Source organism: Streptomyces sp. 3330 (assembly GCF_031456635.1).
Classification (GTDB): domain Bacteria; phylum Actinomycetota; class Actinomycetes; order Streptomycetales; family Streptomycetaceae; genus Streptomyces.
The window spans coordinates 1-56,366 of record NZ_JAVDVA010000034.1; the positions used below are offsets into that span (position 1 = coordinate 1).

General features: G+C 67.7%; 50 protein-coding genes and 3 pseudogenes (1 of these 53 running past the window's edge). 28 read left to right on the plus strand and 25 right to left on the minus strand.

Annotation, left to right across the window (positions count from 1 at the left end):
• Nucleotides 1-437: 437 nt before the first annotated feature.
• Nucleotides 438-584, plus strand: coding sequence for a hypothetical protein (locus tag J2X68_RS35635; RefSeq protein WP_310436753.1), 147 nt, complete (start codon nt 438-440; stop codon nt 582-584).
• A 617-nt stretch (nt 585-1,201) separates the two neighbouring features.
• Here the strand turns inward: J2X68_RS35635 and J2X68_RS35640 are convergent.
• The gene (locus J2X68_RS35640) at nt 1,202-2,287 is read right to left on the minus strand and encodes a tyrosine-type recombinase/integrase (protein WP_310436754.1); all 1,086 of its coding nucleotides are present in this window, start codon (nt 2,285-2,287) and stop codon (nt 1,202-1,204) included.
• Between the two features lie 362 nt (nt 2,288-2,649).
• On the opposite strand from J2X68_RS35640, the gene J2X68_RS35645 reads away from it, so the two are divergent.
• A complete protein-coding gene (locus J2X68_RS35645) occupies nt 2,650-2,859 on the plus strand; it encodes a hypothetical protein (protein ID WP_310436755.1) in 210 nt (69 codons plus the stop codon).
• A 167-nt stretch (nt 2,860-3,026) separates the two neighbouring features.
• Here the strand turns inward: J2X68_RS35645 and J2X68_RS35650 are convergent, their stop codons facing one another.
• A complete protein-coding gene (locus J2X68_RS35650) occupies nt 3,027-3,461 on the minus strand; it encodes a hypothetical protein (RefSeq protein WP_310436756.1) in 435 nt (144 codons plus the stop codon).
• Nucleotides 3,462-5,045: 1,584 nt separating this feature from the next.
• On the minus strand, nt 5,046-5,180 hold the full coding sequence (locus tag J2X68_RS35655) for a hypothetical protein (RefSeq protein ID WP_310436757.1): 135 nt from the start codon (nt 5,178-5,180) through the stop codon (nt 5,046-5,048).
• 494 nt (nt 5,181-5,674) lie between these two features.
• On the opposite strand from J2X68_RS35655, the gene J2X68_RS35660 reads away from it, so the two are divergent.
• Entirely contained in the window at nt 5,675-6,478 is an 804-nt protein-coding gene (locus J2X68_RS35660) for a hypothetical protein (protein WP_310436758.1), read from the plus strand.
• Nucleotides 6,479-6,876: 398 nt separating this feature from the next.
• Here J2X68_RS35660 and J2X68_RS35665 read toward each other — a convergent pair whose 3' ends face one another.
• A complete protein-coding gene (locus J2X68_RS35665; protein WP_310436759.1) occupies nt 6,877-7,338 on the minus strand; it encodes an RNase adapter RapZ in 462 nt (153 codons plus the stop codon).
• 81 nt (nt 7,339-7,419) lie between these two features.
• Here J2X68_RS35665 and J2X68_RS35670 point away from each other — a divergent pair, with 81 nt between their 5' ends.
• The 5 genes from J2X68_RS35670 to J2X68_RS35690 all read left to right on the plus strand — a co-directional run bounded on the left by J2X68_RS35670 (nt 7,420) and on the right by J2X68_RS35690 (nt 11,413).
• Complete coding sequence (locus tag J2X68_RS35670; RefSeq protein ID WP_310436760.1) at nt 7,420-7,569, plus strand: hypothetical protein; 150 nt, start codon at nt 7,420-7,422, stop codon at nt 7,567-7,569.
• Between the two features lie 36 nt (nt 7,570-7,605).
• Entirely contained in the window at nt 7,606-8,355 is a 750-nt protein-coding gene (locus J2X68_RS35675; protein ID WP_310436761.1) for a DUF2637 domain-containing protein, read from the plus strand.
• 96 nt (nt 8,356-8,451) lie between these two features.
• Nucleotides 8,452-9,882 (plus strand): replication initiator, encoded by a 1,431-nt coding sequence (locus tag J2X68_RS35680; protein WP_310436762.1) that lies wholly within the window; start codon nt 8,452-8,454, stop codon nt 9,880-9,882.
• On the plus strand, nt 9,882-10,106 hold the full coding sequence (locus tag J2X68_RS35685; RefSeq protein WP_146579796.1) for a helix-turn-helix domain-containing protein: 225 nt from the start codon (nt 9,882-9,884) through the stop codon (nt 10,104-10,106). Before J2X68_RS35680 ends, J2X68_RS35685 begins: the two co-directional genes overlap by 1 nt.
• Entirely contained in the window at nt 10,106-11,413 is a 1,308-nt protein-coding gene (locus tag J2X68_RS35690) for a tyrosine-type recombinase/integrase (protein WP_310436763.1), read from the plus strand. Before J2X68_RS35685 ends, J2X68_RS35690 begins: the two co-directional genes overlap by 1 nt.
• 87 nt (nt 11,414-11,500) lie before the next feature.
• Here the strand turns inward: J2X68_RS35690 and J2X68_RS35695 are convergent, their stop codons facing one another.
• Entirely contained in the window at nt 11,501-11,989 is a 489-nt protein-coding gene (locus J2X68_RS35695; RefSeq protein ID WP_310436764.1) for a hypothetical protein, read from the minus strand.
• The gene (locus J2X68_RS35700; protein WP_310436765.1) at nt 11,958-19,085 is read right to left on the minus strand and encodes a polymorphic toxin-type HINT domain-containing protein; all 7,128 of its coding nucleotides are present in this window, start codon (nt 19,083-19,085) and stop codon (nt 11,958-11,960) included. The genes J2X68_RS35695 and J2X68_RS35700 overlap by 32 nt, the downstream gene beginning before the upstream one ends.
• 469 nt (nt 19,086-19,554) lie before the next feature.
• Between J2X68_RS35700 and J2X68_RS35705 the strand changes: the two genes are divergently transcribed.
• Both J2X68_RS35705 and J2X68_RS35710 read left to right on the plus strand, forming a co-directional pair.
• Nucleotides 19,555-23,781, plus strand: coding sequence for an FG-GAP-like repeat-containing protein (locus J2X68_RS35705; protein ID WP_310436766.1), 4,227 nt, complete (start codon nt 19,555-19,557; stop codon nt 23,779-23,781).
• A 112-nt stretch (nt 23,782-23,893) separates the two neighbouring features.
• Entirely contained in the window at nt 23,894-25,645 is a 1,752-nt protein-coding gene (locus J2X68_RS35710; RefSeq protein ID WP_310436767.1) for a D-glucuronyl C5-epimerase family protein, read from the plus strand.
• Between the two features lie 144 nt (nt 25,646-25,789).
• Here the strand turns inward: J2X68_RS35710 and J2X68_RS35715 are convergent, their stop codons facing one another.
• Complete coding sequence (locus J2X68_RS35715) at nt 25,790-27,157, minus strand: acyltransferase (RefSeq protein ID WP_310436768.1); 1,368 nt, start codon at nt 27,155-27,157, stop codon at nt 25,790-25,792.
• Between the two features lie 286 nt (nt 27,158-27,443).
• Here J2X68_RS35715 and J2X68_RS35720 point away from each other — a divergent pair.
• Together J2X68_RS35720 and J2X68_RS35725 are read left to right on the plus strand one after the other, a co-directional pair.
• Nucleotides 27,444-27,548, plus strand: a pseudogene (locus J2X68_RS35720) (IS5/IS1182 family transposase); the annotation flags it as partial.
• Between the two features lie 142 nt (nt 27,549-27,690).
• Complete coding sequence (locus tag J2X68_RS35725) at nt 27,691-28,602, plus strand: SDR family oxidoreductase (protein ID WP_310436769.1); 912 nt, start codon at nt 27,691-27,693, stop codon at nt 28,600-28,602.
• A gap of 214 nt (nt 28,603-28,816) precedes the next feature.
• Here the strand turns inward: J2X68_RS35725 and J2X68_RS35730 are convergent, their stop codons facing one another.
• Nucleotides 28,817-29,194: an excalibur calcium-binding domain-containing protein gene (locus J2X68_RS35730; protein ID WP_310436770.1), complete on the minus strand. Its 378-nt coding sequence runs from the start codon at nt 29,192-29,194 to the stop codon at nt 28,817-28,819.
• Nucleotides 29,195-29,676: 482 nt separating this feature from the next.
• Here J2X68_RS35730 and J2X68_RS35735 point away from each other — a divergent pair, with 482 nt between their 5' ends.
• Together J2X68_RS35735 and J2X68_RS35740 are read left to right on the plus strand one after the other, a co-directional pair.
• The gene (locus J2X68_RS35735) at nt 29,677-29,949 is read left to right on the plus strand and encodes a hypothetical protein (RefSeq protein WP_310436771.1); all 273 of its coding nucleotides are present in this window, start codon (nt 29,677-29,679) and stop codon (nt 29,947-29,949) included.
• Complete coding sequence (locus J2X68_RS35740; RefSeq protein WP_310436772.1) at nt 29,949-30,347, plus strand: hypothetical protein; 399 nt, start codon at nt 29,949-29,951, stop codon at nt 30,345-30,347. Before J2X68_RS35735 ends, J2X68_RS35740 begins: the two co-directional genes overlap by 1 nt.
• Nucleotides 30,348-30,494: 147 nt before the next feature.
• On the opposite strand, the gene J2X68_RS35745 is transcribed toward J2X68_RS35740, so the two are convergent.
• Nucleotides 30,495-30,638 (minus strand): hypothetical protein, encoded by a 144-nt coding sequence (locus J2X68_RS35745; protein WP_310436773.1) that lies wholly within the window; start codon nt 30,636-30,638, stop codon nt 30,495-30,497.
• Between the two features lie 307 nt (nt 30,639-30,945).
• Here J2X68_RS35745 and haaT point away from each other — a divergent pair, with 307 nt between their 5' ends.
• The 4 genes from haaT (at nt 30,946) to haaN (ending at nt 35,742) form a co-directional block, all read left to right on the plus strand.
• Nucleotides 30,946-33,726: a cyclophane-containing RiPP biosynthesis TPR protein HaaT gene (gene haaT / locus J2X68_RS35750; protein ID WP_310436774.1), complete on the plus strand. Its 2,781-nt coding sequence runs from the start codon at nt 30,946-30,948 to the stop codon at nt 33,724-33,726.
• A gap of 107 nt (nt 33,727-33,833) precedes the next feature.
• Nucleotides 33,834-34,025 carry a HaaA family cyclophane-containing RiPP peptide gene (gene haaA / locus J2X68_RS35755; protein ID WP_310436775.1) on the plus strand — a complete coding sequence of 64 codons (192 nt, stop codon included), beginning with the start codon at nt 33,834-33,836 and terminating at the stop codon, nt 34,023-34,025.
• A gap of 13 nt (nt 34,026-34,038) precedes the next feature.
• Nucleotides 34,039-35,193, plus strand: a complete 1,155-nt coding sequence (locus tag J2X68_RS35760) for an FxsB family cyclophane-forming radical SAM/SPASM peptide maturase (RefSeq protein WP_310436776.1) — start codon at nt 34,039-34,041, stop codon at nt 35,191-35,193.
• Between the two features lie 75 nt (nt 35,194-35,268).
• Complete coding sequence (haaN, locus tag J2X68_RS35765; protein ID WP_310436777.1) at nt 35,269-35,742, plus strand: cyclophane-containing RiPP N-acetyltransferase HaaN; 474 nt, start codon at nt 35,269-35,271, stop codon at nt 35,740-35,742.
• 489 nt (nt 35,743-36,231) lie between these two features.
• Here haaN and J2X68_RS35770 read toward each other — a convergent pair.
• The 3 genes and pseudogenes from J2X68_RS35770 to J2X68_RS35780 all read right to left on the minus strand — a co-directional run.
• A pseudogene (locus J2X68_RS35770) lies at nt 36,232-36,752 on the minus strand (transposase); the annotation flags it as partial.
• Nucleotides 36,749-37,288, minus strand: a complete 540-nt coding sequence (locus J2X68_RS35775; RefSeq protein WP_310436778.1) for a winged helix-turn-helix domain-containing protein — start codon at nt 37,286-37,288, stop codon at nt 36,749-36,751. The pseudogene J2X68_RS35770 and the gene J2X68_RS35775, both read right to left, overlap by 4 nt.
• 222 nt (nt 37,289-37,510) lie before the next feature.
• The gene (locus J2X68_RS35780) at nt 37,511-37,891 is read right to left on the minus strand and encodes a hypothetical protein (protein WP_310436779.1); all 381 of its coding nucleotides are present in this window, start codon (nt 37,889-37,891) and stop codon (nt 37,511-37,513) included.
• 459 nt (nt 37,892-38,350) lie between these two features.
• On the opposite strand from J2X68_RS35780, the gene J2X68_RS35785 reads away from it, so the two are divergent.
• From J2X68_RS35785 to ddaH, 7 genes are all read left to right on the plus strand, one after another.
• Nucleotides 38,351-39,124 carry an HAD family hydrolase gene (locus tag J2X68_RS35785; protein ID WP_310436780.1) on the plus strand — a complete coding sequence of 258 codons (774 nt, stop codon included), beginning with the start codon at nt 38,351-38,353 and terminating at the stop codon, nt 39,122-39,124.
• Between the two features lie 28 nt (nt 39,125-39,152).
• On the plus strand, nt 39,153-39,923 hold the full coding sequence (locus J2X68_RS35790; protein ID WP_310436781.1) for an SDR family oxidoreductase: 771 nt from the start codon (nt 39,153-39,155) through the stop codon (nt 39,921-39,923).
• Nucleotides 39,924-39,932: 9 nt separating this feature from the next.
• Nucleotides 39,933-40,643 carry an SDR family oxidoreductase gene (locus J2X68_RS35795; protein WP_310436782.1) on the plus strand — a complete coding sequence of 237 codons (711 nt, stop codon included), beginning with the start codon at nt 39,933-39,935 and terminating at the stop codon, nt 40,641-40,643.
• Between the two features lie 63 nt (nt 40,644-40,706).
• Nucleotides 40,707-41,657, plus strand: coding sequence for a hypothetical protein (locus J2X68_RS35800; protein ID WP_310436783.1), 951 nt, complete (start codon nt 40,707-40,709; stop codon nt 41,655-41,657).
• Between the two features lie 192 nt (nt 41,658-41,849).
• Nucleotides 41,850-42,572: an SDR family oxidoreductase gene (locus J2X68_RS35805; protein ID WP_310436784.1), complete on the plus strand. Its 723-nt coding sequence runs from the start codon at nt 41,850-41,852 to the stop codon at nt 42,570-42,572.
• Nucleotides 42,573-42,616: 44 nt separating this feature from the next.
• Nucleotides 42,617-43,201 (plus strand): cupin, encoded by a 585-nt coding sequence (locus tag J2X68_RS35810; RefSeq protein ID WP_310436785.1) that lies wholly within the window; start codon nt 42,617-42,619, stop codon nt 43,199-43,201.
• A 167-nt stretch (nt 43,202-43,368) separates the two neighbouring features.
• A complete protein-coding gene (gene ddaH, locus J2X68_RS35815) occupies nt 43,369-44,145 on the plus strand; it encodes a dimethylargininase (protein WP_399041637.1) in 777 nt (258 codons plus the stop codon).
• Here the strand turns inward: ddaH and J2X68_RS35820 are convergent.
• The 3 genes from J2X68_RS35820 to J2X68_RS35830 all read right to left on the minus strand — a co-directional run bounded on the left by J2X68_RS35820 (nt 44,114) and on the right by J2X68_RS35830 (nt 46,430).
• Nucleotides 44,114-44,914, minus strand: a complete 801-nt coding sequence (locus tag J2X68_RS35820; protein WP_310436787.1) for a hypothetical protein — start codon at nt 44,912-44,914, stop codon at nt 44,114-44,116. The two genes, ddaH and J2X68_RS35820, sit on opposite strands and share 32 nt — an antisense overlap.
• Before the next feature lie 11 nt (nt 44,915-44,925).
• The gene (locus J2X68_RS35825) at nt 44,926-45,636 is read right to left on the minus strand and encodes a hypothetical protein (protein ID WP_310436788.1); all 711 of its coding nucleotides are present in this window, start codon (nt 45,634-45,636) and stop codon (nt 44,926-44,928) included.
• A gap of 389 nt (nt 45,637-46,025) precedes the next feature.
• Nucleotides 46,026-46,430 carry a type II toxin-antitoxin system PemK/MazF family toxin gene (locus tag J2X68_RS35830; protein ID WP_310436789.1) on the minus strand — a complete coding sequence of 135 codons (405 nt, stop codon included), beginning with the start codon at nt 46,428-46,430 and terminating at the stop codon, nt 46,026-46,028.
• Between the two features lie 167 nt (nt 46,431-46,597).
• Here J2X68_RS35830 and J2X68_RS35835 point away from each other — a divergent pair, with 167 nt between their 5' ends.
• On the plus strand, nt 46,598-47,827 hold the full coding sequence (locus tag J2X68_RS35835) for an IS701 family transposase (protein WP_310436810.1): 1,230 nt from the start codon (nt 46,598-46,600) through the stop codon (nt 47,825-47,827).
• 82 nt (nt 47,828-47,909) lie between these two features.
• Here the strand turns inward: J2X68_RS35835 and J2X68_RS35840 are convergent, their stop codons facing one another.
• From J2X68_RS35840 to J2X68_RS40380, 5 genes and pseudogenes are all read right to left on the minus strand, one after another.
• On the minus strand, nt 47,910-48,824 hold the full coding sequence (locus J2X68_RS35840; RefSeq protein ID WP_310436811.1) for a transposase family protein: 915 nt from the start codon (nt 48,822-48,824) through the stop codon (nt 47,910-47,912).
• 42 nt (nt 48,825-48,866) lie between these two features.
• Nucleotides 48,867-49,154 (minus strand): hypothetical protein, encoded by a 288-nt coding sequence (locus tag J2X68_RS40375; RefSeq protein WP_399041651.1) that lies wholly within the window; start codon nt 49,152-49,154, stop codon nt 48,867-48,869.
• 207 nt (nt 49,155-49,361) lie between these two features.
• Complete coding sequence (locus J2X68_RS35850; RefSeq protein ID WP_310436790.1) at nt 49,362-49,820, minus strand: SMI1/KNR4 family protein; 459 nt, start codon at nt 49,818-49,820, stop codon at nt 49,362-49,364.
• A gap of 15 nt (nt 49,821-49,835) precedes the next feature.
• Nucleotides 49,836-50,909 (minus strand): Hint domain-containing protein, encoded by a 1,074-nt coding sequence (locus J2X68_RS35855; protein ID WP_310436791.1) that lies wholly within the window; start codon nt 50,907-50,909, stop codon nt 49,836-49,838.
• A 258-nt stretch (nt 50,910-51,167) separates the two neighbouring features.
• Nucleotides 51,168-51,392 (minus strand): annotated as a pseudogene (locus J2X68_RS40380) (RHS repeat-associated core domain-containing protein); the annotation flags it as partial.
• On the opposite strand from J2X68_RS40380, the gene J2X68_RS35860 reads away from it, so the two are divergent.
• Nucleotides 51,302-52,519, plus strand: a complete 1,218-nt coding sequence (locus J2X68_RS35860; RefSeq protein WP_310436792.1) for an ATP-binding domain-containing protein — start codon at nt 51,302-51,304, stop codon at nt 52,517-52,519. The pseudogene J2X68_RS40380 and the gene J2X68_RS35860 sit on opposite strands and share 91 nt — an antisense overlap.
• Nucleotides 52,520-52,640: 121 nt before the next feature.
• Here the strand turns inward: J2X68_RS35860 and J2X68_RS35865 are convergent, their stop codons facing one another.
• From J2X68_RS35865 to J2X68_RS35875, 3 genes are all read right to left on the minus strand, one after another.
• Nucleotides 52,641-52,931 (minus strand): replication initiation protein, RepL2, encoded by a 291-nt coding sequence (locus tag J2X68_RS35865; protein ID WP_310436793.1) that lies wholly within the window; start codon nt 52,929-52,931, stop codon nt 52,641-52,643.
• Between the two features lie 17 nt (nt 52,932-52,948).
• Nucleotides 52,949-53,401 carry a MarR family transcriptional regulator gene (locus J2X68_RS35870; RefSeq protein ID WP_310436794.1) on the minus strand — a complete coding sequence of 151 codons (453 nt, stop codon included), beginning with the start codon at nt 53,399-53,401 and terminating at the stop codon, nt 52,949-52,951.
• Nucleotides 53,402-54,261: 860 nt separating this feature from the next.
• Nucleotides 54,262-54,747 (minus strand): GNAT family N-acetyltransferase, encoded by a 486-nt coding sequence (locus J2X68_RS35875; protein WP_310436795.1) that lies wholly within the window; start codon nt 54,745-54,747, stop codon nt 54,262-54,264.
• Between the two features lie 88 nt (nt 54,748-54,835).
• Between J2X68_RS35875 and J2X68_RS35880 the strand changes: the two genes are divergently transcribed.
• Nucleotides 54,836-55,646, plus strand: a protein-coding gene (locus J2X68_RS35880; RefSeq protein WP_399041643.1) for an IS5 family transposase whose coding sequence is annotated in 2 segments (ribosomal slippage) — nt 54,836-55,168 and nt 55,170-55,646 — 810 coding nt in all. Because the reading frame shifts where the segments join, the coding sequence is not laid out codon by codon here.
• A 19-nt stretch (nt 55,647-55,665) separates the two neighbouring features.
• Here J2X68_RS35880 and J2X68_RS35885 read toward each other — a convergent pair.
• Both J2X68_RS35885 and J2X68_RS35890 read right to left on the minus strand, forming a co-directional pair.
• Complete coding sequence (locus J2X68_RS35885; protein ID WP_310436797.1) at nt 55,666-56,067, minus strand: hypothetical protein; 402 nt, start codon at nt 56,065-56,067, stop codon at nt 55,666-55,668.
• A 291-nt stretch (nt 56,068-56,358) separates the two neighbouring features.
• Nucleotides 56,359-56,366 carry the end of a TIGR02391 family protein gene (locus J2X68_RS35890; RefSeq protein WP_310436798.1) on the minus strand. It continues 250 nt past the right edge of the window, so 8 of the gene's 258 nt are visible here — the last part of the coding sequence; its start codon lies beyond the right edge, outside the window — the gene reads right to left on this strand; it ends in the stop codon at nt 56,359-56,361.

The window sequence follows — 56,366 nt, forward strand, 5'->3', positions numbered from 1 at the left end:
CCAAACCAACCGACCGAGCGAACCCCACAACCCCAGCCCACACCCCCCGCACACCCCACCAACCCACCCCACGAACCCAACACCCTTCAGGTAGACGCGCCAGAGAGGCGTAAAAGGACCAGCGTCGCCGAGGTACCGGCGGCCCGGCCGTCCCTCGGTACCCCCGGAGGTCACGATCGGGACACTCCGCTGCTCGACCCTCACAAGTGCCTCTCTCCGCCCCATAACCAAGTAGAGCCGTGACTCCACGGCTTGCAGGCCCACAGCTCTGATCGGTGGGACCGACAACCTGCCCTCGCCGTCTCGATGGGGGCTTTGTCGTGTCGTACCCGCCGCGCGCCCGAAGGACTTGCGGGCCTAGCCCGTCGCTCCGCCACCGTCACGACTGCCCCGTCCTGTCCGGGACGGGAGGACTTTTTCCGACACCAGGAGGACCAATGCCTACCGACCGCAGCAACGTCGCCCTCGTCGTCATCGCGGCGGCGCTCGCCGGCCTGATCGCCGTGGTGTACCCGGCAGTGATCCCGGCCCTGACTGTGGCCGTGGCCGTGGCCGGGCTCGCGATGCTGTTCCTGAAGCTGTGAGGCAGTACGAGCCCCCCTGTCGGCCCGACGGAACGGCCGTCAGGAACCACAGGTACAGGCGCCTCTCCGCCTTCGTTTTACGGGAGTTAGGAGGGAAAAAGTGCCAAAAAACCAACACGGCTCGCATCGCGCCGATGCTTCCAAGGCGCCCCATCGCGTTTCCGCTGGTCATCCTGGGTCACCACAGGGAAAGTCCGCATTGCAGCCTTCGATTCAAAGGGTAAGCCTGGGGTATCAACGGATGACCCCCCTCGGATCGTACTCAACGCCTGTGAAAGCAAGGTAGGCTGACGCATGGAAAGCCACCGACGGACCTCATGGCTGGGAACCTGCAAGGTCTGGCGGTGGCTTTCTCTAGAGCGTCGTTCTCCACGTCGTAAGGGAAGAAGACATGGCCAATACTACAGAGTCCACCGGCGGCTCGGGCTCGGCTGGCGGCAGGGGCAACTCCCGGCGGCGGGTCAAGGTGCTGCTTTGGCGGGCGGCCCTCGGCGCCGCGTATACCGGCGGCGGCCTCGGACTCACGCTCGTCGTGAGGTGGCTTCTGGGCCTTTGACGACACGGCAGTAAAACGATGGGCCCGGCCGGTTGACCGGGCCCATCATCATGTCCGGGCTCTACAGCACGCCGTGCAGGGCGTTCTCCTTGAATCCGTCGTCTTCCTCGCGGTAGCGGCGCATGACCTTGGAGCCGGGGGCCCATCCGCCCTGCTTCTCGGCGACGGCGTCGGGGTTGCCGGCGCGGGAGGACTCGGTGACCAGTCCGCGGCGGGGGCTGTGGCCGGTGGGCCGGATGTCGAGTCCGGCGCGGGCGCCGATGCGGGTGAGGATGTCGCCGATGGTGACGGGGTCGAGTCCGCCGGCCAGGACGGTGTTCCAGCGGTTGTGCACGGCGCGGAACGCGAACGAGTCGGGGTAGACGTCCTGGCCCAGCTCCTCCTTCCAGCGGCGCCAGGCCCGGACCGGGCAGAGGTGCGCCCGGGAGCCGAACGGCACTTCGACGGTGCGGGGGGCGACCTTGGACACCCGCACGTCCACGACGAGGCCGCGGCCCTCGGGGTCCTCGGTGATGTCGCGGACTCGGAGGTGGGCGAGTTCGTGCTCGCGGCCGGCGATGGCGAAGTGCAGTGTCATCAGCGCCAGGTCCCGGATTCCGAACCGGTTACGGGGCAGGCTTGCGGCGATCTTCTCCATGTGCCGCACCAGCAGCGCGGGCGCCGGGCCGCGCCCGCGGGTCTCCCCCGCCTTCTCCATCTCCTTGACCTTCGCCTTGAGCAGGGCGCGTGCCTCCTCGGCGATGTCCTCGGCCAGCTGGAGCTTGAGCTGGCGCCGTGCGGTGACGACGATGCCGGCCAGGCGGCGGTCGATGGTGGCGGGTGCGGTGAGCTTGCCCGGTGCCCGGCCGGGCTGCGGCGGCCGGGCGGGCTGGTGCCAGCACCACTCCACGAACGCCACCAGCGTTCCGGACCGGACCGCGGCCGGCGGCAGATCGGCGTCGGCGCAGAACCTGAGCCACGCGCGCCAGTCGGTGGCGTAGCCGGTGCGGGTGCTCTGGGGGCGGTTCGCCTCGACGTGGGCGGTCGCCTCGTGGTCGAGCCGGTCGAGCCGGGCCTCGGTGGCGGGGTCGAACCGGCCGGGCCGGGCGGCGGCCTCGACCTGACGGGTTGTGGTGCTCACGGTGACCGACAGATCCGCTTTCGTCATGCTCGCCCCTGAGTGCCCGTCAGGCCCGTTTTTCCGTACCGCAGTTTGTGTCGTGTGGATCCCCTACATGTGAGCTTATCGGGGATCCATCGGTCGTACGGATTTTCGATGATTCATGATACTTCACCCCCATTTATGGCACCTGAGGGCCGCGCGGGCAGAGGTTGCGCGGCCAACCGCGGCAGGCCGCACGCTTCGGACCCGTCGCCGGCATTCGGCTCACTAGGCCCAACTCGGAGCGCGTGGAAGTTACGCGCGGTCGGCCAGGGCGGCGTGTCCTTCTGCACGGCATCGCGCAGGACCCCGGTGCCAGCGTCCGGTCCTTCGTGCCCACCAGTCCGCTTCCTGAGGGGGAGACCACCATGACCACGGCTCAGCCGACCCCGCCACGGGGTCCCGATCCCGATCCGCACCGACTGCTGCACCGCATCGTCACGGGCCTGCTGGTGATCGGGTTCATCGGCTACGTCCTGCACGAGCCCCCGGCCCTGCGCGAAACGGCGGCTGCGGTGGGCGGGCTGGGCGGACTCGTGCTGGCGGCGGTTCTCGCAGCGGGACGCAGCGGACAATGACGGGGATCATCCCAGATGCGTGGCGACCTCGGCCCGGGTCAGAACCTCCGTCTTACGGTGATCCGACCGCAAGGGATGCCGTGGGCGGAGAGGGGGCTGACCCGCCCCGGTCGGCCCTGTTCTCGTATAGCTACGGCGAACGGACATATAGCGCTGAGTAGCTGCACCTACGGCCGCTTGAGCGGGGTGCGTCCGCAGTCGATCGCTTCGGCGGCCTCGTTCTCGTCGTAGCTCATGGTGCCTTCGCCGTGGCAGTCCTCGCAGGTGTCCCACACGAGGGAGTAGCCGTCGGGTGCTTCGTCGTCTTCCTGGCCGACCTGGATGGATCCTTCACCGTCGCATTCGAGGCAGTCGAAGACGTACTCGCCGGGTTCCAGCGCCAGTTCGTCGGCCCATGCCTCGAAGTCGTCGACATCGGTGTCGGGCGCGCTCGAGCGGGCGCGGGCGAGGACGGCGATCCCTCCGGCGAGCGCCGCCATCGCGCCGACGGCCACGGCCGCCCGACCTACGGGGCCGAGGCGGTCCCAGCGGGCGGTGATACGCCGGCGCAGCGGCGGCCTGGTCTCGGCGTCGTCTGCTGGCTTCTGTGGTCCGTCGGTCATCGTGTGCCCTCGAGTGAAGTGGAGTAGTGGCAAGGGGCGTTCAGTGTGGCAGGAGCGCGGCCGCGATAGGGCGGGAATGCCGTGAGCCCGGCCTACAGCTACGCGGCCGCAGCCCCGTGTAGTTACTCAGCGCTACATGTAGGTTCGCCGTAGCTATACGAGAACAGGGTCCGGTCGGCAGGCTGCGGCACGAGGGGTCGCACTGTCTGTGTTGGTGGTCAGGTCGGCCCCTTTCAATGAGACGGACGACTCCACTCAGCACACTTTGTTGCCGTCGAGTGGTTGCGCAAAGTCACCTGTATTACGCGAAACGGCCGCAGGGTGAGGAGAGCCTCGACAGGGCGTGTGCGTACATGGAGTCATCAGCTACACATACAGCGCCTCGTCCTCTTCCTTGTGCTCACAGTCGTCTGAGCTGCGGGTTTTGACTGCCGAATCACCTAATCGTGTCCCTGGCGAACACGCGGGCAGTCATGGACGCATGAGTCCATCCCCATATCTAGTGGTTGGATTGCACCAGCGGCCCAGAAGTTGTGGTCCCCCCAACCCTGTGAGGCCCTCAACTGACCTATGCTTGCTGCTGCTTCCCCACACGAAGCCCCTCACCTACTTCGCCCGCTCGGGCGGAGGCCCTTCCTCAAGGGCCGCTTGGGGCTGAGTGAGAGGAGGCATCGATGGATCAGCACGAACACTGCGCCTGCTACAAGCGCGTTCTGACCTGGCGTCAGGCGCTCGTCGACTGGGCGCCCGTGCTCGTCACGACCATCGATGTACTGCGGTCTTTCTGGTCTTGACCAGGAAATCGGAAACCCGCCGCAAGGCCCGCGCTCAGCACTGAGCCCGGCCGATGCTTAGGCGGCCGGGCTCGGTGACTGCGGTACTCGTCGAAGGGTCTGATGCCGGTTGCACCCGGTGTCAGGCCCTTCGTGACGTTCCCTGGACCCTGAGTCTCGATGAGCCTCGGTGAGTCGACGGCCAGTCGACTGCATCGTACGACACCCGCGCCATGTCCTCCATGCGCAGCGCATGGCAGCGTCCATCCGTCTCGGAGCCGGCGGCCGCACCAACGAGGAGCGCGCGTCCTGCACGAGCCTTCCGGGCATTACCGTATGCCGCCCGGAAGGCGCAACTCCGTGTCCGGCTGGCCCGGTGTGACGGCATACTGCGACACGGCCGACTCTCCCGGCTCCCTCGACTGGTAGCGGAACAGCCGAGGGTCCGGGCGCTACGCCACCCACCTACCTACACACCCACACACGCCCCGAGACCCCGGGGGCAAGCACGGCCGTACGCCCATCACTTCATACAGAGAGAAGGCGGGCACGCTCGGGGGTCCTCGGCGTGCTCCGGTCTTTCATGTACGAGCTTCTTCGCGCTTCGCTGCCCGAATTCTTCGGCAGTCTCGGCGCCGCACTGGTCCTCACCGCTTCTGCCTGGGGTGCCGCGCGCCTTCGCGGCCGCCGCGTCCGGCCGCGACCGTCCGAGACGGAGGAACAGCCGTAGTGCGACTCCGGGCTCCGGGTGGTCGACCTACCCGGAGCCAGAGCGGGCGGGGGCCCGGGGCTGCCTCCGGGCCCCCGCGCCCTACCCGGCGGCGTTGAGACGGTCGGCCAGCTGGAGGGCGCCGACGCGGACCATGCCGGTCCAGACGTTGCCGGTGCGGGTGTCCTCCACTCCCCAGCCGCTGCGGAGCTTGATGATGCGGTAGCGAGTGGACATTGGGTCCTCCTGAAGGGGTGGGGCGGGTCGTCCTGACGGGCCTTGGCCCGAGCGCGGGTTCTCGGGGGTGTCCAAGGCTCGCCGTAGGCGACCGCGTAGCGGCTCGGCCTTGGACACCCCCGGGGTTCCGTGCTTGCCTCCGGCGGCAGGACGACACGGGCCACCCCGGCGACGGGCCGCACCCCGCGCCCCAACGAGGTCCCCACCGCGGGCGGACCACCCGCGTTCCCCGCATGGCGGGGTGCCCCACCCCCCAGCCCCGAGCCCCCGCTTACAGGCGGGGACTCGCTCGACGTTCTGGTCCTGCAACGGTCCCCGATGTCTCAGACTCGGTGCTGGAGGATCGGCCGCAAGAGCGGGTCAGGGCGTCGGGCCCGGCAGGTCCTGGGGGACGAGGAACATCAGAACGAAAACCGGCGCTAAGCCCGTCCGGCCTCTGTGAAGGTTTGACCTGGGCTTCTATGGGAGGCTGACCATCACGGGGGAGGAGAGCAGTGGACGTACAGATCACCACCGCGCTGATAGGCGCCGTCGCTGTCGGCGGCACTATCGGGGGGACCGTGCTGGGGTCGTGGATCCAAGCCCGCAGCGGCCGCGCCCAAGCCGCCGCCGCCCGGGACGCCGCCGTCACCACCGCCCAGGCCGCACATGATCAGGCCGTGCGCGAGCGGGTGTGGACGGTGATGCCGGTCTTCCTGCGGGCCACGTCCGAGTACATAGACGCCCTGGAGCGCTCGTTGCAGATCGAGATGGACAGGGACGAAGTTCGGGCGGCCCGACGGGCCTTCGATCTGGCCTACGCCGAGGCCGATCTCATCGTTCCTGAGGAGATGCGCACCGCCCTGGGCTACCTGCACGGCTCACAGAACGGCTTCCTGCACGTCGAACGCACGTGGGGGAAGAGTATGCGGGCGCGGCACGCGTTGGACGTATTGAGCGAATCCGGTGATGCTGAGGCCCGCCGGGCAGTGGCGGCGCTGCGACCGCTCGAGCGTGCCGGGAAACAGAGCCGAACGCACATCGTTCAGCCCGAGACACCGTCCGATCCCGCGCTGGCCGTCTCCGCGCTCAATGCGGTGACTGCCCTAACGCCCTCGCAACGAACCCTGTTGATCAACCGCGCCCAGCGCAGCCCGCGGGCCAGTATCGACCGCCTGGAACGCGCCCGTGCGACCCACCAGCGGGTGCGGAAGACCGTCATCGAACAGGCCCGGGCCGCCCTGGGCACCGCCCCGCCCGCCGGCCCTGTAGAGGAAGCCCCGGTGCCTGACTCCCGGACGCCCCCGACGGAGGCTTAACGCCGGTCTTCGTTCCGATGCTCCTCAAGCCCCGTCCTCGTCGGTGCGGCCGCCGGCTCCGAGAAGCCGTCGGGCTACGGGTGGCGGCGCGGTGGGGGCTCCGAGTACGCCCCGGGCGCGCAGCTCGGCAACGTTGGGCAGGTGGATGCCGGGTAGATCGTCGATCAGGTCGGCCTGGGCGGCGCGGATGGTATGCGCGGCCTGAGGGCCACTGCCAAGAGTGCGGCGGGCTGTCACGCGATCATCGTACGGTCGGTGTCACGAGGGGCCGTTCGGAATCCAGGCCACGTACCTCTCCCGGGTGCATGTGATGTGCCCCGCCCGAGAGTTGGGCGGGGCACGCTCTGTGTGGTGTGCTGGTGACACGTCCGGGGCCGGTATCGACGGTCCCGGACGTGTCAGTGCGGGAGGATCGGCCGGTCGATGTGGCGGTGCTCGACCTCCACGCCGATTCCGGCGGCCCGCAGGTACGCGGCCATTTCCTCGGCTACAGCCACTGACCTGTGACGTCCTCCGCCACAGACCACGTGCACGTCGACTCGGTACTGCTGGGCTCCGGCCCACTGCTTCATGGTGTCGGCCTGTAGCAGGATGCGGACCTTCTCCGCGTTCTGTGCGACCAGCTCGCGGGCGCCCGGCGTCGCCATGACGTACCGGCGCACTTCGGCGTCCAGTCCGTTCTTGTGCAGCATTTGTTCACGCTGCTCGGGGTCCTCTGGCGGGTTGCGCAGTGAGCGGGTGTCGACCAGGACAGCGGTGCCGCCCGGGTCGTCGTGGTGGCCGGCGCCGTACGAGGTGATGAGGGTCTGGCAGTGCCCGTCCCAGTACAGGGCGCTGAGATCTTCCGGAGTCGTCTCCATGCTGTTCAGCGTCCCTGTCGCCAGGCGGTGGCGGTAGCCGGTTTCGGGTGTTTCCCGTTTCCTCTTCAGCCTCGTCGGCGGTTGCGCTTCTCCCCCTACGTATCCGACGCCGACGCCGCCCGCGTCGCCGGGGGCACCTCGCACCTGACCGCCGACCCGGACCTGTGCCTGGACACCCTCCTCCGCTCGACCGGCCGGACGGTAACGCCCGCGCCGTCGCTCACCAAGTGATCCCGAACAGCCCACAACAGAAAGGAGGTTGAGAACATGGCGGAGGAACGGTTCACCCGGCGCACCGTGACCGTGGTCATGGCGGTCATCGCGGCCCTGGCCTTCGTCTTCTCCTTCGGCAACGTCTGGGCACTCGCCCTGCGCCTCGGCGTCCCCCATCCGATCGCCCCGCTGATCGCCCCCATGGTGGACCTGTCCCTCGTCGGGCTCCTGGTCGCCCTGCGGTTCCTGGCCCTGCGCGGCGTGTCCAAGGCCGAGTTGCGGGCCGGTACCCGGCTGCTGCACCTGTGCGGGCTGCTCACCCTCGCCCTGAACACCGCCGAACCCCTGCTGACCGGACGCTACGGCCGGGCCTGCCTGGACACCGTCGCCCCGCTCCTGCTCCTCGGCTGGGGCCACGTCGGCCCCGCCTTCCTCGCCCAGTTCCACACCCTCACCAGCCCCACCTCGCACTTGGAGGACACGCCCGCTTCTGCCTCCAACCTGGTGTCCGACGAAGCACCCGCCCCCGCATCAGCACCCCCGACCCTCATCCCGGAGGTCGTTGCCGCCCCGGCCGAGGAAGCGCAGCCCGCCCCGGTTCCGGCCGCTGCTCTGCCCGTCACCGTCGCGAGGACGGCTCGACCCGCCTCCGGCCCGGCCCTGCCGGCTGCCCTGCTGGACGCGGCCCGGCGCATCGCGGACACCCACCGCGCCGAGCACGAAGCGCCGATCACAGCGGCCCAGTTGGGGACTCGCATGGGCGTCGCCTTGCCGGTGGCCACCGCCGCCCTCGCTCAGCTCTGAACCCCGGCCCTCACCGGCCGCATCCCCCCTCGCTGAACCCCACGCCCGCCCATGGGCCTGGTTCGTCATGCCCCGAACTGAAGGGACACGCCCCGAATGGTCACCCTGGACCTGCGCCACGTGGCAAGCCCCGCCGTACGGGACCTGCTCCACCTGGTCAACCACCCCGACTTCGACCGCGCACAGCAGCAGATCGAACACCTCGGCGGCTGCACCGAACCCATCCGCCTCACCGGCCGCACGACCAATGTCGACACCACGACCGGGGAGGTGCTGCGCTCCTATGCCTCCTCCGACGAGCCCACGGGCAGCCTGCTCACCGCGTGCGGCAACCGCCGCGCTTCCCGCTGCCCGGCCTGCTCCCGCCTCTACGCCGCCGACACCTACCACCTCATCCGCGCCGGCCTCTCCGGCGGCAAGACCGTGCCCGACACCGTCCGCACCCACCCCCGCGTCTTCGCCACCCTCACCGCCCCCTCCTTCGGACCCGTCCACAACCGCCCCGACGCCCGGCCCTGCCGCTGCGGCACCCGCCACGACCCCACAGACCCGCTGCTCGGTACGCCGCTGAACCCGACGACGTACGACTACGCGGGCGCGGTCCTCTTCAACGCCCACGCCGGAGCCCTGTGGGCCCGCTTCACCACCTACCTGCGCCGCGAACTCGCCGTCCGGCTCGGCATGACCCAGAAGGCTGCCCGTGCTGTGATGCGAGTGTCCTTCGCGAAGGTCGCCGAGTACCAGAAGCGCGGCCTGGTCCACTTCCACGCCGTCATCCGACTCGACGGCCCCGACAGCAGCACCCAGCCCCCGCCCCCGTATGCCACCGTCGGCGTGCTCACCGACGCCATCCGCGCTGCCGCGCCGCGCGCCCGCATCTCTGTCACCTCGGATGCGGTCGGGGAACGTGAACTCACCTGGGGCCAGCAGCTCGACGTACGCGCGATCGCTGCCTTCGGCACCGACGCCGAACTCACCGATCAGGCGGTCGCCGGGTACGTGGCGAAGTACGCCACCAAGTCCGCCGATGCCTCCGGCACCCTCGACCGCCCCCTGTACTGCCGCCCCTGCCAGGGGCGCGCTGCCACCCTCCTGCCCCAGGGAACTCCGCTCCCGTGCACCGCCTGTGACGGGACCGGACAGGCCCGGCCGTTGCCCCGCCTCGCCGTCGCCCGCCACGTCCGGCAGATGATCCGCGCCTGCTGGGAGCTGGGCAAGCTGCCGGAGTTCGCCGATCTCAAGCTCTGGAAGTGGGCGCACATGCTCGGCTTCCGGGGTCACTTCTCCACCAAATCCCGCTCCTACTCCACCACCTTGGGCGCGCTGCGCGACGCCCGCCGCGCCTGGCGCACCGAACAGGCCCACGCCCACGCCGGCCTGCCCGAGCCCGACCCGACAACCACGCTCGTCGTCGGCCACTGGGACTACCTCGGCTCGGGCTACAGCCCCGGCGCGGCCCTCCTCGCCGCCCATGTGCGGCACCGCAAGGAACTGGAACGGCAGTTCACGGCCGAAGGGGGCTACTGATGGCCTCGCCCCCGCCCGCCGTCCTCTACGCGGATGAGGGCCGGGCGCTGGAGTTGCTGACGGTCCCCCAGGTGATGGCCCGCCTCCAGCTCGGACGCTCCGCCGTCTACGACCTCCTCCGCACCGGCCAGCTCGCCTCGATCACCCTAGGCCGCGCCCGCCGCATCCCCACCCACGCCCTCACCGACTTCATCCACACCCGCCTCGAACAGGACGCCGCCTGATGACCACGCCCCGCGACACCCCCGCCTCCCGCCGCGTCCGCGCCAACGGCGACGGAACCGTGTACCAGCGCAAGGACAGCCGCTGGGAGGCCGCCGGATACGTCCTTGCCCCCGGCAACACCCGCAAGCGCATCCGCGTCTACGGCACCACCCGCAAGGAGGCCCTGGCCAAGCTCACGGAGAAGATCGCCGCCAGCAACCGCGGCCTCCCTGTCCCGTCCGCGCAGGGCAGCGTGGCCGCGTACCTGACGTACTGGCTCGACGCTGTCGCCGTCCACCAGCTCCGCGAGAACACCCACACCCGCTACACCGCCGTCACCCGGCTCTATCTCATCCCCGGCCTCGGACGAAAGAAGCTCTCCAAGCTCACCGCCAAGGACGTCCGCACCTGGCTCAACCAGCTCCGAACTGCCTGCCAGTGCTGCACCCGCGGCCTCGACAGGGCCCGGGATGAGCCCTCCTGCTGCGCCGCCGGAAAGTGCTGCTCCAAGCGGCTCTCGCCCCTGACCCTCGCCTACGTGCACTCCGTCCTCAAGTCCGCCCTGGAGCACGCCGTGCGCGAGGAGGAGATCCCACGCAACGTCGCCCGCAACGTCCGCACCGGCACACCCCGCCCCCGCCGCTTCGAACCTCTCACCGCCGACGAAGCCCGCAAGTTTCTGGCCGCCGCCAACGGTCACCGGTTGCAGGCGCTGTTCGAACTCGCCCTGCACACCGGGCTCCGCAAGGGCGAACTCCTCGGCCTGCGCTGGGAAGACCTCGACCTGGCCGGCGGAGCTGCCAACATCCGACGCACCCTCCAGCGCACCAACTCCGGCGGCCTGACCCCCCTCCCGACCAAAACCAAGAGCTCCGAACGACGCATCGCCCTGCCGACGCCGTGCCTGCGCTCCCTCGAACAGCACCGCGACCGACAGCGCAAGGAACGCGAGGCGGCGGGGACGGACTGGAAGGACAGCGGTTACGTCTTCACCCGCCCCGACGGCGCCCCGATCGAAGGATCCACCCTCACCCGGCACTTCACCACCCTGCTCCGCCAGGCCAGACTCCGCCGCATCCGGTTCCACGACCTCCGACACTCGGCGGCCACCCTCCTCCTGGAGCAAGGAGTGGAACTCATCGTGATCAAGGAGCTGTTGGGGCACGCCCACATCGGCGTCACCGCCACCGTCTACGCCCACGTCCGACTCCGCCTCCAACGCGACGCCATCGACCTCCTCGGCCACGCCCTCCGCAACCCCGCCGAGATCACCGGCAAGCCCGACGACGGCGACGAACCACCGCTCTGCGCGGCCCTCGTCCGCTGACGTTGCCGTCAACTACTGCCGTCACGGCACGCTGAAGCCCCGCCAGGCACTGCCTGGCGGGGTTTCAGATTTGCGTGTGTACCTGAGTTACTGGCCCCCGATGGACTCGCGGAACCGCCGCACCTCAGAGATGGTCGTCGACCACTCAGAAATTTGGTTCCCGTCCTCGTCAACCAAACTTCGAGCCTCCACATATCGCCAAGGCTCTTGCGGATTGAACTCTTCTTCGAGGCCATCCAGGAAGATGATCGAATTTTGCACGTGGACAGATTCCCCTTCCCGGTAAATGGGCCAGCAGAAGATGAAGTTAGCGGTCTCCGGGTCCGTGATCGAAGAGATGAGGCACGAGGTCGAATTGTCGCTCGCCTCAAGCTCCCTCAGGGCTCTCTCCCAACTTCGAGAGTAGTCAGCCACCGTCCAGAAGCTCAGGTCCATCGGGAATGATTCTGAGAAATCCCCGACCGTGACCCTACCGGCGGCCTCGGAAGGCGACGAGACGCCACCCTCCGAGGCTGGATCACCGATCACTTCGATCGCGAATCGGTTATTCCTTGAGATAGTTGAGGTCTGGGTCATAAGTACCGATCCGTTGGCCCTTGCGGTTGAACATCTTCCAGCCGTCCGACACATTATGCCCGTCAACATCTGGCGTGATGTAGTTCTTCCCGTTCGAGAAGACCACCTGTCCGTGCGAATTGAACGGAGCCTTCTGCGCAGGGATTCTCGTCCTGTACCCAAGGGCCCCCGCCCTGTCCCCTACGGTTCCGGCGTACAACTCCCGGTTCTGCGCACTTCGCGCGGCTACCGAGTCCGGATGATACGGATCACCCTTGAGCGCCGGGGAAGACGTGTACCCCTCAGGAAGATCACAGTTGCTGTTGTGAACGAGAACCGGCGTCTGACCAGCGAGTACATAGTACGTGTGCAGGTCTTCGACGGTGAGATTCCAGCGGTTTCCGTCACCGGGTGTGGGGTTCTTGGAGACGACGTACGCATGATGGTCGGTGGAGGTGTTGAGGATGTCTCCGCGGTGGAGCTTGCCGGCAGGTACCCAGGTGCGGGCGGAGTCGTCCCAGAAGGGGTGGCTGGCGGTGGTGTGGAGGGTGGCAGTCTTGCCGTCCTCATTGCGAATTGTGAGATCAAGCAGGTCGTAGTCGTGGTTGATCAAGACATACTGAACCTTGCGGGACCCTACGTGTTTTCCTGATTTCTGGTCCGCCGCCTCGACCTTGTCACCAGGCTCGATCTTCCCGATGGGCTTGGTCTTGTCGCCCTCCATGAGCACCTGCGTGTCGGGCGAAAAGCTGCAAGCCGATTTCACTGCCCCAGATGCCCCGGTTTTGGGTCCGATTCTGGCTCCGCCAGCGGCAGCCACAGTCTCGACGAACTCGCCACCTAGCTCGAATGTCCGTTCCCAAATTCGGGCGTCTTTCTCACATTCTGGGTTCGCAATGCAGTAGGTGGCGGCGATCTCTTTAGCCCCCGCTACATCATCAGGGTGCTCGAGGAAGTAGGCATATGCGTGATTGCAGGCGAGGCGACCGTAGCAAACCGTTTCGGGTTGACCAAAGACATTTGTCTGAGGGGACCAGTAACCACCGGCAGTAGAGGAAAGCTGGTTACTTCCGAATTGATGGTAAGCACTTCCCAGTCGAGTTGCGTCGTTCGACGATGGGGTCGTCGAGGCGACATACATCTGATGAATAACGGTCTTGCTGTTGCTCGGGGTGCTGCCTGAGCCGACGTAGTCGCTCATCGCTGCGTCGGTGCTGGCCTTGTTGCCTGGGGTGGAGTTAAGGCAGGAGGGGCAGTTGCGTGTGGGGCAGTCGGGGCCTGCGCAGAGTCCGGACGGATCGCTCTTGGTGATGGGGTTGCTGGCGGCGTACGAGTAGCCGGCGAGTTGTTGGTCGTCGGTGGCTTCGAAGAGGGGGTCGAGACTGATGAAGCGGCCGAGTGTGGGGTCGTATTGGCGGGCGCCGAGTTGGGTGAGGCCGGTGTTGGTGTTGTCGGGCGCGTTGAGGAAGCCGCGGTTGTCGATCCAGCTGACGGTGGTGCCGCGGGGAGCGCCGTAGGGGGTGAATTGGCGCCAGGTGGGGGTCTGGGCGGTGTTGTCGAGGTAGAGGCTGCTGGTGCCGTGGGGGTCGCTGATCTGGAATTTGTAGTTGGTGCCGGTTCCGGTGCGTACTGCGGTGCCGCCGCCGGGCAGGGGGAGGTAGCGGACGCCGGTGGTGGTGGTTCCGGTGAGGGTGAGCTGTTCGCCGGGCAGGTAGAGGGTGGTGCTGGTGGGGTCGGTCTGGAGCAGGACGCTGCCGTCGGCGTCGTAGATGTAGCTGGTGGTGCCGGTTTTGCCGCCGCTGACCTGGGTGAGTTGTCCGGCGTCGTTCCAGGTCAGTGTCTGGTTGCCGGAGGCGAGGGTGTTGCGGGTGGTGGTGTTGCCGCTCTTGTCGTAGGTGTAGCTGGTGGTGGCGGTGCTGGCGCCGCTGGCCTGGGTGGAGGCCAAGGCGTGGGGCTGGGGGGTGCTGTTTCCGTTGTAGTCGTAGGTGTAGCTGGTGGTGGTGTCGCTGCCGCCGGTGGTGGAGTGTTCGATCTGGTGCTGGCGTTGGCCGAGGACGTCGAAGTCCCAGCTGGTCCAGTACGCCGTGCCGCCGGTGAGCGGGTCGCCGATCTGGGCGTGGGCGCTTGCGGTGGGAGTGGCGTCGCAGCTATCGGTAGCGGTCCAGGCTTGGGTGAGTCGGTCGAGTTCGTCGTACTGGTAGCACTGGGTCTCGGGAGCCGTAGCGGCTCCCAGGCGGGTGGTGACCTGCCTGGTGATGTTGCCCGCCGCGTCGTACTTGTAGTTCTGGTCGTCGACCTTCGACGGAACCGCGGTGGCGGAGCGCGTCACCAACTGGTCGGTGAGTGCTCCCGTGTGCGGGTCGTAAGCGTTGGTGATGTAGGCCAGGTTCGTGCCCATGCCCAGGGTTTCCTGGAGCACCTGGCCGTAGGCGGTGTAGGTCGTGTTCTGGGCGTAGCCGTAGGAGGTGGTGGACAGGCTGGCAGGCAGGTCCAGGCCGGCGCGGTAGGTGTGGGTGGTGATTTCGTTGGGCAGGCCGCCGCCGAGGGGGTAGTTGTCGGTATAGAGCAGGCCTGTGTCGGGGCTGTAGGTGTGGCGGAAGGTGTAGGTCTTGCCGCCAAGTGCGCCGTGGACGGCTGGGATAGTGATGGATTCGCCGAGTGATTCGCCGAAGGTGTTGAAGGCCAGCTGCTGGGTGGTGTAGGTGTTGCCGGCGTTGTAGGAGGTGGCGGTGGTTCTTTGGCCGATCGGGTTGGTGACGCCGGAGACGGCGTTGTCGTTGTCGTAAGTCCAGGCGGCCGTCTGATTGCCGCTCGCGCCGGGAGCTTGAGCGGCGACCGTAGAGGCGTACTGGCCCGTCTGGCGGTTGAGGGCGTCGTAGGTGTAGGAGACGCTCTTGCCGCGGGCGTCCGTTGTCTGGGTGAGGTGGCCGGCTGCGTCGTAGACCATGCTGGTAATGCCCGCGTCCGGGTCGGTCTTGGTTGTGGCGCGGCCGAGCAGGTCGTAGACGGTGGTCCAGGTGCTGCCCTTGGCGGTGACGGTGTTCTGTTTGTTGTGCCCGTCGTAGCCGTAGGTGATGGCGTTGAAGGTGCCGCCGCTGACGGAGAACAGGCCGGTGAAGGTGTTGAGCGGGGTGCTCAGCATCGGCCGGGCGCTGTAGGAGTCGACCTCGGAAGTGCGACCCAAAGGATCGGTCCGGGTGGTCTTGACCGTCGCGCCGGCCGGCGGGATGACCGTGGTGGCGTCCCCGCTGTAGACGGTGGTGGTCTGTTCCTTGAGCACCGAGTACTGCTCGGAGCTACCGACGACCACGCGGCCCAGACCGTCAAAGGTGAAGCGGTCCTGGCTGGGGATCTGGGAATCCTGCGCGGAGGCCGGTGAAAGAGCCGGGAGGCTGTCCGGGTCCCAGTAGGCGTTGTTCTGTTTCCACACCCAGCCGTGCGAATCGTAGAACGACTCGGCGATCATTCGGCCGCCCTGGGGGGTCGGTGCCTGCGTCTGCCGCGGCCGGCCGAGCGAGTCGATGAGGGAGTAGGAGGTGATGTAGCCCAGGGAGTCGTTCAACGTGTCGGTGGTGGTACCCGACTGGCTGGTCTGGGAGACCGTGTAGGTGTACTTGGTGTCGGCCGCAGCGGTGGTGGGCCGGCTGTGCTGCCACACCTCGGTGGTGCGCCCGAGCGCGTCGTAGTGGACGGCGGTGGCGATCCCGTTGGGGTCGGTGGTGGTGAGGATGAGGCCTCGGGTGGGGTCCGAGGTGGTCTTTGCGGTCTGGTTCTTGGCGTTGGTGATCGTCGTGCCGGTGGTCAGGCCGGCACTGTCCACGATGTAAGCAGCGGTGGTTTTGTTGCCGCCTGCGTCGTAGCTGTCGGCGGGCCGGCCGTAGGCGTCATAGGTGGCGCGGGTCTGGGTCTGCCAGGTGAACGTGCCTCCGCTGTAGCCCGAGGCCTGCCGGGTCATGGTGATTTCGCCCTTGGTGGGCGCGGTGGCTTGCGGGAAGGCGGTGGCGAAGGCGGTGTCGTCGTAGTGCGTCCTCGTTGCAGAGACCACCTGGTCCGGGCGGGTGACGCTGGTGGGTGCGGTGAGGGTGTTGAGGGTTTTCGGCACGGTGGCCGGGGTGTTCTGGCTGAATCCCGCGCAGGCGACCGAGTCGGTCTCCTGCGCGGCTGTCAGTCCGACCAGGTTGGCGGTCGTGTTCGCCTTGGCGTAAGTGATCGCGGTGCACTGGTCGTAGGCGGCGACGGCGGGCACGGTGTGGGTGTAGCTGTAGGTCAGCAGTCCGAAGTTGTCGTCCGTGACGGTGGCGTCGTAGGTGTTGTCGGTTTCCGTGACGCGCCAGGTCGTGGTGCCGCCGTTGGTGATCGCCTGGCGGCTCCAGTTTTCCGCGGTGTTGGTGGCGTGGGCGGTCAGGGTGGGCATGCCGGTGCGGGCGCGGGTGGCTGTGGGGGCGGAGATCCAGTAGGAGGTGACGGTGGAGTTGTCCACGCTGCCGCCGACGCCGGTGTACGCGGTGGTCTCCAGTGCGTTGCCCGCCAGTTGGTTGCTGTCGGTGTGCACGCCGCCCTGGGAGTCGGTCACGTTCACCGTGCGGCGGCTGGAGGAGGACAGCCAGTCGTCGTCCATGCCGCGGTAGTAGGAGGTGACCGATTTGGTCTGGGAGTCGTTGGAGCCGTTACCGCTGCGGGTTTCCACGCTTGCGTAGCCGCGGAACTGGCCCCAGGTGCGGTACTTGGCTTTGACGACCTCGTTGTCGTCGTGGTGCCAGGCGGCGCCGCCGTTGTAGAGGTAGTTCGTCTGTTTGGCGAGCGCGCCGCCGGTACTGTCGGTTTCCAGGACCTGGGTGACGGCGTATTTCTGGAACCAGTCGGTGACCGGGTTGAGGTAGTCCTTGGGGGTCCAGGACACCGGGTAGCAGGACTTGGTGTTGGTCTTGGGGTCCGCACTGGCCACGTAGGTGGTGGTGCAGGCGTCCGGCAGGTCGTAGCTGACGGTGGTCAGGCCGCCCAGTTCGTTGGTGATGCCGGAGATGCGGTAGCGGTACAGGCCAGGGAAGTTGGAGGTGTCGACCCGGTTTTTCAGGTCCACGCCGGCGAATTTGACATCCGGAAGGGTGATCGGGGAGGTGGAGCCGCCGGCGGTGGTGTCGTTGCCTTCGCGGGTGATCGAGGCCAGCCAGAGGGTGGGTGAGGTGCCGTCGCCGGTGGCGGGCTCGCTCTGGTGCAGGGTGTAGGTGTCGATCGCCTGGTACTTGGCGGCCGCGACGCTGTACTGCTGGATCTTGATCGAGGCCAGTCGGACGGTGGAGAAGAACGAGGGTGATTGCGCGGCGCAGGTGGCCCCCGAGGCGCACACGAAGTCGAAGGGCACGTCGGGGTACTGGCTGGCGGCGGTGCTTGCCGACAGCGGGTCGCACGTGGTCAGGGTGCAGCGCGCGGCGGTGGTGAAGACGACCTGGTCGGGGACGGTGCCGTAGGCGCCGCCGTCGCGGAAGCCGTAGTCGATCCGGGACAGGTGGGAGTCGCGGACGTAGGAGACGTTGTGGGCGCCGTTTTCTTCGCCGTAGTAGTTGGTGTCCTGGGCGTAGTAGTACGCCATGGCGTTGGCGTGTGTGTCGACGACGTAGTCCAGGTGCCACTTGTAGGCCATGGTGCACACCGAGGCGCTGAATCCGGACGAGCTGTAGCAGGGGTCGCCAGAGTGCGCGGAGTACACCGGGGCAGTGTCCACGGACTTGGTCGTGGCCTTGCCGGAGGCCCAGCCGGGTAGCTGATTGCGGCCGAAGTAGTACTGGGTGCCGGACCGGTCGGTGACGATCCAGTAGTCGGTGTTGTAGGTACCGGACCCGTTGTTCGCATTGGTGACGTGCTTGACGGTCGAGCCGTTGTCCTGGGCCAGCTTCCAGGTTCCGTCGCTGTCATTCTTCACCAGGGCGGTGGACGATCCGCCCAGTGCCAGGCTCAGGATCGGTCCGTCATAGCACTTGTCCCCGCTGGAAACCGGCGAGGCAGTGCCCTCCGGTGAGTCGGAACAGGAGGTGAAGCTCTGCTCGATGGCGGAGTCGGGTGTGGCCCAGCCGTCGCCTACCCAGGAGGACTGGGCCTGGGTGGAGGAGGTCTGCCCGTCGACCGAGCCCGAGTCGTAGGCCAAGCCCACTGAGGGCTTCAGCAGTCCCGAAGAGGGCGCCAGGCTGATGGGGTAGTTGTAGGTGAACGAGCCCGACGAGTTGCCGCCCGTCCACGACCCGGAGGGTGCGAGGGTGGTCGCGTCGTAGCTGCCGGCCGCACCGCCTTCGGTGGTGCTGGATGCGGTCGCGGCCAGCACCACCAGCTCGCCGCTGCTGGCGGTGCCCGACGTCGGGGAGGCGCTGTACGAGGCCGGGACCGCAGCCGTGTCAGCGGATGCTGAGGCCTTTGAGGGGGATGTCTGTGGCGGGGATCCCTGCAAGGTCAGGGTGGTGGTCAGTTCGCGGGCCGCGGGGTCCCGGTCGGTGGGGAGAGGGGTCTGGGTGCGGCAGGCGGTTCGCTGTGGGGTGGTCAGGGCGCAGGCGGGGAGTTTGACCAAGTGTATGCGGTCGGCGTAGTTGCCGCCGTAGGCCTGTGCGAAGGTGCTGTAGTCCAGGCCCAGTTGTACTTTCCCGCTGCCGCCGGCGGTCGGCTGGGCAGCGAGGACGACTCCGCTCACACCGAGCTTGGTGGCGTCCTGGTGGGGCAGCACGCGCACCGAGACGCCGTTGGGTCCCTGGTAGGCGCCCTTGGCCGGGCTCACCGTGCGGGCCCATACCGGTGTGCCGGCGGCCGGTGACTTTGTCCCTTGCTTCGCGCCGGTAGGCGGCGCGGCCAGCGTGGCGGTGCCGGTCACCGCGGCCGGCCAGGTGGCCTTGGCCGGGCGGAAGGTCTGTTTGGTCTGGTCTTTGACTTTCAGCTTGCGCGGGGTGAGTGTCGTGACGTCCTTCACCGACGGAGTTGGCTGCGCCGCGGGTGCGCCGGCTCGGGTCTGGGTGTCCGCGGCAGCGGGGACTGCGGTCGGCGCGGCCAGGGCCAGCGCCACCACCATGGCGCCGACGATCCGTTGCCGAGCGCCGATACGGCGCACGTTGTGTCTCAGCCAAGCTGTCCTGGACATGATCGATCCCCCCACTTGCCGCATAAGCAGGCACGACGGCCCTCCACACCTTGATCAAGATGCGGCTGCGCGGGCGACTATCGCAGAGCAGGGGAGCCGCCGGACAGTAAGCAATTCCGACAAATCTTCACAATCAGAAGCCAAGGATTTGTAAAGCTTGCCGCCCGTCCCGGACATGCCAGGCATCTCGCTACCAATCAGCTCTGCCACAGACGCCCAAAAGCTTGTCCACTGGAGCGCCGATCGACATAACTGATCACGTTCGAACAGACCTGGGGGGTACCTGAAGGTGAGATCCACCCTGCGCAGAAGCGTGCTGAGCACGGCGCTTGTTGTCGCGCTCAGCACGCTGTCGCTGTCCGGCGTGGTGACAAACGCCCACGCTGATGCAAAACCTGAGGCGTCTTCACCGAAGTTGCCGCTGGACGAGGCACGGGCCTCGAGGAAAGCGCAGTCCACCGGCAAGGCCGTGACCGTGGCAGCCGCGACCACGCCGACCGAGGCGAAAGTAGCCAATCCGAACGGCACCTTCACGCTCACCCAGTCGGTCGCACCGGTACGCAAGTACGTCTCCGGCTCCTGGAAGAAGCTGGATGCCACGCTGGTCCGGCACTCCGACGGCACCATCGTCCCGACGCTGACTACCACGGGCCTGATCCTGTCCGGGGGCGGGGACGGGCCGCTTGCAGTGATGAAGGACCATAGCCGGTCCCTCTCGCTGACGACGCCGGCCTCGCTCGGCGCCCTGCCCGCCCCGACCTTGGACGGTTCCAGCGCCACCTACCCCGATGTCCTGGACGGGGTCGACCTGAAAGTCACCGCCGATGCCCAGGGCGGCTTTTCCGAGGTCCTCGTCGTCAAGGACGCCGAAGCGGCCGCCGACCCGGCCCTGGACACACTGGTCTTTCCCACCCAAACCAAGAACGTGACGCTGGCCGTGGACAAGGCGGGCAACATCGCCGCCCGCGACACCACGCATCGCACGGTCTTCTCCGCCCCGGCCCCGACGATGTGGGACTCCGCCACCACCAAGGCGGCCAGCCCGAGCTCGCTGTCTGCCAGCAGGTCGGCGGCCTCGGACACCGATGAGCCGGGCGCAGGTGCGCACATCGCGCCGGTCACCGCCTCGTTCTCCTCGGGAAAGATCCGGTTGACGCCCGACGCGGGCATGCTGTCGGCCTCCTCCACGGTCTACCCCGTCTACATCGACCCCACCTACAGTGCCGCGGGCGGCACGGTGAGCAGCTGGACCTGGGTCAACTCCGCTGCTCCGAACACGAGTTTCTGGAAGGACACCAGCGCCACCGGGCTGCATGTGGGCTACCAGGGATGGGAGGACCCCGTACACAAGTCGCGGGCGTACGCAAAGTTCTCGGTGGACAGCCGGCTCTTCGGAGCGACGGTCATCGACTCCCACTTCTACGCCACCGAGACGTACGCGCCGTCGTGCACCGCCACCCCGGTGGAGCTGTGGCAGACCGGCCCGATCACCTCCGGCACCACTTGGGCCAACCAGCCCACCTGGACGGCCCAGTGGGGCACGAAGACCGTGGCCTACGGCTACGACCCTTCCTGCCCGGCACAGTCACTCGGCTTCGACGTCACCTCCCGGATGCAGGACGTGGCCGACAATGCGAACTTGAGCAGCCTCACCCTCGGTCTGCAGGCCAGCGATGAGCTGGACAAGTACGGGTGGAAGAAGTTCGACCACGCCACCCTCTCGATGTCCACCACCTACGATCACAGGCCCAACAAGCCCTCAACGCTGGTCACTTCGCCGGCCACGACCTGTTCAAGCACCGTCAAGACCATCGGTGACGGGGACGTGACCCTGTACGCGAAGGTCTCCGACCCCGACGGCGGCACGCTGTCCAACACCTTCAACATCACCAAGACGAGCGGTGGCGCACAGATCGCCAAGCCCACCGTGTCCGCAGCGTCGGGGAAGAACGCCGTCTACATCCTGAAGAAATCTGTGCTGGAGGCCGCGGCCGGCGGCACGTCGCTGGGCGTGACGTGGAACGTCACCTCCTCGGACGGCACTTACAGCTCACCCGTATCGGCGACCTGCAAGTTCCAGTTCGATGCCAGCCGACCGGGCTCCCCGGCCATCGCTGATGCCGCTGCGTACGAATGCGGTGACGACACCAGCCCGGCCACCTACCAAGTAGGTAAAACAGCTGATTTCACCGTGGCACCCAACGCCACCGGCGGGACCACCGCCAGCTACCTCTACCAGCTCAACGGCACCACCCCGGTCTCCCTTGCCAGCACGGGGGCAAGCACACCAATTAGCGTCACGCCCACCAGGGGCACCAACGTGCTGACGGTCACCGCGGTCTCGGCCGGCGGCAACATCGGCGACACCGCGAACTGCATTCTCATCGCCTCCCCCGCAGCCACCGCCGTCGACGGTGACCTCACCGGCGACGGCACCCCCGATCTCACCGCGGTGGGCGCTCAGGCAGGTCTGTCCAGCGGGCTGTGGCTGGCACGCGGGACGGTTGACGGACAGCTCACCACCAGCGCCACCAACCTCGGCGTGCAAGGCACCGGAGTCAATACCGCAGGCTCACCGGCGGACTGGAACGGCACCCAGACGATCACCGGCCACTTCAACACCGGAGCCGGCTTCAATGACGTCCTGGACTACAACCCCACGACCAGCCGCGGCGTCGTCGTGTCCGGTAGTGGTGACGGCTCAACACTGCACGCCACCAGCGGCGACAGCATCGCGGTCAACCTCACTGTCTTCACCGACGGCAGTGGTACCACCGGTGCCATCGGCAACAAGGCCACCAGCATCGCCAGTGGCGGCAACCTCTACCACACCCTCAACGGCGAACCGGCCACCGGCTACCCCGACCTGCTGATGATCGTGGGCGGCCAACTGTGGGACGAGCCCGGCAACCCCGCCCCTGGAGCCTTCAGCGGCATCGACAACGCACTCCCGCTGGGCGGTATCAATCCAACTGGAAGCGGTGACTGGACCGGCTGGTCCATCACCAGCAGCCTCATCGACGGGCTGCCCGCACTGTTCGCCCGTCATAACAGCACCGGCGCGCTGTACTACTACACCCCGGAGCAACTGCAAGACCTCGCATTCGGCAGCCAGGTGACCCCCCTGCAGATCGCGGGCAGCGGCTACGGCTCCGCAGCCCTGCCGGTCCTACAGGCCGCCGACCTGAACGGTGACGGCACCCCGGACCTGCGGACCGTGTCCTCCAGCGGCGCGAGCACCACACGGATCTTCAACGCCGCCGCTGGGACCCTGACCGCGCAGACGGCGCAGACGCTGATCGCTCCCGGCCATGCCTGGCCGCTCGGCGATGGCACCGAGGGCAGCGCGGCCAGTGCCGCGGACGCCTCCTCCGGGTTGACCCTCACGGGCAGCGGCGCGGGTGCCACCTGGGACACCGATGACGACGTCCTCTCCCCCAATCTGGCGCTGGACGGCACTGCCACCGGTGCGATGACGTCGAATGCGGCGCTGTCGCTGTCGAGTTCCTTCACCGTGTCTGCGTGGGTCAAGCCGGCGGCCGTGGGCGGGGTCATCGCCTCCCAGGACGGGGTGCACAACTCCGGGCTCCTGCTCTATCCGCAGTCGAACAAGCAGTGGGCGTTCTGCCTCGCTACCGGGGACGCGACCCGCGGATACGACTGCGTCGCGGGCGGCAGCGCCATCATCGGCCAGTGGACGCGTGTGACCGCCACTTACGATGTGACGTCCAAGGCCATGACGCTGTACATGGACGACCGTCCGGTGGCCCGCGGCTCCCATACCGCGATCGCCGGCTTCACCGGAAAATTCACCCTGGGCAACAGCCTGAGCGTCGACGCACGTGCCTCATTCTTCAAGGGCAACCTCTCCGACGTGCAGGTCTGGAACGGGGCCGCGCTGAGCGCCACCCAGGTCGGCACGATGGGCAACATCACCACGGCCAGCGCGCCGTACACCTTCGCCGGTGTCGGCGACTACACCAGCGACGGCAAGGTCGACCTGGTCGCCGCAGACGCGGGCGGCAGCCTGTGGCTCTACCCCGGCAACGGGGGCGGCGGCTGGTCCACATCTGCGCTGTACATCGGCTCCGGTGTCAACGGCTACACCTTCGCCGGGATGGGCGACTTCAACAAGGACAACCTTCCCGACCTCGTCGGCCGCACACCCTCCGGTGTCCTGCGGCTGTTCCCTGGTGATGCCGGGCACGACCTGCTCACCCCCGTCAGCAACTTCGCCAGCGGCTGGAGCGGCTACGCCTTCGCCGGTACCCCGGATTTCAACCGCGACAGCAAGCCCGACCTGGTCGCCCGGCACCCCGACGGCAGCCTGAAGCTGTTCCCCGGCACCGGGACCGGAGCCTCCCTGGGATCGGTTGTGCAGCTGGGCACCGCCGACTGGACCGGCTACGCCTTCGCCGGGGTCGTCGACCTCAACGCCGACACCTACCCCGATGTCGTCGCCCGCGACGCCAGCGGCGTCCTGTGGCTCTACCCCGGCAACGGCAGCAACGGCCTCGGCACCCGCTCCCAGCTGGGCACCGGCTGGAACGGCTACACCTTCGCCGGTATCGGCGACTTCAACGGTGACGGCAACCCCGACGTCATCGTCCGCGATGACACCACACGCATCCTGTGGCTCTACCCCCGTACCGCGACCGCCTTCAGCACCCGCCAGCAGATCGGCAACGGCTGGTAGGCGAGTCCGCGTTCCTCTCCGGGGCCGCCCGGCGCTCCACACCAGCGCCCCGCGGCGGCCCCGGGGCTCCCCCCGCCTTCGGTAATCCCCCCTTCTCTCATGGGAGTTGTTCGTGTCAGATCAACGACGCACCGACGTCGGCCGCCGCCAGTTCATACGCCTCACCGGCGGCAGCGCGCTCGGCGCGCTCACCGTGGGAGGCAGCGCAACGGCAGCCTCTGCCGGCATCCTCGCCGCACCCACGCCGAGTCCGTCTCCTGGGATTCCCATGTCCCAGGTGCTCAGCCTGCCGCGCACCCCTGCACCGACGACCACGCTGGGCCCCGCGCCGGAGCAGATCACCAGCGGCACCATCACGCCCCCGAACAGACGCATCCCCTACACCGGTGGCACCGTCGACCCGCAGACGGCCGCGGACGACGTGCCCACGACGCTGCCGTTCGAGTTCGCCACCGCCGGCTACACCATCGTCGACGTCCCCGAGGAACTGCGCCCGTGGCGCAACAGGCCGGTCGCCAAGGGCGACACCGGCGCCTACGTAGACGCCCAGGGCGTCCGCATGTTCTACAACGACCCCGACGTCTTCATCAACGGCGACGGCAAGCTCTACGACCAGCCCGTCACACAGATCCAGTACGGCCTGGGCTGCCTCGCCTCCTACCGCACCACCGGTGACACCTGGTTCCTCACCCGTGCCAAGGCCCACGCCCAGCGGCAGATAGACCGGCGGGTCGAGACCCGCGGCGCCTGGTACTTCCCCTACCCCTTCAACTACACCCACAACGAGCACGGCGGACTCGTCTACACCGCCCCCTGGTACTCCGGCATGGCCCAGGGCGAGGCGATATCCCTGTTCATCCAGCTCGCCCAGCTCCCCGACACCGACGTCACCGCGGAAGAGCGCACCCAGTACCTGGCCGCGGCGGACGGCGCGTTCGCCTCACTGCTGCGCGCCGACGACGCCAAACCGTGGGTGGTCAACAAGGACAGCGCGGGCTACTTCTGGATCCAGGAATACCCCATCGACGCACCCGGCACGTCGGACTACACCTTCAACGGCATGATCTTCGCCCTGTTCGGTGTGTGGGACTACTACCAGCACACCCGCAACGAACTCGCGCTGAAGCTGTGGGACGGCGGCCTCACCACGATCGCCGACTACTACCCGCGCCTGCGCAACACGCGCTGGCTCTCCTTCTACTGCAACACCCACCGCATCGCCCCGCTGTCATACCACCACCATCACCTCGACCTGTTCATGCAGCTCCAGTGGTTCTCCGGCCACTACACCTTCGCCCGCGACATGGACCAGCTGCTGGACGACTACCCCTACCCGGACCTGGTCTCCACCGACCTGCCCAGCGGCGGCACCGTCGCCTTCGCCGCCGGCACCTACACCCTCTACCAGTACGCCACCACCGCCACCGGCGCCTACGACCCCGCCAAGGACGACGCCCAGACCGCCACCCAGCAGGTCACCTTCACCCGCGACACCTCAGCCCCCGCCACCATGCGGCGCCGCATCCACGGCCGCGGCGTCTACTACCGCATCAGCGCCGGCGCCTATGCCGGCTGGTGGGTCGGCGAGAACTACACCACCGCGTTCCTGCGCGGCCAGTGGTGGACCAAGACCTACCTTCCCGCCCGCACCCTCACCTTCCCCGCCAACACCCCCGTCGACGTCTACAGATACGGCACCGACGGCGCCGTCGGCACCACCAAGACAGTCCAGTGGGACCACGCCTCCAACGCCCCCTTCGACCAGCGCGCCGTCATCAACGGCCGCAATATGCTCCGCATCAGCGCCGGCACCCTCACCGGCTACTGGGTCTGGCACAACAACGTCACCACCGACGGCCTGTGACGGCGCCCGCTTCCCAGCACAGCCATTGACCGACGCACCGCCGGCCCCCGGCATCCAGCCGAGGACCGGCGGTCTGCCGCACGCAACGCATGCACGGGTTGGGGGTCGGTCTTCCGGCCCCCACCCGCGCAGGCGTGCGGCTGCTTACGGCTCCTGGCTGCCCGACGGCGCCGCGGCCGGCGGCTGCGGGCGCTTTGCGTCCAGACGATGGCGTCCTCTGCGAGCAGCCGCCTCATACTCCTTCGGCGTCTGGGGTACGACCGGTCCGCTCTCCGCCGGCGGACCAGACCGGCGGGCCAGCAGCCGACGGGCCAGCCGCTGGCCGGGCAGCTCCACCAGGTGATAGGTCAGTGCGCTCAGCAACAGCAGAGCCAACAGGAAGGCCGCCACCCAGATCAGCTGGTGGGCCGTGCTGTGGGGATGGCCCGTCCTTTCCATGAGCCAGGACATCGCGGCGATCAGCGGCCGGTGCAGCAGATAAACGGAAAAGCTGACCAGGCCCAGCCAAGTCAGCGCAGCGGACACGCGGCGGTGGCGCAGAAGCATTGCCACGCCGAACAGCGCCCAGCCCGCCAGGAACGCGCTGACCCAGGCGATCGGTGAGGCGGTCCAGGTGCGGATCTGGGCTTGCTTGTCGTCATAGAGGAGCCCGGCCGCCGTACCCGCCACGATGACGAACCCGCAGTAGGCCCACGCCGCACTCCGGGATATCTGTCCTCGCTCGGCGCGGTAGATCACCGTTCCACTGAACATCGTGGCCAGGATCAGCATGCTCTCCCAGGGGGTCGACCGTCCGTCCACGATCATGAGAACCAGGCCGAGTCCCGACAGGAGCGCCGCTCCCGTCATCTGTGCCACGCGACGACCGGTGAGCAGGAACAGCAGCCCCACCACGACGACCAGCGCGGTTCCGGCGACCAGCTGCCGGACAGTGAACTCTGGCCGCAGGCTCCAGGCGGCTGCCCACGGGCCCAGTAGCAGCGCCGCCCCGGCGACCACCACTGCCACCGGCCCGCTACGACGCTGGGCGCCGGCCATGAACAGCAGCGTGACCAGGTAGTAGAAGACCATCTCGTAGGTCAGCGTCCACATCACCGGCAGCCCGCTGCGCAGACCCAGCAGGTCCTGCAACATCGTGGCGTTGGCAACGGAGGCCAGCAGCGGGTGCTCGTGCACCGAGACGTCCACAGCGGAAAAGCGCTGCGGCACCAACACAGCCGCGGCGATGAAAACCACCACGCACAAGGGATAGAGCCGGAACAGCCGCCCGATCCAGAACGCCCGCACATCTCCCCGGCGTTCCAGCGAGGCAGGCACGATGTAGCCGCTAACCAGGAAGAACGCCATCACCCCGAAGATGCCCGGGTCGAACCACTCCCGCACGGCCGCGCCCGTGCCCACGAACAGTTCGGCGCTCAAGTGATGCAGGGCCACAGTCAGGGCCGCAATCCCTCGGACGGCGTCGAGCCACCCGAACCGGGCCGGCGAAGGCACAGATTTCCGTGATCTCACCCGCGGACATTAGCAAGGCTCTGTGCCCCCGCTGAGACCACCCCTACCAGCGGAAATGACCAGATCGACACAACTGAGACAGGGGGCCGGAAATGCCCCTGACGAGGACCGCCCGCACCCGCTGATCATGCTTCGTCCTTCTCGGCGTACACGAACCGGTATCTGGCCGAGGCCGTCGTTCTCGAAGGGTGGGGGCGTGCGCGTCCCACGCCCACTCGGCCGGCATTCTCCGGGCTCGGGTGCTCCCCCGCACCCGCAGTGATATCACCGGCTGCCTTTACCCATTCGCTTAACCCTTGCGGACCGGGCACCCATCGAACGCGGCATGGCACGGCTGAAGTCCTGGCAGATCTTCCGCAGATCCCGCATCAGCCCCAACCGCATGACCGTCCGCCCTCACCGGGGCCGCGGTGCCCAGGCTGTGGTGCCGTCACCCTCGTGGCTCGCGGTGGCGGGCGGGCCGGGTGGGGGCGTGGTCGACTGGCCGGGTGCGTGGTGCGGCGCGGGTCGTAAGGGCGGGCCTGGAGGCGGTCATGGCGGAGGGTGGACCGGACGCGCGGATCGCGGTGGTCACCGGGGCGGCGCGCGACGTGGGAGCGGCGGTGGCACGCCGGCTGGCCCTGCGGGGCATGCGGGTGGCGCTGCTGGGCCGCGAACTTGACTCGTTGCGCCAGGTCGCGGCCGGGCTGGCGACCGAGACGCACTGCTTCGAGGTCGACGTCACCGACGAGGCGGCGCTCCAAGGCGCGGCCCGCAGTATCGGCGCGCGGCTGGGGCCCGCCTCGGTGGTGATCGCCAACGCGGGGATCGCCGCCGCGGGCCCGTTCGCCACGTGCGAGGCTTCGCTGTTCGACCGGGTGGTCGAGGTCAACCTGATCGGGAGCGCGAACACCGCCCGCGTCTTCCTGCCCCAACTCGTCCGTACCGGGGGGTACTTCCTCCAGGTGGCGTCCACCGCGGCGTTCGGTTCGGCGCCGTTGATGAGCGCCTACTGTGCGTCGAAGGCGGGCGTGGAGTCGTTCGCCCAGGCGCTGCGTACCGAGGTGCGTCCGGCGGGCGTGGGGGTGGGCATCGCGTACCTGCACTGGACCGGCACCGACATGATCGCGGCCCTCGACGAGCATCCGGTGCTGCGGGCGCTGCGTTCCCATCAGCCCGCGCCCGCACGCCGCGTGCACAGTCCCGAGCAGGTCGCCGGATGGCTGGTGCGCGGGGTGGAGCGACGCGCGGTCAGCGTCTACGCGTCACCGTGGCTGCGTCTGGTGCAGCCGCTGCGTCCGGTGCTGCCGCTGGTGGTGTCGGCGGTGGCACGGCGGTCGTTGTCGGCCCTGCCGGTCGAAGAGTTGGAGCGGACCACCGGGGTGCTCGGCGCGGGCGGCGCCGCCGACCTGCGGGCGCGCGGCGCGGTAGCGCCGGTGCCGCCCGTGACCCCGCCCCAGACCTGACCGGGGCAGGGCGCGCGGCCCGGGCCGGGGGCCGGAGGGCGGTTCGTAGAGTTTCGGTGCGGAAGGTGTGACTTCGTCCTCCTGGACGGCACGCTCACAGTGGGCGGTCGCGTCGGCGACGGCAGGACCGACTATTCCTGATGCGGCGTGCGACCGGTTGCGTCCCGGCAGCGTGGTACATCGTCTGCCGGACCGGTGCGCGCCTTGACTGCCATCAGTGCCCTGCGTACGGCTCGCACGCGACGCCGTCGCCATCGCGGTCCAGATGCGGCCCGTACCCCGGGTCGCCTGCATGCACGGGCGCAGCGCCCGCGGCCCGTGCCTCGTCGCAGTAGACGTCTGCGTCGGCTGTGCTCGCGGGCGGCGGAGTCGTCGTCTGTTCTGGGGTCGTCTCCGATTGCGTGACCGTTGCGGCGGGCGTCGTCGCCTCGGGGTCCTTCGTCGCCCGCCCCAGCGGATCAGTCACCGAAGGAGGGGAAGCTCCCGCCCTGCTGGCCGGCGCGGGCTCCTGCGGCTCGTCCTCGGTAGCTCCACAGGCTTCGAGCAGCCCGCCGAGCACGATGAACGCGACCAGCCCCAGCACGACGGCCACGGCCCGACCAAACAGCCCTTTGCGTGCCCACCGCCGTCGCGCGCGCCACACCGGGCGGCCGCCTCTCCCGCTGCCAGCCATCGCACCTCCACCTGGCCATCCCCGCGTCCGAGTGCACCACCCGCCCCACCAGCACGCATCTCGACCGCATCGAACCGCGGAGGACCCGTGTCCCGGGTGCCGAGAAGGGGGTAGGCAGTGAGGCACGTGGCCTGCGTCCGACAGGTGTCTACGGATTGTTCCGGCACGTACGGCATGAAGATGGCTCACCGAGGGCCGCTTGGAAACCGTCCGGTCTGCGAGGCAGCCAGTGTGCCCGGGGCGAGGTCAAGGTGCCTGAGGTCGGCTGCGTGCCCAAGAGACGTGGATGCGCACCCTGCGCGAAGAGACGAACGGCTGCCATGAGGCGGGCAGGGTGGGGAGGTACACCGACACCTCACCGTTCCTCTACCGGCGGTAGAGGAACGCGGTAGAGTCGGGTCATGGCGGATGAGACGAGCATCAAGGTGAGCGCGGCGGCGCGGGACCGGCTGGCGCAGCTGGCGGCCGAGCACGGCACGACGATCCGGAACCTGGTGGAGGAGCTGGCGCAGGACACGCCGACCAGGGCCGAGTACGCCGAGCGTGCCGAGCTGGCACGCGCGGAGCTCGCCTCCGCGCTGGGGCAGGCGCCCAGCGCGGAGGCCGAGGCGAAGGCCCGCGCGCTGCTGGAGCGCCTGGCCGGGGCGCAGCACGGCTCGCAGACGGCCGCGTAGTGGCGGCGATCTCGGTCGTCCTGGACCACACGACCGCCACGGCGCTGTACGACCCGAAGGATCCGTTCAACGAGGCGGTCGCCGCGTTCTACGTGCAGGCGTCCGGCGGGCTCGGCAATCTGTATGCGCCGGTGCTGTCGCTGACGGCCGGCGACGCTGAGCGGCCCGGCCTGCTCAGCTACATCAAGGGGCTGCGGTTCATCCGGATCGAGGCGTTCGACACCGACGCAGCCGTCACCGCCACCGGACTGCTGCGCTTCGGGCACTCCTGGGCAGCCGTCCACGCCATCCACGCTTCCCGGCCCTCGGCCGCCCATCCGGCCGGGCGGTTTCTGCTCACGCTGACGCCCAAGGCGTATGCGGGCACCGGCGTCCAGGCCGTTCACCCCGGCCAGTAACCGCTGGCGCTTGAACGCCCCCTCCAGCCCGCGCCGCCCCGGACCTGGCCCCTTGAGCACGCAAGGCCCGGCACTCTCGGCAGGAGGGGCACCGCTCAAGCAGGGCGGTTGCGTTGCCCACCCATTCCCGGGCTGCATACTCGGCGTCTACTGGGAGGCCTGTTCCAGCACCCAGATCTCCCAGCCGAACACGACCAGCGACAGCACTACGGCCGTCGTGCCGAGAGCGACTCCCGCCCGCGCCCGGGACGGAGCCCGGCTGGCACGACGCAGCTCGGTCAGCAGTGCCACTTAACTATCGCGGGCGATCACTCCCTGCTCGCTACCAGCAGCACGTTCACCTGGTCTTCTGGCTGACTCCGTGGAGGCGGCGTCGGTGCGCCCGATCGAGAGACCCATGCAAATTGGCTGATAGGGGCCGTTGCGTGGCGGGGAGCCGACCTTGACCAGGTTCTGCGAGAGCTGGTCCGCTTATGCGCGTTGGGGCGTCGGATTCGGGGGTTGCCTTCGTGACCAGATCTGCTGTGGGAGGGCTGTGCCGCGCCAGAGGCGGCCAGCCAAAGCGGGACCATCCCTGCTCCGGCAAGACGACCCACGTATGAGACTCCGGCGGGGGGTAACGGTCGCCGTCGTGGCCGCCGGCGGAGCCGTGACGACGATGCTGGTCGGGCTCGTCACGAACGCGGTGTCCGAGTCGGAGTGGCCCGGGTGGCTGGGGTGGTTGCAGCGCCATGCCTGGTTCTCGTTCGCGGTGCTGGGCACGGCCATGGTTGGGCTGGCCGTGCTGCTTGCGGCGCTGTCGGAGTCAGGGACGCCGGAAGGCACCCCTGATCCGAGACCCCGGCCAGGGGGAGGGGCGGAACCTCCGGGTGCTGCTCTCGTGCTGAGGTCTCTGCCACGCGATACCACCGCGTTCACCGATCGGTCCGCCGAGCTGGAGGCGTTGGTGCGGTCCGTACGTAACGCGCAGGAGAGTGGCGAGGCACTGCCTGTGCATGTGATCGACGGAATGCCGGGGGTAGGGAAGACAACGTTCGCCGTGCACGCGGGGCATGTGCTGTCGGAGCGGTTTCCGGACGGTCAGCTCTTCGTGAACCTCAACGGGCACACCACGGGAAGACCCCCCGTACAGGCCACCGAAGCGCTGGCCTCCTTGCTGGCGGCAACCGGAGTGCCGGCGCAGCGCATCCCCGTCAGCGATGACCTTGGCGCGGTCACCGAGGCACGGGCGGCCATGTGGCGAAGCCAGCTCGCGGACAAGAAGGCGCTGCTCATCCTTGACAACGCGGCCAGCTATCGGCAGCTGGAGCCGCTGCTCCCCGGCGGGAGCGGCTGTCTTGTGCTGGTGACCAGCCGGAGGCGGCTGGCTGCGTACGAAGAGGTGGTTCTGCCTGTGGGGGCGTTGCCGCCGGAGCATGCGATCGACCTCTTCATACGCCTCAGTGGACGGCCGACAACCTCACTCGATCGTGTCGTCTTGGAGCAGCTGGTGGCGCTGTGCGGGTATCTGCCACTCGGAGTGTCGCTGCTCGCCGCGCGGCTGCGCCATCACCCCTCGTGGGGTGCCGAGGATCTGCGTACGCGGCTGGCTGCAACCCGTGACCGGTTGGGAGAGCTCCGGGCCGGGGAACGTGGGGTCGCCGCAACATTCAGCCTGTCCTATCAGGACCTCACACCTGAGCGGCAGCATTTCTTCCGGTGTCTCGGCCTCTACCCTGGCACGGACCTCGACGTCTTCTCCGGGGCCGCGCTCGGCTCGGTTTCAGTGGCAGTGGCGCGTGAGCAACTCGACGTGCTCTATGACGCCCATCTGATCGACGAGCACCCAGGAAGTCGCTTCCGGCTTCACGATCTCCTACGCGATTATGCTCGCAGTCTCGCCGCCGAGGGAGGCGATATGGAAGCCGTTCAGGCCGTTCAGCGCGTGTGCACCTACTACCTGGCCGCCCTGGCTGTCGCGAACCGCCACATCGGCCGCAGTGGCGCGGCCGCCCCGCCAACTCGGGGAGGCGCCGCCCAGGTCGAGACCCCTCCCGTCGAGTCGCGTACGGCGGCCCTGCGCTGGCTGGAGGACGAGCGGGCCAACGTGTTGGCCTGCATCCGGAGGGCGAACGACCTCACGCTGCATGAGCTGGTGATCCACCTGGCTGCGGCGATGGCGCCCTTCCTGCGTCAGGCCGGCCCCTGGGACCAGGCCGTTGGCCTCCACCGGACAGCCGCCGAGGCCGCTCGGCACACCGGCAACCGGCGGGCGCTGGCGGACGCGCTGGCCGAGCTCGGAGTCGTACGGCGTTTCATGGCGTCCTACCCCGAGGCCATCGAGGCACTGAACGAGGCGGTAGCGGAGTACGAGGCGGTCGGCGAGAAGCGAGGTAAGGCAGACGCTCTGAACCAGGTGGGCATCGTCCGGTACATGATTGCGGACAACGAAGCCTCCGCACGGGCCCAGGTCGATGCCCTCGAGCTCTACCGCGAGCTCGGCGACCGGCTCGGCCAGGCGAACGCACTCGCGGACCTCGGCATGGTGCGCCGGCAGACCAGCCGGTTCGACGCGGCGGTGGAGACGCAAACCGAAGCGCTGTCGATCTACCGTGAGCTGGGCGACCGGTACGGGGAGGCCAACTCCCTGCGGGACCTCGGCATCGTGCACTGTCTCTTGGGCGACTACCAGTTTGCCGCGCAGCACCATCATGAGGCGTTCGACATCTATCGGGAGCTCGACGACCGGGTCCATCAGGCATACGCCCTCAACGAACTCGGAGTCGTACGGCGTCTAATCGGCGATCTAGCTGGAGCGCGGGAAGCACACAGCCGCGCGCTGGAGTACTTCACTGAGCTTGGCGAACGGTTCGGCCGCGCGAACAGCATCCGCCATCTCGGGGTACTGGACCGCATGGACGGGAACGCCACCGCGGCAGTCCAGCTGTTGAATGACGCGCTGGCCTCGTATCGCGATCTCGGCAGCCGTGGTGGGGAGGCCGCCTCGCTGGGCGAGCTGGGTGTGGCACGGGGGGCCGCCGGGGAGCGGAACGGTGCCGTCGAGTCGTTCCGGCGGAGTCTGGAGATCCTGCGGGAGCTCGGCGACCGGTGCGGTGAGACGGAGGTCCTGAACCACTGGGGGACGCTGCTGCGGACGTCGGGTGACTGGGCGCCCGCACGCGAACTCTTCGAGCAGGCACTGGGGCTGGCCCAAGACATCAGCTGCCCGCTGGAGAAGGCACGGGCTCTGGAGGGGATCGGCCGTGTCGACTGGATGGCCGACGAGCGGGCGCGGGCCGAAGAATCTCTGCGTGAAGCACTCGATGAGTACCGGCGGTTGGGCGTGCGCGGAGCGGCAGACACCCTGGAACGGCTGCTTGCGCCGCCGCAAGCGGGGTGAGCCAGGCACGTGGCCGAATTCGGTATGCCGACGATGGTGCCGATGCTGCTACGTTGCGTGCTGGTCTGCTGGCCCAAATTGCTTTCGTGTGCATCGAGGAGCGTCGAATGCCGACAAGCACGCCCGGTCCCGCTGCGGAAGCCCCAGCGCCCGCCGGGGCGTGCGACCCGCACGGTTCGATCGTCCTGGATCGTGTTGCCGTCCGCGTACGGCAGCGGCTGGCAGCCGAGCAGTCCCCGTCGAACCGTACCGGCGAGGGTGGCCACCAGGCTTCGCTGATCTGGACCTGGCCTCTGTAAGCCTTACCCCTCGATGACATCTCGCGAGGACATCGCCCCCTTTCGGTCGTTCATTCTCAAGGTCGCCAACCGCTGCAACATCGACTGCGACTACTGCTACGTCTTCAACTCCGCGGACCAGGCGTGGCGGCACCTGCCCGCCCGGATGAGTATGGCCGTGGCCCAAGCCGCAGGACGGCGGATCGGCGAGCACGCGGCGGCACACGATCTGCGGGAGGTACACGTAGTACTGCACGGCGGTGAGCCCTTGCTGACCGGCCCCCGGCACATGGCGGATCTGCTCGGCGCCGTACGGGAAGGTGTGCCGGCAGGTGCTGTCGTCCGTTTCGAACTGCAGACCAACGGGACCCTCCTCACCGATCCGTGGCTGGACCTCTTCGAGCAGTACGAGGTCGTCGTGGGCGTCAGTCTCGACGGACCGCCTGCTGCGAATGACCGGCATCGGCTCACTCACACCTCGCGGTCGAGCGCCGCCTCGGCCGTCCGCGGAATCCAGCTGCTGCGGTCCCGGCCGCACCTGTACGCAGGGCTACTCGCCGTCGTCGACCTGGCCAACGATCCGGTCGAGGTCCACGACTACCTGGCATCCTTCGAGCCGCCTGCGATCGACTTCGGTCTGCCGCACGGCACTCATGACGAGCCACCGCATCGCAACGACCCATGTGTACCCGAGTACGGGTTGTGGATGAGCCGCGTCTACGACGCCTGGCTCACCCGACCAGAGCACCAGCACAGCGTGCGGATGCTGGAGGACATCGTGGCGCTGAGCTCCGGCGTACGTGGCTCCGTTGAGTCGCTCGGCCTGGCCCCGCAGACGAGCGTCGTGGTCGAGTCGGACGGCACGATCGAGGGCGTGGACACCCTGCGGTCCGTCGAGGATGGCGCCTCCTGGTTGGGGCTCGACGTCTTCAGACAGTCCTTCGACGAGGTCCTTCACCATCCGAAGCTCCTGCACCGGCGAGGCGGGAAGACTGTGCTCGCCGGACAGTGCCAGAGCTGTCCTTTGGTGGAGATATGCGGCGGGGGCTACCTGCCACACCGCTTCAGTACCGAACACGGCTACCGGAATCCCTCCGTGTACTGCGCGGATCTGGAGTACCTCATCCGGCATGTTCAAGGCTCCCTGCGCCAGTACGGCTGGGCCCCCCACGCAGCGACGCCCCCGTAGTCACAAGCCGTGATGTCACACCACGATCATGCGTTGGAACGAGCAAGTGCAGCGAAAAAGCGACAGGAGACCTCGATGACCGTGACGATCCGCCCGGCCGACAGGAGCGACATCGAGGCCCTGGCCGAACTGATCGAGGAAATCGAGCGGTTCTACGGATCGACCGAGATCCAGCCCCTCGAAGAGCGCCGCTCCCAGGTGGAGGAGGCACTCTTCGGCTCCCCGCCGCTGGCATGCGCACTCTTGGTCGAGGACGAGGTTGGCGCTCTCGTCGGGCTCGCCGCCTACTCGTTCCTCTGGCCGGCGGCCGGCTCCTCCCACTCCCTCTTCCTGAAAGAGCTCTATGTCCGTGGCACTCTCCGCCGCCAGGGCGTCGGCGCCCACCTCATGGGCGAGCTCCGTTCCCTGGCCGCCGCGCGTCCCGGATGCAGCCGGGTCGAGTGGATGACGGACCGCGACAACCCCAGCGCGCGCAGCTTCTACAAGTCACTGGGGTTCACAGAGTTCGACGGGAAGATCGTCTACCGTGTGGACACCGGTACGACGTGAGGGTGGGGCGGGGCTGTGTCGGAAGTGCGTTGCGATCGCTGTGACTTCGTCATCGGTCTGGGCTGTGCGTGCCCGCCCGACGGATCCACGCCGAAAGCGCACGCTGCGACCTCACCCCGGCTGGAGTGGCGGCGCTTCGCTGGGGACACGATTCTGATCTCCCCGACGCGGTACGCGCACCTTCCCGGAGCCTGCACCCACCTGACCGAAGATCTGGTCACCGCGCCGCGCTGGGGCTGGATCCCCTCCCCTCCGGCCGGGCTCTGGGACCGGTTGAGCAGCAGCTACCCAGCGACCGCTACAGAGGGAAACACCGCGCGGCAAGCGGTACGGCGGTGCGAGGAGTGCCAGTCAGCGCTGGCGTGACGCGAGCTGACCTGGACTCAGGTGCGAGCACTTTGAGTTTGCCAGGCGGGCAGCCGCAGCGAGGCTCCTATCAGGCGTTCCCGCCCACGCATTACTGACCTTGGCGGATTGGCTTCGGGTGCCGGGGTTGAGGGTCAGGCCGGTTTCGGTGAGGCAGCCGTCGATGAGTTCCGGGTGGCGCTGGATGTGGGCGAGGCCGCGGCGGAGGGTGCGGGTGAGGTGGTCAGGGTCGGTGGATGCGGTGTTGGCCATCGGGTCTCTTCGTAACAGGGACCAGACCCCTTCCACCGGGTTCAAGTCCGGGCTGTAGGAGGGGAGCTGGACGATCGTGAGCCAGTCGTGGCCTGCGGCGTAGTCACGCAGGCCAGCGGTGCGATGGGTGTTGAGATTGTCCCAGACGACGATGATCGGGGCGCCGAGCTGCAGGTGCGCGGACCAGGAGGTCGCGGTAGTCCTGCCAGGCGAAGCTCTTGCGTGCGCCTTTGAGGAGTGAGTGGAAACGGGGCCGGTAGATCATCCGGGACCTCTCGCCGGGCCGGTAGCAGCACATCGCGGCGACCGAGATCCGCCGCCGGGACCGTCCCCGCACTCTCACCACGGGAGTCTGTCCGCGCCGGCCCCAGGTGCGGGCGTGGCGGCGTCATCGCGAAACCGGCCTCGTCCTCGAAGACGATCCAGGCCCCGAGCGCCGCCGCGGTGCTTCCACCTGCGGCCACACGTCCTTCTTCCAGAGCTCGACCGCGCGCTCGTCACGTTCCAGCGCACGGCGGGCCGGGCTCTGCCAGGACCAGCCGTGGCGGTGCAGGAGCCGCCACACCCCCGCGACCGAGCAACTGACTTCGAACTGGCGGCCGATCAGCGTTCTGACACGTTCCAGAGTCCACCGCTGATCTTCCCAGCCATGCGCGGCCGGGCCTTTGGCCAGCTCCTTTTCCAGCACGGCGAACCGCTCGTCCGGCAGCTTCGGCAGTTTCGCGGGTCCCTTCGACTTCAGACCCTCCATGCCGCCTTCACGCCAGTTGCGGCGCCATTGCTCCACCGAACGCTCGCTCACCCGAAGGTCCTTGGCGATGACCGAATTCCTGTCACCTCGAGCGAACCTCCGCCCGGCCTTCAGCCGGATCCCTTCACGCGCAGCCCGCCGCTCAGCAGTCAGGCCCCCACCATCCGCGTACCGCATAGCACCGGCATACCGCAGGGATCACCCAACGTCACCACCCGAAAGCAACCCGAAAAGGTCAGTAGACACTCCCCCACGACGAGTGCCCAACGAGGATCGCCTCCCCCACTTCCAAGGGATCCTCAACGGGGCCAGCTCGCGCGAGCGCAGAATTCTCTCACTCCCAGAGGGCCCCAGCTCCGAGCTGGGGCCCTTCGCTCTACTTCAGGAGATGACTCGGGATCAGTCTCCGAAGGGAATTAGATCGTCGAAGTCCGAGTCGTCCGGAAACTTCGGCGGAATCCATTCTCGGGAGCGCGCAAGCTCCAAGAGTCCTTCGGGAACTTCCACCCGATATTTCGCCACATAGTAGGGATATGAACTGGGCCAGAACCAGACGCCATCCGTCTGAATACTCAGCTCGCCAATCAACGGCCTGCCCGGCGCCAACTCATCATATACCCCACTTCCTGAAATCGCAATATGATGCGAGTTCTGAAGATACGAGGCAATTTCACCCACAGGGCCAAGAAGCTGGCCACGTGAGCTCTCGAGCGTCGGCTGATCGGGCTCTCCCTCGTCGGTATCGCTATAGAAGCCGACTGGTCTGAGTTTCTCTGTCACTTATTTCCTCCCGGCACAAATAGCTTCCATTCTCCGGTTTTACCGTATGACTTTGCGCCAACCCTAAGTCGCCCGTTAGGGAAGGCCCACACCTTTTCCGTCGGCGCCAACACGTTCACACCCAGAGTGTTTGACAGATTCTGCGCCGCCGTCGCGTTGCACGATCCCGTGTCACAGGACAGCAGACGAATGGGACCTCCATCCCACCAGACTCCCATGGATTGCGACATCAGTATATCCATCCTTGGCGGTCGCCTTTGCCGCATATTTCCCGAAGGCTTCTCCGGAATCTGATTTCGGCCCCACTGTCGATGCATGGAAGAAGGGGACAAATTATAGTCACCGAGTGCTGGCAAAACTCCTGCGCCAGGATTCGGGTCAAACTACGCGCCCTGGACTTCCTCGCCCGGAACCGCAAGACGTCGTTCGCCGCGGCGTCGCTGGAGGACGCGCTCCGCCATGCCGCTGTCTGACCGTGCCGGCACACGTCTCGAAGAAGCGCTGGCCACCCACCGTCTCATCGTGTTCGACCTCGACGGTGTGCTCGTGGACTCCAACGAGCTCAAGGTGGGGTGCGTGCGCGAGGCGCTGGCGGAGTTCGGACCGGAGCTCGTGGAACCTTACGTCCACGAGTTCCGCCGGACCTTCGGCCGCTCCCGCCGTGAGCACTTCCTCGCCTTCCACCAGGACCACCTGGGTGGGGAACAGGCCACGGGGGAGGGTTTCGAGACGTTCTACGAGCGCTACGCGGGCGGTTACGCCGAGCTGCTCGCCGAGCGCTACCCCAAGGCGCCGCTCTGCCCTGACGCCGACCGGCTGGTCCGCGGCCTGTCCGAGCGCGGCCTGCCGCTGTACGTGGCCACCGGCACCCTGACCGCCGAGGCGGAGCGGGTCCTGGACGGACACGGGCTGGCCGGCGAGTTCCGGGCTGTGCTCGGCGGCGAGGAGCCCAAGGCGCGACGGCTGTCCACGGCGCTCGCCGCCGTGGGCGCCGCCCCCGGCGAGGCGGTCTTGCTCGGCGACTCCCGGCAGGACCTCCTCGCCGCCCAGGCGGTCGGCATGGGCTTCGTGCTCGTCACCGGGCACGGACTCTTCCCACCCGCCCAGGTGCTCGACGGGGCGGACGGCCGAAGCTCCTTGGTCGCGGCCGGATTGGATCCCGACGGTTTGCTGATCGACACCGGGGCGTACGAGAGTCCTCCGGGGCTCCGACCCGGGCCCCGCATACCCTGAGCCGACCAAGAACACGGGAAACTCCACAGTGACACCTCAGAACGGCAACGAGACCAACCCCGTCGGCCGTGAGCCCCGCGGCCGGCGCGTGGTGATCACCGGCGCCGGCCGGGACTTCGGCCGGACGCTCGCCCTTTTCTTCGCCCGCCGGGGCGACGAAGTCCTGCTCTCCGCCCGGGATCTGGCGGCGGCCGAGCACGTGGCCGACGAGATCCGCGGCCTCGGGTCCGACAAGGTCCACGCCCTGCAGTGCGACCTGTCGGACCCGGCGTCGGTACGTGCCTTCACCGACGAGATCGCCACGGTGACCGACCACGTCGACGTGCTGGTCAACAACGGGGCCCGCTGGCTGCCCGGCGAGGACCTCGCCTCCGCCGCCGACGAGGACATCGCCGCCACCGTCGCCTCGACCGTGACCGGCACCGTCCTCGTCACCAAGCACCTGCTGCCGCTGCTGCTCAAGTCCGACCGGCCCGACGTGGTCAACCTGATCTCGTCGGCTGGCCTCACCGGCAACCACCGTACCCAGGCCCACGCCGCGTTCTACGCGGCCAAGCACGGGCAGGCCGGCCTCGCCGACCTGCTCTCGCCCCAACTGCGCCCGCACGGCGTGCGCGTCATCTCGCTGTACCCGCCCGACTTCACCAACCCGGATCCGCTGGGCCCGGACTGGGACACGACGCCCCGCGCGGCGGGCTGTCAGCTCACCGCCCACTCCCTCGTGGAGTGCGTCATGTTCGCGATCAACCAGCCGCGGGACTGCTTCATCAAGGCGTTCCACTTCGAACAGACCATCTGAAAGAGCACCATGGTTTCCGTCAGTACCAGCACGCCCGTCGTAATCTCCGGCGTGAGCCGGGGCCTCGGCGCCGCCCTGGCCCGGCGCTTCGCCGCACTGGGCCACCCCGTCGCCGGCTGCGGCCGCGACCCCGAGGCCCTGGACGGGCTCCGTGCCGAACTCGGCGAGGGCCACCTGATCACTGGCACCGACGTCACCGACGCCGACGCCGTGGAGCGGTGGGCCGGGGAGACCGTACGGCGGCTCGGCGCGCCCGCCCTGGTCATCGCCAACGCCGGGTACATCAGCCGCCAGGCCCCGGTGTGGGAGACCCGCCCGGCGGACTTCCGCACCACCGTCGACGTCAACGTCGTCGGCGTCTACACCCTGGCCCGCGCTTTCCTGCCCCGCATGGTGACCGGCGGTACCTTCGTCGCCGTCTCCTCGGGCTGGGGACGCAACCCGCGCGGCAGGCTGGCCGCCTACACCGCGAGCAAGTTCGCCGTCGAGGGCTTCACCCGGGCCATCGCCCAGGAGGCCGAGGAACTGCTGCCGGGTGTCCACGCCGTCGCTGTCGACCCGGGCGGCGGCGTGGACACCGACATGCTCGCCACCTGTCTGCCGGAGGAGCACACCGAGTACCCGGGGCCCGAAGCCTGGGCACAGGTGGCGGCCGACTATCTGCTGCACCAGGTACCGAAGGAGCCCAACGGCGCTTCTTTGACCGTTCCTTGGCCCTAGGCCCGGTCGCAGGCCCGGCAGGCGATCCGCACCCCCCACCGGACGAACCCGAAGGAGACGATCGTGTCCGAAGCCGACACCGTGGTGGCCGACCCGTGGGCCAGCAAGACGCGTCAGCACGAAGCCGTTGCGGCCGCCGACCCGGAACTCGCCTTCGACCTGTACGTCCTCGCCGGCCCGGCGGAGCTGACCGCCCATCTGTCGGCCCGACGGGACCGTACGGTCGTCCTGCGGCCCGAGAACTCCGACGACACCGGCTCCGCCGTGCTGGTCCGGCCCGGAGCCGCGCCGCCGGAACCCGAGATCCGGCGGCTGTGGGAACGAGGCGGCCGGATCGTCGCCCACGACCATGTGCCCGGCACACCGTGCTTCGTCAACGGTGTCGTCCTCGACGGCGTGCTCCACCTCACCGACGTCTGGCGGTGCTTCTCGCTGGAGGTGGGCCCCAGGTCACTGCTCACCAGTGTGGTGAACCTCGCCCCCGGCTCGCCGCGCGAACGCGAACTGTCGCACCGGCTGTCGCCCGTGGTGAAGGGCGTCGGCCTGGCCTCGGGACCCGTTACGTTCGAGGCGGTCACGGGCGCCGACGGGACCGTGAAAGTGGTCAAGCTCGCGGCGCGGGCCGCGGGCCACCCCCTGCCGCACCTCTGCTCCCTGCTCGGCCTGCCCGACCAGGCGGCCGTGCTCGCCGGCGGCTCCCGGGCACTGGCCGGACGGCCGGTCGCGCCGGGCTTCGTCGCCGACTACGCCTTCGTCGCCCGCGAAGGCGGCCGGCTGGTCCGCATCGAAGGGCTGGACGAGATCCGGGCGTTGCGCTCCTACGCCGGTGACATCTTCCTGCCGGCTCCGGGCGAGACGATCACCCCGACCACCGGTGAAGGCGGCGCGGGCGCCATCCTGCTGAGGCACCAGGACGAGGAAATCCTGCTCGCCGACGTCGAGTTCTGCCAGAACCGCAATCGGGAGGGCGTCTTCTCCGTCACCGCCGACGCCCGGCGGCCCCTCGGCCGCTGACCTCCCACCTCCTCGGCCGACGAGCACGCCCCCCGCGGTGCACGGACCTTTCTTCCTCCCGGGCGACTTCGCCGCCGAGGCCATACACACACCGCACACTCTCCGCACCGCGGCTGATCCGGGCCGCCGCCCCGTGCAAATCACCCTCCGTACGAGCGGACTGTCGCTCGCGACCTGAAAGGCACCACCGCAATGGAGAACCTCCGCGTCGTCATCACCGGTGCCGCCCGGGACTTCGGGCGCACCCTGGCCATCGTCCTCGCCCGGCAGGGCGCCGAGGTGTTCCTCTCCGCGCGCTGCCTGGAGGGCGCCCGCCGCACCGAGCAGGAGATCCGTGACCTCGGCGGCGAGCGGGTGCACGCGTTCGCCTGCGACATCACCGATCCGGAGTCCGTACGCGCCTTCGCGGACGGCGTCCGGGAGAAGGCCGGCGCCGTCGACGTACTCCTCAACAACGGGGCCAACTGGCTGGAGAGCAAGGACCTGACCACCGCGGACGATGTCGACATCCTCGCCACCACCTCGTCCGCCGGAGGCACCGTCCTGATGGTCAAGCACTTCCTGCCGCTGCTGCGTGCCTCGCAGCGGCCCGACATCGTCACCCTGGTGTCGGCGGCCGCGACGCCGAACTACACCGGCTGCGCGGGCCACGAGGCGTTCTACGCGGCCAAGGGCGGACAGGCCGCGTTCACCGGCATCCTGTCCAAGCGGCTGCGCGCGGAGGGCATTCGCGTCATCTCCCTGTTCCCGCCGGACTTCGACAACATCGACCCGCTGTCACCCGCCTGGGAGGGCGCCTCGCGCACCCCGAAGGACACTCTGACCGCGCAGTCCCTCGCGGAATGCGTCACCTTCGCCGTCGGCCAGCCCCGGGACTGCTTCCTCAGCCAGCTGCACTTCGAGCCCGGCCACTGACCGTACGCCGTGCCGTACGTCCGCACCATCGAAAGGCGACTGCCATGACACTGCTACAGGTTCTGCCCGCCACGGGCGAGGCGAAGCCGCTGCTCACCACCCAGGACCCCGACCGCATCGCGGCCGAACTCGGAGCGTACAGCGCCCGGTTCGAGCGGTGGCCCCTCAAGGACCTGGCGGCCGGCTTCGGCGACGACGACGTGCTCGGCCTGTACCGGACGGAGGCGGACCGGTTCTCTGCCGAGACCGGCCTGGGACATGTCGAGGTGGTCCGGATGGCACCGGACGACTCCGACCCGCGGTGGGCCACCGAGGCCCGTGCCTCCCGTGACCGCTACTTCGACGAGCACACCCACGGCTCGGACGAGGTCTGGTTTTTCGCCCAGGGCCGGTGCGGCTTCTATCTGCGGCTGGCCGACGACGACACCGTCCACGTGCTGATCGCCGAGCCGGGCGACCTGGTGTGCACGCCCGCCGGTGTACGGCACTGGTTCGACATGGGGGAGACGCCCGACTTCGCCGCCCTGCACATCTACGTCGCCGAGACCGACTGGGACGAGGCCTTCACCGGCGACCCGATCGCGTCCCGGTTCCCGCACATGGAGGAGCTGCTGGCCACGGCCCGCTGACCCGCGGACGCCGCGCCCGGCCCCCTTTCCCGATCGCGCCGGGGGTGCCCGGCACCACCGTGCCGCGCACCCCGGGTCAGTCCTGCTCACCCCGAATCTGGAGCGACATGACGTCCACAACCGCGTCCGCCACCCCTGGGCGTACCTTCCGTCCCCGCCGTTACCTCATGTGCCGGCCCGTTCACTTCGAGGTGACGTACTCCATCAACCCCTGGATGGATCCCACCAAGCCGGTCGACGCCGAGCTGGCCGTCGCCCAGTGGGAGCGGCTCTACGCCCTGTACCGCGAACTCGGTCACACTGTCGACCTGATCGACCCGCTGCCGGGTCTGCCCGACATGGTATACGCGGCTAACGGCGCCACCGTGGTGGACGGCAAGGTCCTCGGCGCCCGGTTCCGCAACACGGAGCGTGCCGCCGAGGGCCCGGCCTATCTGGAGTGGTTCCGGTCCCGCGGCTTCACCGAGACCCACAACCCCGAGCATGTCAACGAGGGCGAGGGCGACTTCCTCGTCACCGACAGGTGGATCCTGGCCGGCCGCGGCTTCCGCAGCACCGCCGAAGGCCACCAGGAGGCGCAGGAGTTCTTCGGCCGCCCGGTCATCGGACTGGAGCTGACCGACCCGCGCTACTACCATCTCGACACCGCGCTGACCGTGCTGGACGGCGACGAGATCATGTACAACCCCGAGGCGTTCGCCTCGGGCAGCCGGGAGGTGCTGCGCCGGCTGTTCCCGGACGCCGTGCTGGTCGGATCCGTCGACGCCGCGGTCTTCGGTCTCAACGCCGTCAGCGACGGTCTGCACGTGGTGCTTCCGGAGGCGGCTCAGCAGCTGAGCGGTCAGCTCCGGCAGCGGGGTTTCGAGCCCATCGGCCTCGACCTGTCCGAGCTACTCAAGGGCGGCGGCAGCGTCAAGTGCTGCACGCTGGAGATACGCGGTTGACGATGTCCGCCGGGACGGGCCTGGCCGCTACGCGCGTCGACCGCCGTGGCAGCAAGCCCGTCTCGATCGCCCGGGCGCCAGCCTGGAACCTGAAGTCGGTGCCCAGCAGTGCCATGACTTCGGCGACGTAGCGCCGGTAGGTGCGCACGGACATGGAGAGCTTGCGGGCCGCGACGTCGTCGATGAGCCCTTCCTGGAGGCAGCCGAGGACCTGGCGTAATTCCTCGGCCTGGACGTGTTCCCTGAAGCGCAGGTGCGGGTCGAGTACTGTCGCGGTCGGCCAGATGGCGTCGAAGAGCGCGCGCAGATTCGTCGCCACGGACGTGCTGCGGATGAGTGCCGGGTCGCCCGGGGTGTTCGACACCAGTGTCGCCCGCGTGTCGGAGACGACCGCGGTGAGCCCCGAGAGCGCGGCGAGCCGTACCTCGGCCTTTTCCGGCAACGGTGCGTCGAGGGCGCACCGGGTCCGGGTGACCGGTGGGACGAGTGCCCGCACGGTGACGTCCGCGGCCAGAGTCGGGGTGATCCGGCGAAAGGCGGCAAGGACGGCGGTGGTCGTCCCGGAGTGTTCGCCGATTATCAGGCAGAGGGATTCCGCAGCCTGAGACATTAAGCTTTCGGCTGTTTCTCCCAGGGTTTCGCTGTTTACGGAGAGCTGGGTGACAAGTGAATCGTTCGCCGTCTGGCTACGCCATTGTACGGCCAATGATTCCACCAGACCCCGGACCTTGAGCAGATCCTGCTCCAAAATTTTCATGGTCGGCAGCATGTTTATTCCTTTCAGGGCGTGTCGAACAGCTGTAATTCGGCTGCTCGGGTACCACCGGCAAAACGGGAACTTTCCCCCAGGGACTCCAGGATTCTGGCCACGTGCCGGCGGTACGTGCGCAGGGACAGGCCCAGGTCACGGGCCGCGACCGCGTCCGTGGAGCCGGCGTACAGCCGAGCCAGGACCCCACGCGCGGTGTCGGTGGCGAGATAGGCGTCCAGCAGCAGATAGTCCGGCCAGGGCAGCGAGGCGTCCCAGGCCCCCATGAACAGCGAGGCCAGAACGCGGACCGCGGCCCGGTCGCGAACCAGCAGGCCACCCGTGCCGTCGCCCGGGGCATGGATCAGTGCTGCTTTGACGTCCGTCACCAGGGACTCGGCGAGCGGGCGGCTGGTCACTCGCAGTTCCGCCAGGTCGGCTGCCCCCGCCCGGGCCGACAGCTCCCGCAGTGCCGAGGCGGACCCGAGCACGCGGACGGTGATCCGGCCCGGACCTGCCTCGGGCCGGGCCCTGAGGTCGCTCAGTACGGTGCGTACGGCCGCCAGCTGCCCGCTCCGGCCGGACAGTGAGATCAGCACGGTGCGCCGGGCCTGGGCCACCAGGTCCGTCAGGGTGGCACCGGGTGCCTCCTGCCGCTGGTCGGCGCACAACTCCACGAAACGCGGCGCGGGAAGAGAACGGAATTCAAGAACGGCGGAATCGATTAGATTCCGCGCTTTCATCAGTGCATGTTCCACGGGGTCGTGAGTAAATTGTGTACTTCTTGTTTCAGACTGATCCCGATTGATGGCTCCCCCCCGGTTCTCTTGGTTGAAAAGTTACCCAATAGAGACAGTGCCAGCAAGGGCTTTCCGGGTGTGAAGTGTGTCGTTTGGTCTGATCTTAAGGGTGATGTCCATCACTCTTCTTCGTCAATTGTCGGTCGAGTGTCTTGTTCTGATCGATCGGTGGCGCAATGTGTGTGGCGGTCGATCTATTCGAATGTCACGCCTTAGTACTCCAGCCGTAGTTCGTGATCTCGATCGTGAGGGGCGCCGAGGAGGCAGCTGGCAGCGTCGATCATCTGGACGAGACCGACCACGCCGTCGCGGGCGTTCGTTTCCTTCTCCGCCTACCCGAGTCCACCGAGACGGAGGGCGTTCCTTATCTCGCTGAGCTTCGCGGTCGTCGCCGGGGTCCACTCCTTCGCCTGCTCACCGAGACGGAGGGCGTTCTCAATCTCGCTGAGTTTCGCCGAGGACAGGGCGACCGCCCGCTCGATCAGGTCGTCCCGGGACTCGGTGGTCAGCCACGTGCAAGGGGTAAAGCCCGGACGCGGGAACGCGAACCGAAGCACGCCTTCAAAGGGCAGTCCTTCCACGGCGCCTACTGCCACTTCGACGCCCAGACCGGTGATGTCGACACCCGCCCGAGCGACGACCTGCATCACCCGGATCCCGGACGCGTCGTCTCCCGACAGCAGCACGACCGGCCGCCGCTCGTCGAACTCCACCCACCAGACTTCGCCACGTTGCACATGTCCTCCTGACACAGGACGGCGGGCGGACGCTGCGCGACCCCGACGCGCTGTGGAGACGGGTGCGGCCACCCGTTGATCATCGGTGTGTGAAGACAAACGATCACGCGGTGGCCGCAGGTCACAGCGTAGACCCTGCCCGCTGGCAGGAGGCGTTCGAGGGCCTGATGAGCCGGATAGCGGGACGGTTCACACGGGTCGAACCCCGGTTCCGGGTCCGGAAGTTGGTGCTCGGACTGCTGTCGGACCTGCCACGCAAGAACTGCTGGACCATCGGCGAATGGGCCGGGGAGAGGACCCCGGACGGCATGCATCATCTGCTGGGGCGGGCCAAGTGGGACGCCGACCGGGTCCGCGACGATGTGTGTGACTACGTGGTGGACCACCTGCACGACGACCAGGCGGTACTGGTGGTCGACGAGACCGGGGACGTGAAGGGCACCGGCACGGCCGGCGTCCAGCGCCAGTACACCGGCACTGCGGGCAGGATCGAAAATGCCCAGGTCGCCGTCTACCTGGTCTACGCCGGCCGGCGCGGGCACGCGGCAGTGGACCGGGAACTGTACGTCCCGCGTTCATGGACCTCCGACCCTGACCGCTGCCGGGATGCCGGACTCGACCAGGACACCGCCTTCGCCACCAAGCCGGAACTGGCCACTCGTATGGTTGCCCGGTTCCTGGACGCCGGCCACCAGGCCGCATGGGTCGCCGGCGACGAGGTCTACGGCGGCAACCCCAGGCTGCGAACCGCACTGGAGGAACGCGGCACCGGCTACGTCCTCGCGGTGGCCTGCTCGCCCGAAGTCACCACCGGGGCGGGGAGGTTCCGTGCGGACACCCTGGCCAAGAAGGTGCCCAAGCGGGCCTGGCAGAAGCTCTCCGCAGGCGCCGGGGCCAAGGGCCACCGTTTCTACGACTGGGCAGTCATCGACCTCGCCGCCCCCCGACCCGGGAGTCGTCAGCTGCTGATCCGCCGTAACCGCAGCACCGGCGAACTCGCCTACTACCGCTGCTACTCGCGCGCACCCGTGCCGCTGACCGTGCTGGTCAGAGTCGCTGGATCAAGATGGCGGGTGGAGGAGTTCTTCCAGTCGGGCAAGGGCCTGGCCGCACTCGACGAGCACCAGGTCCGCCGCTATGCCTCCTGGTCCCGCTGGGTCACCCTCGCCATGCTCGCGCACGCCTTCCTCGCCGTCGTACGCGCAGACGAGCACACCCGCCCCGCACCCGATGCCCTCATTCCGCTCACCTGCAACGAGATCCAGCGCCTGTTCATCACACTCGTTGTCCGACCCGTCCACGATGCCACCCACCGGCTCGGTTGGTCCGACTGGCGGCGCCGCCACCAGGCCCGATCCCAGGCCAGCCACTACCGTCGACAAGCCACTCAGGCATGAAGATCACGATCTACGGCTGGAGTACTAACGAGTTGGTGCGTGATAGCGGGTGAGGCGTGTTCGGCCTGGCCGCGGCCGGTTTTCAGACGTTGGCGGTGCGGTCGGAGACGAGGCCAGCGATGGCGCGGTAGGTGTCGGGCAGGACATCTCGCCGGTGTGTCCAGCGGGTCAGTTGCTTCCAGCGTTTGTGATCGGCAAGGGCGTGTTCGACGGTGATGCGGTCGGACGAGTGTCCGTGTCGGTCCCGTTCCCACTGCTCGACTCTGCCGGGCAAGGCTCCCGGCCGTGGTTTTCTGGGCGGTGTGATCGCTTGGCCACGGTGGTCGCGGCTCAGGCCGAGATAGCCGTCGTCCAGGAGGACTTCGACGTCGGGGAAGTGCCGGAAGCAGACGGCGATGCCTTCGTTGCGGGCGGCCGTGGCGTCGTGCATACGCCCAGGTCGCAGGGCATCGGTCCATAACGTGCGGCCTCGCCAGTCGGCGATCACGGTGGCCTTCATCGTGTTCTGCTTCTTCTTGCCCGAGACAAAGGCCCGGCATCCGCCGCGGCTGGCCGGTGGCCGGCGGACCTGAATCTCGGTGGCGTCCAAACGCAGCTCGACGCCTTCGGCCTGAGCATAGGCGAACACATCCGTCAGCGTCCGAAGCCGCAGGCCGGGACGGTCTGGAACCGCGCACCCCCGCTCCGCCAGGAGCCTGCGCACTTCTCCGATCGCCCGGGTGACGGTGGAACGGTCGACACCGAACAGCAGACCCAGCACCGAGTGCGGCAGGTCGTGCCGCAGATGGATCAGCGTGGCCACCAGCCTGTCGACGAACACCAGCTGATGGCTGGCGCCGGCACCCGCGGCACGCTTCCTGGCCCCGCCCCGCGTCGCATGGCGACGACCTTCGACCCCGGCCTGCCACGGCTCGGCCAACTCTTCGACCAGGCACGCGAGATGAAATCGAGAGAGCCCCGTGAACAGCCGATGCGCCAGCACCGTCCGATTGACCATGATCGCCACAGCGGGATCATGTCATCCACCTGACACGACACCTCACCCGTTATCACGCACCAACTCGTTAGGAGCGAGCGCGAGATCAACCAGCGTCCGCACTGGCCCGTCCGTGCACAACAGCGCGTCGCACAACTCGAACAACGCGTCGCCCCGCGCGGTCATGCACGCGTACAGCTCCGACCGGAAGTGTGACACTTCCGCGAACGCATCCCGCAGGACGCCCTGATGCACCAAACTCACGACCACGGCCTTCGCGCTGATCCACTCTGTGACGGAGCACAGGATCAGACGGAGGCCGCCTTCACGTCCGTTGAACTGCGAAAACACCGACTAAGTTCGAGCCGCGTTCGAAGCCGGACCATAAACGACAAGGTCAGTAACTGTTCCTAAATGCTTCGTGGATTTCGTCGCGTCGTTCCCAGCGGATGCGCAGGCGGCGGATCAGTCAAGCCATCGCCCCCTACACCAACAAGTCTCCTACGAGGTCAGGCGACTGCTGTTGACGCTACCGAAGGCGGCGGCACCCTGGTGAAATTATCTCCCTAGGCGGAGACCCTCATGTGCTAGGAATTCAAGGAAACCGATCGCCGCGAATTGCACTTGGCCATCCTCATGATCCCAGAAATCAACCTGGTCTGCGCAGCGGCCTTCAATTACTGAGAACCCCCACCAGTCACCAGTACCGACCGGGGCAATAGCAACAAAGTCGCCGTTTCCAAACTCGGCTACGTTAACCTTCCTCAGGTCATCCTCGTGATCATCAGATGCAACGACTGGCAGAAGATCGAGGAAGAGGAACATCCCTCCTCCATGACGTTTCATGAACTCCCTGTATGTAACAGGGAGCTGCACCTGGAGAGCTTCCTCCACGTCCAGCAGTTCAGCTTCAGACGCCCTTCGCGACTCAAATACTTCGAGACCCTCTGGACTGCTCAGGCCGGCGCGCTTGGCGCGAGCTGTAGACAAAAGGGCTTGAAACTCTTCAAACTCCACGATCTCACCTATTGATCATCCAGGCCAGTTTTCGAACCAGTGTTCCGGAGTGTACGTACCCCAACCTTGCTCCTGCGATCTATACCACCAATGCAGCCGAGTGTCTGCCGTCCGCATCTCCGACGAGACTCCTTGGTTGATACCTACGCCGCCGGGATACTTGTTGCGATGAAGATCCGTACCGGCACCTCGGTGAACTTCTTGATCTAGTTCATGAATTGGAGAGCCGGGCATTTGATCCGCGTGATGGATCTCAATGCGATCCCCGAGCTGATTGGGCCGCAATCCGAGCGAGCCTCGAATAATGTCAGATCGAGTCCAGGGTCCCGAGTTTCTGATTGCGCTATCCGCTGGCCCCGCCCCGGTTCCTGAAGCACAGGTGCACCCCACTCCAGCCGGAGTGTTACCGCAGTTGTGAACAAGTACCTGCGTCGCACCTGCCAGCACATAGTACGTGTGCAGGTCATTGACTGTCAGGTTGTACATGTACTGGTCACCCGCACGAGGCGTCACCGAGACGACGCGGACGTGCTGGTTTGTATCTGTGTTAAGTGCGTGGCCGACAGCAAGCTTCCCGGTGGCTGCCCATTTGTGAAGGGTGTCGTCCCAGATGAGGTGCTTGGCGGTGGTGTGCAGGACCCCTATCGTGCCGTCTGCTTGGCGGACGCGGAGATCGACGAGGTCGTAATCGTGGTTGATCCACACTGCAGAGACAGCGCGTATTCCCTTACGTTTACCTGTCTTTGGATCAGCCGTTGTGACCTTGTCACCGAGTTTGATCTTTCCTATGGGCTTCGACTTGCCATTGGACAGCAGCACGGGTGTGTCGGGTGTGAAGCTTTTACAAGCCCCCTTGGTGAGGATTGCCACCAGCGCGAAGGCGCCGATCCTTCCGGTGGCGTGGGCGCCGTCGCCCTGTTTGTACTCTGTATAGATGCTGGCGCCGGTTTCGTACGTGCTCCCGATGGTGTTGATAAGTGGCGTGACAGGCACGGTCATGTCGATGCAGGTGGCGATGTCGCCTCCGAGGAGGCAGTCGCCGCCCGATTGGAGGCTGGCGAGGCCTTGGTTGACCATGCCCGCGCCCATGTCTTTGAACTCGTCGGTGAAACCGGAGAGTAGGCCGCCGAGTCCGCTTTTGTGGCTGACGCTGCTCCAGTGTTCGTGGCCTCCGCCTCCGCTGTTGGCGGTTCCGCTCTTGCTGCCGCCACTGTTGTAGCTCTGGCCGGTCTCGGCGTAGATCGTGTTGGCGGACTTTTTGCCGCTAGGTGCATGACCGGGCGCTGCGTTCTCGTATCCCGGTCCTGGCCTGGTTGGGCAGTCGAAGTCCGCGCAAAGTCCGCTGGGGTCGCTCTTGTTGACGGGGTTGCCGGCGGCGTAGCTGTAGCCGGCGAGTTGTTGGTCGTCGATGGCTTCGAAGAGGGGGTCGAGGCTGGCGAAGCGGCCGAGTGTGGGGTCGTATTGGCGGGCGCCGAGTTGGCATGGTCGACGAGGACCAGGCGCGGGTGGTGGTGTCGACGGTGCACAAGGCCAAGGGCCGCGAGTGGAAGCGGGTGCGGATCGGGGCCGGATTCACGCCACCTGCGGAGGAGGCAGAGTCACGTGGAGTGCATCCGGCGGAAGCACGTCTGATTTACGTGGCGGTGACGCGGGCTCGTGAGGCGCTGGATACGACGGGGATCCAGTGGGCCGAAGCCCAGATCCGGCATGCCTCGCGCGCAACTTTGACCAGTACCCCGGACGGCGTGCCCCTGGCCGCGCTGCCTCTGACCGGACAGCTCCAGTACCCGCGCTCGCCGATGTCCGTCTTTCTGAACCGGCATCTGCCGCGTCCCGAGCGGGTGGTCGGCGCATACCTGGACCGCTCTCGGGGGCTTCCTCCCGCGGTGCAGCCCATGGATGAGCGGCGCCCCGACTACGCGGCCCTGGGGCACACCATCGACTACCGCCTCCGGCTCAGCCTCGGCCGCGGCCCTGGAGGCGCGGTCGCGTCGGGCATCCGGCTACTCGGCAGCCAGCTCCCGATCGAGGGGGCTCCCGCCCCTGAGGTGCGTGAGACCTTGCATACGGCCGGCACCCACCTGCTTGCCCGTCTCCAGAACCACCTCGAAGGAGGACCTGCACTGGGCGAGGAGGAATTGTCCCGGCTGTGTCACGTGGCCGGGTTCTACGAGGCCATCTACCGCAACGGCGTCTTCTCCCGGCGCCGGAACCTCCTGGCCCTCGCCGACGCGCACACCACCGTGGATCACCTGACCGCGGCGGTACCGGCGTACGTGCTGGAGGACATCTCCGAGCAGATGGAGCTGGCCGAACGGCCTTTCGCACCGTTCAGGGACTTGCCGGACAGCCAGCGGGTGTGCGGGCCGGTGTTCACCGGCAGTGCCGACCTGGGCGGGGCCGTTGCGGACTTCATCGTCGGCGGGCTGCTGATCGACTGCAAGGCCACCACCCGCCCCCACACGATCAACCGCTCAGCCGTACAGCAGCTCGCCGGATACCTGCTGCTCGACTACGACAACGCGTACGGCATCGACCGGGTGGGCCTCTACCTGTCCCGCCAGGGCGCTCTGATCACATGGGACGTCCCGGAATTCCTCAATGCTCTGGGCACTCAGGTTCCACTCCCCCAGCTGCGAGCGCTGCTGCGCGACCACCTTCGCCGGCCACAGCGCTCGACGCCGTCGGAGAAAGGCTGACCGCGGACTGGCGATTCGCCGGTGCCGGCAGACCGGCTCATGTACGTGAGGTCAATGAGTACCGCTCCTGGGAGCGGTACTCATTGACCTCACGTACATGAGCTCTGGTTCTTGGAACTGTTCAGGTTGCGCGGCGCAGAGGGACGACGACGTCCTCGCCGGTGCTCTTCTCGCTGAGCCGGTAGTAGCTGATGTGCGCCAGCCGCTCGGATTCCTCGAGCCATCCGGCCTCCACGACCTGGCGGCGGGTGCGCGAGAACACGGTCGGGGACATGCCGACGAGTTGGGCGAGGTTGGCACCGGTCTCAACGACGGCGCCGCCGCGGTCGGTGGGGTGCATCGCGTAGAGCATGACGACCAGGCGCTGGTTGGCGGTCATACCGGCGGTGCGGTGGAGGATATCCAGGAGCATTCGCTTGTCGTCGTTGTTCACTGGGCCTCCCACCACGAAGTGGACGTGTTGTCGAAGCCGGGGATGTCCGGCGGGTTGCACGTCTTGATCGCTTCCCGCTGCTCGATCCCGGTCCCGTGAAAGGCAATGTACGGGCTGATCCGGTAGAGCCTGTAGTTGCCGATCCGGCCGCGCTCGATCAGGATGCGACGCTTGAGTAGTTTCCGGTTGATCTTGCCGACGGCATCGGCGGTCATCCCGACCTTCTTGGCGATGTCCGCGCCGGTCGCCCTCAAGGGCGCCATGCCCTGGGGGGAGATCCCGATCCACCAGAGCACCAGGAACTTCTGGCTCGGAGTGAATTCCTTGCTCTCGGTGATCGCTGCGACTCTCGCCTTGTCAACCTGGATGTGCTCGCCGGAGAAGGCATAGGGCGCATAGGGGATGGCCTCGCCCGTGTCCGCATCAACAAGTCTGCGTACTGCTCCCAACGGGCCCTCCGTACTGGGCATTGCCTTGACGCACATGAACCACGGCCCTCAGGCCGACCAGATGAACTTAACGTACATGAGCACGGAGTTCATCAACTCTGCCTCCAGGGCGTGTCGCTCAACCTGAGACGGATCCGTTCCTGCAACCTCCCTGCCCGGACAGAGCACATGCTCATGAACCTGACGTCAATCTGGTCAGATCCTGTAGCCGTGGTCACGGTTCTCGGGACATGGGCACCAGGGCTCCAAGAGCTGCCTGCCCTGCTCTCAGAAACCGGGTGCACGATGGAGGGAACTGGGTGCCAGATCGCCGGAACTGGATGAGGAGGGGCGTTCCTGCAGGTCAGGGTGCCATTGGCGCCTGCACCCTCTTTAGCAGTAGGACAGGCTGTCACCGGCGGCTGTACCCCGTGCACGCCGTGCCCGGGAAGGCAGTCGCGCGTGGCATTGCTGAACGCCCCTGGCGGGCGGTCACACCCGTACCCCTCTCACCGGTCGGCAAAATCCCTCGTCCTCCCCCACCCTCGCCAGCCCGCGAAAGCACGCAACGACGCGGCTGCAGTCGGCGAAGCACCCGCCACGTGTGCCTCCATCAGCCCCCACGCGGCCTCAGCCACGCCGTCCTGCAAACCACCACTGCAAGCTGTTGCCGCCCGATCACCTGAGGGCACCGTCGGTTCATCGGAGGCCCTCAGGGGCCGAGGATGCACCGACCCGTAGGCGCCGAGAGCCTCACTTCGTCCGTAAAAAGGAAATCCGTACCGGCGCCTGCCCAGAGACCGCCCCGGTCGCCAGGGCACGAAGGGCACACCTTGCGCGTTCAACACCCGGCCTGTGCCGTCCTGCCCGGCAGGGGATCGTTACAGCTGGGCTTCCAGGGTCACTGACTTCGCGGCAAACCCGTGACGCTCGTAGAACTTGATGGCGTGGGGGTTGCTCGCATAGGCGGTGACGTCAACGCGTTGAGCCTGCTGTTCCTTGGCCCAGGTCATGAAGCCGGCCACGAGGCGGGCGCCGATCTGCCCGCGGCGCCACTCGGGCTTGACGTACATGCTGACCAGTGTGGCTGTTGCTCTGGGCTTCATCGGAGAGGCACCTGACAGCACGGCCGTCAGGTGGCCCACGATCTGGTCTCCAGCGTCGGCGACGAGTGTCAGGCGCTCAGGTACCTCAAGGTTCTGGCGGAAGCGTTCTGCACCGTGTTCGCGGGGCCAGTTGACGTTGATGCCCCCGGGATCGCGGGTTCCGCCGTCTTCCGCGAACAGCCCTGCGCTGCACTCCACGAGCCCAGGCAGGTCTCGTTCCTCGGCTCGCCGTATGACCGTTTTATTTGGCTGCGTACTCATGTAAGTCACCTTAGAGCTCGTAACACGATCTTGTTGAGATGTCCTGGTCGGGCGTGACCGGTCTAGTGATTCGGCTGTTCGTGATGGTGTGAGCACTCGGCCGTGGATCGTGGACGATGACTTGTGGGCGCTGATCGAGCCGCTGCTGCAGCCCTGGCCCGAGCGGTCGCCAGGGCCACGGCCGGTAGCGGACAGGCGCTGTCTGCAGGGCATCCTCTACGTCCTCTACAACGACATAGCCTGGCAACTCCTGCCGCTTGAGCTGGGGTTCGGCTCCGGACAGACCTGCTGGCGCCGCCTGGAACGGTGGCAGCGAGCGGGCGTCTTCGACCAGCTGCACCGCATCCTGCTCGCCGAACTGAACGCGGCCGGCGAACTCGATTGGTCACGAGCCTGCGTAGACGGCTCACACATCCGCGCGAAAAAAGGGGGGTGCCGACACCGGTCCGTCGCCGGTCGACCGGCGCAAGACAGGCAGCAAACACCACCTGATCTGCGACGGCCGCGGCACCCCGCTCAAGGTCATCACCACCGCGGCCAACGTCAACGACGTCACCCAGACCCTGGCCCTGATCGACGGCATCCCGCCCGTCGCCGGCCGCCCCGGCAGTCCTCGCAAGCGCCCCGAAGCCCTGCTCGGCGACAAGGGCTACGACTCCAACCCCCACCGCGAGGAACTCCGCAAGCGGCGGATCCTGCCTGTCATCTCCCGAAAGGGCGCCCCGAACATCAAGGACCTGGGCAAACTCCGCTACGTCGTCGAGCAGACCTTCGCCCTTCTCCACCAGTTCAAGCGCCTGGCCGTCCGCTGGGAACGCCGCACCGAACTCCACGACGCCTTCGTCTCATTGGCCTGCGCCCTCATCTGCTGGAGACGACTGAACAAGCACTGGTCCTGATCGCGTCGCGAGCCTTCAGCTACAACTCACACCACTCACCCAGAGAGCCGGCCGCCCGCGTCTGGGTGAAGCCGTACACCAGACTCCACGCCCGATCGGTGTCCAGGACAAAGTCGCCCGTGAACACGGCGAGGTCATCCATGATCGGGACTTCGACCTCGGCACCCGAGGGCACGATGCCGTCTCCTGCGAGCAGAGACATCCGCTCGGCGTCACTCATCAGATGGACGACCGCGTGATCACCCCGGAAGGCCAGGATCAGCACCGGAAACTCCTTGTCCGGCGACCGAACCTCCACGTACCCCTGGCCGCGGGACCGCAGGTCGTTGAAGCGGTCGGACAGGTCCTCCACCTCTGAACGTCTCTCAACCGGATGGAACAACCCAGATTCCGGCGACGTCGCCGCCCACATCACGCTCATCCAACCACTCTTCCCCACACAAGCCGTCGCCCGCGATCCAGGGCCACGCTCCACCATGACGGAACTGCTGAGGCTGGGCCGCATGATCGTGTTACGAGTTCTAAGCAGCAGCACCGTCTGACCACAGCTACACCCCAAACTGACCAGCCCAGGTCAGAACACCCGCTCCTGATCACAAAGACTGCTCCTAGACAGCAGCGCCCGCCGCACTCGGACTGGAATGGGCGTGGAAGCGGGGCCGGAGGGCACTGCAGAGAGTGCCCGCTGGCCCCGCGCCGTGTCACAGATAGGTCAGATTG

What these genes read in the sequence shown, in the direction of transcription:
- J2X68_RS35855 (WP_310436791.1), bottom strand. Translation starts at nt 50,909, where the DNA reads ATGGGCGCGGGCATGGTCAACCAAGGCCTCGCCAGCCTCCAATCGGGC.
- J2X68_RS35820 (WP_310436787.1), bottom strand. Translation starts at nt 44,914, where the DNA reads ATGCTGCCGACCATGAAAATTTTGGAGCAGGATCTGCTCAAGGTCCGG.
- J2X68_RS35685 (WP_146579796.1), top strand. Translation starts at nt 9,882, where the DNA reads ATGGCCTCGCCCCCGCCCGCCGTCCTCTACGCGGATGAGGGCCGGGCG.
- J2X68_RS35775 (WP_310436778.1), bottom strand. Translation starts at nt 37,288, where the DNA reads ATGCGGTACGCGGATGGTGGGGGCCTGACTGCTGAGCGGCGGGCTGCG.
- J2X68_RS35665 (WP_310436759.1), bottom strand. Translation starts at nt 7,338, where the DNA reads ATGGAGACGACTCCGGAAGATCTCAGCGCCCTGTACTGGGACGGGCAC.
- J2X68_RS35795 (WP_310436782.1), top strand. Translation starts at nt 39,933, where the DNA reads ATGGTTTCCGTCAGTACCAGCACGCCCGTCGTAATCTCCGGCGTGAGC.
- J2X68_RS35735 (WP_310436771.1), top strand. Translation starts at nt 29,677, where the DNA reads ATGGCGGATGAGACGAGCATCAAGGTGAGCGCGGCGGCGCGGGACCGG.
- J2X68_RS35810 (WP_310436785.1), top strand. Translation starts at nt 42,617, where the DNA reads ATGACACTGCTACAGGTTCTGCCCGCCACGGGCGAGGCGAAGCCGCTG.
- J2X68_RS35835 (WP_310436810.1), top strand. Translation starts at nt 46,598, where the DNA reads ATGAGCCGGATAGCGGGACGGTTCACACGGGTCGAACCCCGGTTCCGG.
- J2X68_RS35700 (WP_310436765.1), bottom strand. Translation starts at nt 19,085, where the DNA reads ATGTCCAGGACAGCTTGGCTGAGACACAACGTGCGCCGTATCGGCGCT.
- J2X68_RS35680 (WP_310436762.1), top strand. Translation starts at nt 8,452, where the DNA reads ATGGTCACCCTGGACCTGCGCCACGTGGCAAGCCCCGCCGTACGGGAC.
- J2X68_RS35760 (WP_310436776.1), top strand. Translation starts at nt 34,039, where the DNA reads ATGACATCTCGCGAGGACATCGCCCCCTTTCGGTCGTTCATTCTCAAG.
- J2X68_RS35655 (WP_310436757.1), bottom strand. Translation starts at nt 5,180, where the DNA reads ATGTCCACTCGCTACCGCATCATCAAGCTCCGCAGCGGCTGGGGAGTG.
- J2X68_RS35690 (WP_310436763.1), top strand. Translation starts at nt 10,106, where the DNA reads ATGACCACGCCCCGCGACACCCCCGCCTCCCGCCGCGTCCGCGCCAAC.
- J2X68_RS35695 (WP_310436764.1), bottom strand. Translation starts at nt 11,989, where the DNA reads ATGACCCAGACCTCAACTATCTCAAGGAATAACCGATTCGCGATCGAA.
- J2X68_RS35875 (WP_310436795.1), bottom strand. Translation starts at nt 54,747, where the DNA reads ATGAGTACGCAGCCAAATAAAACGGTCATACGGCGAGCCGAGGAACGA.
- J2X68_RS35675 (WP_310436761.1), top strand. Translation starts at nt 7,606, where the DNA reads ATGGCGGAGGAACGGTTCACCCGGCGCACCGTGACCGTGGTCATGGCG.
- J2X68_RS35865 (WP_310436793.1), bottom strand. Translation starts at nt 52,931, where the DNA reads ATGCTCCTGGATATCCTCCACCGCACCGCCGGTATGACCGCCAACCAG.
- J2X68_RS35725 (WP_310436769.1), top strand. Translation starts at nt 27,691, where the DNA reads ATGGCGGAGGGTGGACCGGACGCGCGGATCGCGGTGGTCACCGGGGCG.
- J2X68_RS35860 (WP_310436792.1), top strand. Translation starts at nt 51,302, where the DNA reads ATGGTCGACGAGGACCAGGCGCGGGTGGTGGTGTCGACGGTGCACAAG.
- J2X68_RS35885 (WP_310436797.1), bottom strand. Translation starts at nt 56,067, where the DNA reads ATGAGCGTGATGTGGGCGGCGACGTCGCCGGAATCTGGGTTGTTCCAT.
- haaT (WP_310436774.1), top strand. Translation starts at nt 30,946, where the DNA reads ATGAGACTCCGGCGGGGGGTAACGGTCGCCGTCGTGGCCGCCGGCGGA.
- J2X68_RS35825 (WP_310436788.1), bottom strand. Translation starts at nt 45,636, where the DNA reads ATGAAAGCGCGGAATCTAATCGATTCCGCCGTTCTTGAATTCCGTTCT.
- J2X68_RS35805 (WP_310436784.1), top strand. Translation starts at nt 41,850, where the DNA reads ATGGAGAACCTCCGCGTCGTCATCACCGGTGCCGCCCGGGACTTCGGG.
- J2X68_RS35840 (WP_310436811.1), bottom strand. Translation starts at nt 48,824, where the DNA reads ATGGTCAATCGGACGGTGCTGGCGCATCGGCTGTTCACGGGGCTCTCT.
- J2X68_RS35640 (WP_310436754.1), bottom strand. Translation starts at nt 2,287, where the DNA reads ATGACGAAAGCGGATCTGTCGGTCACCGTGAGCACCACAACCCGTCAG.
- haaA (WP_310436775.1), top strand. Translation starts at nt 33,834, where the DNA reads ATGCCGACAAGCACGCCCGGTCCCGCTGCGGAAGCCCCAGCGCCCGCC.
- J2X68_RS35650 (WP_310436756.1), bottom strand. Translation starts at nt 3,461, where the DNA reads ATGACCGACGGACCACAGAAGCCAGCAGACGACGCCGAGACCAGGCCG.
- haaN (WP_310436777.1), top strand. Translation starts at nt 35,269, where the DNA reads ATGACCGTGACGATCCGCCCGGCCGACAGGAGCGACATCGAGGCCCTG.
- J2X68_RS35645 (WP_310436755.1), top strand. Translation starts at nt 2,650, where the DNA reads ATGACCACGGCTCAGCCGACCCCGCCACGGGGTCCCGATCCCGATCCG.
- ddaH (WP_399041637.1), top strand. Translation starts at nt 43,369, where the DNA reads ATGTGCCGGCCCGTTCACTTCGAGGTGACGTACTCCATCAACCCCTGG.
- J2X68_RS35785 (WP_310436780.1), top strand. Translation starts at nt 38,351, where the DNA reads ATGCCGCTGTCTGACCGTGCCGGCACACGTCTCGAAGAAGCGCTGGCC.
- J2X68_RS35635 (WP_310436753.1), top strand. Translation starts at nt 438, where the DNA reads ATGCCTACCGACCGCAGCAACGTCGCCCTCGTCGTCATCGCGGCGGCG.